This is a genomic window from Flavitalea sp. (genome assembly GCF_035489435.1).
GTDB lineage: Bacteria > Bacteroidota > Bacteroidia > Chitinophagales > Chitinophagaceae > DATHKG01.
The window spans coordinates 1-52,086 of sequence record NZ_DATHKG010000092.1; the positions used below are offsets into that span (position 1 = coordinate 1).

Annotated in this window: 44 protein-coding genes and 1 pseudogene; 8 read left to right on the forward strand and 37 right to left on the reverse strand. The window is 40.6% G+C overall.

Features of this window, described 5'->3' with window-relative positions:
* The 9 genes from VK664_RS14265 to VK664_RS14305 all read right to left on the reverse strand — a co-directional run.
* Nucleotides 1-1,273, reverse strand: a 1,273-nt coding sequence (locus VK664_RS14265) for a glycoside hydrolase family 97 N-terminal domain-containing protein (RefSeq protein ID WP_461399350.1), incomplete at its 3' end; no start/stop codon positions are given.
* A 36-nt stretch (nt 1,274-1,309) separates the two neighbouring features.
* Nucleotides 1,310-4,465, reverse strand: coding sequence for a sugar-binding domain-containing protein (locus VK664_RS14270; protein WP_461399351.1), 3,156 nt, complete (start codon nt 4,463-4,465; stop codon nt 1,310-1,312).
* 23 nt (nt 4,466-4,488) lie between these two features.
* Entirely contained in the window at nt 4,489-6,738 is a 2,250-nt protein-coding gene (locus VK664_RS14275) for a DUF5703 domain-containing protein (RefSeq protein WP_461399352.1), read from the reverse strand.
* Between the two features lie 39 nt (nt 6,739-6,777).
* Nucleotides 6,778-8,931: a right-handed parallel beta-helix repeat-containing protein gene (locus VK664_RS14280; protein WP_461399353.1), complete on the reverse strand. Its 2,154-nt coding sequence runs from the start codon at nt 8,929-8,931 to the stop codon at nt 6,778-6,780.
* Between the two features lie 39 nt (nt 8,932-8,970).
* Nucleotides 8,971-11,043 (reverse strand): right-handed parallel beta-helix repeat-containing protein, encoded by a 2,073-nt coding sequence (locus tag VK664_RS14285; RefSeq protein WP_461399354.1) that lies wholly within the window; start codon nt 11,041-11,043, stop codon nt 8,971-8,973.
* Between the two features lie 121 nt (nt 11,044-11,164).
* Nucleotides 11,165-12,886: a RagB/SusD family nutrient uptake outer membrane protein gene (locus VK664_RS14290; RefSeq protein ID WP_461399355.1), complete on the reverse strand. Its 1,722-nt coding sequence runs from the start codon at nt 12,884-12,886 to the stop codon at nt 11,165-11,167.
* Between the two features lie 11 nt (nt 12,887-12,897).
* Nucleotides 12,898-15,993 (reverse strand): SusC/RagA family TonB-linked outer membrane protein, encoded by a 3,096-nt coding sequence (locus tag VK664_RS14295; protein WP_461399356.1) that lies wholly within the window; start codon nt 15,991-15,993, stop codon nt 12,898-12,900.
* 103 nt (nt 15,994-16,096) lie between these two features.
* A complete protein-coding gene (locus VK664_RS14300) occupies nt 16,097-19,465 on the reverse strand; it encodes a DUF5107 domain-containing protein (RefSeq protein ID WP_461399357.1) in 3,369 nt (1,122 codons plus the stop codon).
* Between the two features lie 467 nt (nt 19,466-19,932).
* On the reverse strand, nt 19,933-22,422 hold the full coding sequence (locus tag VK664_RS14305) for a glycoside hydrolase family 95 protein (RefSeq protein WP_461399358.1): 2,490 nt from the start codon (nt 22,420-22,422) through the stop codon (nt 19,933-19,935).
* Between the two features lie 133 nt (nt 22,423-22,555).
* On the opposite strand from VK664_RS14305, the gene VK664_RS14310 reads away from it, so the two are divergent.
* On the forward strand, nt 22,556-23,461 hold the full coding sequence (locus tag VK664_RS14310; protein ID WP_461399359.1) for a helix-turn-helix domain-containing protein: 906 nt from the start codon (nt 22,556-22,558) through the stop codon (nt 23,459-23,461).
* Nucleotides 23,462-23,555: 94 nt separating this feature from the next.
* The gene (locus tag VK664_RS14315; RefSeq protein ID WP_461399360.1) at nt 23,556-24,902 is read left to right on the forward strand and encodes a sugar porter family MFS transporter; all 1,347 of its coding nucleotides are present in this window, start codon (nt 23,556-23,558) and stop codon (nt 24,900-24,902) included.
* Between the two features lie 68 nt (nt 24,903-24,970).
* Here VK664_RS14315 and VK664_RS14320 read toward each other — a convergent pair whose 3' ends face one another.
* The 3 genes from VK664_RS14320 to VK664_RS14330 form a co-directional block, all read right to left on the reverse strand.
* Nucleotides 24,971-25,414, reverse strand: a complete 444-nt coding sequence (locus VK664_RS14320) for a hypothetical protein (RefSeq protein WP_461399361.1) — start codon at nt 25,412-25,414, stop codon at nt 24,971-24,973.
* A gap of 91 nt (nt 25,415-25,505) precedes the next feature.
* The gene (locus tag VK664_RS14325; protein WP_461399362.1) at nt 25,506-26,144 is read right to left on the reverse strand and encodes a hypothetical protein; all 639 of its coding nucleotides are present in this window, start codon (nt 26,142-26,144) and stop codon (nt 25,506-25,508) included.
* A 53-nt stretch (nt 26,145-26,197) separates the two neighbouring features.
* The gene (locus tag VK664_RS14330; protein WP_461399363.1) at nt 26,198-26,680 is read right to left on the reverse strand and encodes a hypothetical protein; all 483 of its coding nucleotides are present in this window, start codon (nt 26,678-26,680) and stop codon (nt 26,198-26,200) included.
* 21 nt (nt 26,681-26,701) lie between these two features.
* Between VK664_RS14330 and VK664_RS14335 the strand changes: the two genes are divergently transcribed.
* Entirely contained in the window at nt 26,702-26,929 is a 228-nt protein-coding gene (locus VK664_RS14335) for a hypothetical protein (RefSeq protein ID WP_461399364.1), read from the forward strand.
* A 48-nt stretch (nt 26,930-26,977) separates the two neighbouring features.
* Here the strand turns inward: VK664_RS14335 and VK664_RS14340 are convergent, their stop codons facing one another.
* From VK664_RS14340 to VK664_RS14355, 4 genes are all read right to left on the reverse strand, one after another.
* Nucleotides 26,978-27,514: a DUF4870 domain-containing protein gene (locus tag VK664_RS14340; RefSeq protein ID WP_461399365.1), complete on the reverse strand. Its 537-nt coding sequence runs from the start codon at nt 27,512-27,514 to the stop codon at nt 26,978-26,980.
* Between the two features lie 411 nt (nt 27,515-27,925).
* Entirely contained in the window at nt 27,926-29,599 is a 1,674-nt protein-coding gene (locus VK664_RS14345; protein WP_461399366.1) for an ankyrin repeat domain-containing protein, read from the reverse strand.
* A gap of 148 nt (nt 29,600-29,747) precedes the next feature.
* The gene (locus VK664_RS14350) at nt 29,748-30,209 is read right to left on the reverse strand and encodes an SRPBCC family protein (RefSeq protein ID WP_461399367.1); all 462 of its coding nucleotides are present in this window, start codon (nt 30,207-30,209) and stop codon (nt 29,748-29,750) included.
* 106 nt (nt 30,210-30,315) lie between these two features.
* Complete coding sequence (locus VK664_RS14355) at nt 30,316-31,512, reverse strand: alpha/beta fold hydrolase (RefSeq protein ID WP_461399368.1); 1,197 nt, start codon at nt 31,510-31,512, stop codon at nt 30,316-30,318.
* 568 nt (nt 31,513-32,080) lie between these two features.
* Between VK664_RS14355 and VK664_RS14360 the strand changes: the two genes are divergently transcribed.
* The 3 genes from VK664_RS14360 to VK664_RS14370 all read left to right on the forward strand — a co-directional run bounded on the left by VK664_RS14360 (nt 32,081) and on the right by VK664_RS14370 (nt 35,797).
* Nucleotides 32,081-34,480 carry an ABC transporter permease gene (locus tag VK664_RS14360; RefSeq protein ID WP_461399369.1) on the forward strand — a complete coding sequence of 800 codons (2,400 nt, stop codon included), beginning with the start codon at nt 32,081-32,083 and terminating at the stop codon, nt 34,478-34,480.
* Between the two features lie 97 nt (nt 34,481-34,577).
* Nucleotides 34,578-35,102 carry a copper resistance protein NlpE N-terminal domain-containing protein gene (locus VK664_RS14365; protein ID WP_461399370.1) on the forward strand — a complete coding sequence of 175 codons (525 nt, stop codon included), beginning with the start codon at nt 34,578-34,580 and terminating at the stop codon, nt 35,100-35,102.
* Between the two features lie 494 nt (nt 35,103-35,596).
* Entirely contained in the window at nt 35,597-35,797 is a 201-nt protein-coding gene (locus VK664_RS14370; protein WP_461399392.1) for a transposase domain-containing protein, read from the forward strand.
* Between the two features lie 227 nt (nt 35,798-36,024).
* Here the strand turns inward: VK664_RS14370 and VK664_RS14375 are convergent, their stop codons facing one another.
* The 14 genes and pseudogenes from VK664_RS14375 to tnpA all read right to left on the reverse strand — a co-directional run bounded on the left by VK664_RS14375 (nt 36,025) and on the right by tnpA (nt 43,924).
* Entirely contained in the window at nt 36,025-36,291 is a 267-nt protein-coding gene (locus tag VK664_RS14375) for a helix-turn-helix domain-containing protein (protein ID WP_461399371.1), read from the reverse strand.
* Between the two features lie 31 nt (nt 36,292-36,322).
* A complete protein-coding gene (locus VK664_RS14380; RefSeq protein WP_461399372.1) occupies nt 36,323-36,538 on the reverse strand; it encodes a hypothetical protein in 216 nt (71 codons plus the stop codon).
* A 293-nt stretch (nt 36,539-36,831) separates the two neighbouring features.
* Entirely contained in the window at nt 36,832-37,080 is a 249-nt protein-coding gene (locus tag VK664_RS14385) for a hypothetical protein (RefSeq protein ID WP_461399373.1), read from the reverse strand.
* Complete coding sequence (locus VK664_RS14390; protein ID WP_461399374.1) at nt 37,077-37,604, reverse strand: hypothetical protein; 528 nt, start codon at nt 37,602-37,604, stop codon at nt 37,077-37,079. The genes VK664_RS14385 and VK664_RS14390 overlap by 4 nt, the downstream gene beginning before the upstream one ends.
* Nucleotides 37,605-38,034: 430 nt before the next feature.
* Complete coding sequence (locus VK664_RS14395) at nt 38,035-38,373, reverse strand: carboxypeptidase-like regulatory domain-containing protein (RefSeq protein ID WP_461399375.1); 339 nt, start codon at nt 38,371-38,373, stop codon at nt 38,035-38,037.
* Between the two features lie 135 nt (nt 38,374-38,508).
* On the reverse strand, nt 38,509-39,900 hold the full coding sequence (locus VK664_RS14400; protein WP_461399376.1) for a sensor histidine kinase: 1,392 nt from the start codon (nt 39,898-39,900) through the stop codon (nt 38,509-38,511).
* Nucleotides 39,900-40,595, reverse strand: coding sequence for a response regulator transcription factor (locus VK664_RS14405; RefSeq protein WP_461399377.1), 696 nt, complete (start codon nt 40,593-40,595; stop codon nt 39,900-39,902). Before VK664_RS14405 ends, VK664_RS14400 begins: the two co-directional genes overlap by 1 nt.
* A 280-nt stretch (nt 40,596-40,875) precedes the next feature.
* A complete protein-coding gene (locus VK664_RS14410) occupies nt 40,876-41,073 on the reverse strand; it encodes a hypothetical protein (protein WP_461399378.1) in 198 nt (65 codons plus the stop codon).
* A complete protein-coding gene (locus tag VK664_RS14415) occupies nt 41,058-41,303 on the reverse strand; it encodes an AAA family ATPase (protein WP_461399379.1) in 246 nt (81 codons plus the stop codon). Before VK664_RS14415 ends, VK664_RS14410 begins: the two co-directional genes overlap by 16 nt.
* A complete protein-coding gene (locus VK664_RS14420) occupies nt 41,304-41,822 on the reverse strand; it encodes a hypothetical protein (RefSeq protein WP_461399380.1) in 519 nt (172 codons plus the stop codon).
* Entirely contained in the window at nt 41,797-41,931 is a 135-nt protein-coding gene (locus VK664_RS14425) for an IS66 family transposase (protein ID WP_461399393.1), read from the reverse strand. Before VK664_RS14425 ends, VK664_RS14420 begins: the two co-directional genes overlap by 26 nt.
* A gap of 135 nt (nt 41,932-42,066) precedes the next feature.
* Nucleotides 42,067-43,063 (reverse strand): annotated as a pseudogene (locus VK664_RS14430) (IS66 family transposase).
* 204 nt (nt 43,064-43,267) lie between these two features.
* On the reverse strand, nt 43,268-43,564 hold the full coding sequence (gene tnpB, locus VK664_RS14435) for an IS66 family insertion sequence element accessory protein TnpB (RefSeq protein ID WP_461399381.1): 297 nt from the start codon (nt 43,562-43,564) through the stop codon (nt 43,268-43,270).
* Nucleotides 43,565-43,618: 54 nt separating this feature from the next.
* Nucleotides 43,619-43,924, reverse strand: coding sequence for an IS66 family insertion sequence element accessory protein TnpA (gene tnpA / locus VK664_RS14440; protein ID WP_461399382.1), 306 nt, complete (start codon nt 43,922-43,924; stop codon nt 43,619-43,621).
* Nucleotides 43,925-44,358: 434 nt separating this feature from the next.
* On the opposite strand from tnpA, the gene VK664_RS14445 reads away from it, so the two are divergent.
* Nucleotides 44,359-45,819: a Fic family protein gene (locus VK664_RS14445; RefSeq protein WP_461399383.1), complete on the forward strand. Its 1,461-nt coding sequence runs from the start codon at nt 44,359-44,361 to the stop codon at nt 45,817-45,819.
* A 139-nt stretch (nt 45,820-45,958) separates the two neighbouring features.
* Here VK664_RS14445 and VK664_RS14450 read toward each other — a convergent pair whose 3' ends face one another.
* Nucleotides 45,959-46,264, reverse strand: coding sequence for a hypothetical protein (locus VK664_RS14450; protein ID WP_461399384.1), 306 nt, complete (start codon nt 46,262-46,264; stop codon nt 45,959-45,961).
* 71 nt (nt 46,265-46,335) lie between these two features.
* Nucleotides 46,336-47,379: a hypothetical protein gene (locus VK664_RS14455; RefSeq protein WP_461399385.1), complete on the reverse strand. Its 1,044-nt coding sequence runs from the start codon at nt 47,377-47,379 to the stop codon at nt 46,336-46,338.
* Between the two features lie 18 nt (nt 47,380-47,397).
* Between VK664_RS14455 and VK664_RS14460 the strand changes: the two genes are divergently transcribed.
* Nucleotides 47,398-47,877 carry a hypothetical protein gene (locus VK664_RS14460; RefSeq protein WP_461399386.1) on the forward strand — a complete coding sequence of 160 codons (480 nt, stop codon included), beginning with the start codon at nt 47,398-47,400 and terminating at the stop codon, nt 47,875-47,877.
* 200 nt (nt 47,878-48,077) lie between these two features.
* On the opposite strand, the gene VK664_RS14465 is transcribed toward VK664_RS14460, so the two are convergent.
* The 5 genes from VK664_RS14465 to VK664_RS14485 all read right to left on the reverse strand — a co-directional run bounded on the left by VK664_RS14465 (nt 48,078) and on the right by VK664_RS14485 (nt 51,848).
* Nucleotides 48,078-48,494, reverse strand: a complete 417-nt coding sequence (locus tag VK664_RS14465; RefSeq protein WP_461399387.1) for a hypothetical protein — start codon at nt 48,492-48,494, stop codon at nt 48,078-48,080.
* A 254-nt stretch (nt 48,495-48,748) separates the two neighbouring features.
* Nucleotides 48,749-49,540 (reverse strand): alpha/beta fold hydrolase, encoded by a 792-nt coding sequence (locus VK664_RS14470; RefSeq protein WP_461399388.1) that lies wholly within the window; start codon nt 49,538-49,540, stop codon nt 48,749-48,751.
* Nucleotides 49,521-50,183 (reverse strand): YwqG family protein, encoded by a 663-nt coding sequence (locus VK664_RS14475; protein WP_461399389.1) that lies wholly within the window; start codon nt 50,181-50,183, stop codon nt 49,521-49,523. Before VK664_RS14475 ends, VK664_RS14470 begins: the two co-directional genes overlap by 20 nt.
* Before the next feature lie 237 nt (nt 50,184-50,420).
* Nucleotides 50,421-50,765 carry a hypothetical protein gene (locus VK664_RS14480; protein ID WP_461399390.1) on the reverse strand — a complete coding sequence of 115 codons (345 nt, stop codon included), beginning with the start codon at nt 50,763-50,765 and terminating at the stop codon, nt 50,421-50,423.
* A 618-nt stretch (nt 50,766-51,383) separates the two neighbouring features.
* Complete coding sequence (locus VK664_RS14485; protein WP_461399391.1) at nt 51,384-51,848, reverse strand: hypothetical protein; 465 nt, start codon at nt 51,846-51,848, stop codon at nt 51,384-51,386.
* Between the last annotated feature and the right edge of the window lie 238 nt (nt 51,849-52,086).

Here is a 52,086-nt window from a genome sequence, read left to right on the forward strand (position 1 = left end):
GGCTGAAACCAGTTGGCCTGTATTCATCATGAATGTCGACCATCAACCGGTATTTCGCGCATTTTTTTACGGCATCATGTAGCCATGTCGTCCACTTATGTGAACCTACTTCTACAAAACCAAACTTGACACCACGCACACCCCATTTCTGAAACAAAGGAAGAAGCTCGTCTAATTGCTTATACAATGCCCTTTGATTTACATAAAGAAATACGCCTATCCCCTTCCCATTAGCGTAACGAATAACTTCCTGCAAATCCAGGTCGCTTTTAGGGTTTCGACGGGGGTCGACATTTACCTTTGTTGCATCTGAAGCCACTACATATTCATATCCATACCAACCAGCATCAAAATGAATATATTGCAAATGGCGTTTTACTGCAAAATCTACCAGGTCCTTTGAACCCTTCATCGAAAGAGATATTTCACGCATCACCTTCCCCGGTTTTATCCACGAAGTGTTTTCGATTTCACATGGCGGGTTTAAGTTCAGCAACAAATCATTGTTGGCTAGTAACTGTCCCGCCTGTTCTGCTATCATTACAACTCTCCATGGTGTACTAAACGGTGTAAAAAAATCTACACGATCATAAATAGAACAAATTACCGTGTTGGCCTTAATTGGATTTAACGCGAATTTTGTTCTTGAGTAGTTGACCATTCCTGCCTCAGCCAGGCAAGCATATTTTCCATCAGGAAGTTGTAATACCAATGGCCTTTCGCCTTCATCGGGCCAGTTATTCATAGGTAATAAATTGTACTCGCCCTGTGCCCTATCGGTGAACCAGGCTTTTGTGCCTTCCGGCATTGTAAATTCAGTCATTTCCTTTTGAATGCTGATATCCCGTCCGCCTTCCGGGTTTTCTGGTAAAAGGTAGCGAAATGCAATGCCCTCATTGTAAGCTCTTACCTGGATCTGAAATTTCAATTTGTCATTATTGCTATGCAATAAAGTGATCATCATTTCCTGGTAATTATCACGAACTTGGTTACGCTCGCCATAGACAGGTTTCCATATCGTATCGTTTTTTGAAAAAGACAAATCGGACAATGTAAATCCTTTGTCCCAGCCATTCAACCCCAAAACAGAAGAAAGCACCACTGGTTTATTTTGAAATCGGATGGAATATAGAGGTGCTTTTTCATCTGACAAACTGAACGAAAAAACCAGCTTTCCGTCAGGAGAACTTAATTCTTTGGACTGCTGTGCATTTGTTATTTGTGCAATGGCAACAAAACAACATGACATCAATATGATTTTCGTCAGCTTCATTATTATAATATTAAAATATCCGGTTCAATTAAATTTCTATTTACCAAGCAGTGAATTAAGAAATCTCAAAGCTGTCGGGTTATCATTTACGCGATCCACCAATTGCAATTCGCAGATCCTGAAAACACCTTTGCCGTATTTTAATTCTCCCGCTGCCATCACCTTTCCCTTATCTCCCAACCAATTTGAATTGCCACTCGACAAAATAGAACTCCAGCCAGCAGCCGACATGGTATAAGAAAGAATGGGTTCTATGCAATCTGTTTTTCGACTGTACCAATTCTGAAAATCAAATGGACGATTATTTTTTACGAGATTATGTCCTGTAACCGATGAAGCAAAATAATAATCTCCCATGCTATTTTTCTCAATAGAAATTGCAGTACTGGCGATTGAATATTGTTGCGCGGGAAGTTCAATAAACACCGCAGATTTACCCGCCTTCACCCAATCATTTATTGTTGATTCAATAGCTTTATATTTTTCAAAATCATCAATTAAAATTGCACTGGCGGTTTCACCTGATGATGTGATCCCATAACCCGATTGCCTGGCCAGTTCAGCTGCCTTTCCATTGGCTTCACCTACAATGTAAACATTTTTCTTTGGGGTAGCTGGTTGAGGAAACACTTCAAATTCAAACTCATTCTGATAAACACTTTCATCTTTTTCGTTAACCAGCGCCAGGCGCAGCTTGTACAATGTTCGGTTACTCACCCCAGGAGCCTGGTATTGAATAAAACCCTGGAACTGTGAACTGTTAACCGGGATATCTGCTGCCACCTGGTTGGCCCACACTATCTTCCCTTCTTTTTCGACCTGATATTTCAGATGATAGCCTGGAAGCATTGTATTGAGATCATTGCAAACCCAGGTTTCAAAAGCAGTTTTTTCACCGGCAAAAAACTTATTGCGGTCGCTGCGAATAGAGACCATCAGCGGTTCCAGGGCATTGCGATAGGTAAAAAAAGCTTTCTTGGGTTGACGATCAACATCGATGATAGCCTTCATCCAGCCCGCAGGCCAGGCATCAATAAAAAGGTGAACGGCGAATGAAACCATCCTGTTATCGCGACGAAAACTTTCAGCTACAAATTTCATGGCCCAGGCCTGGTAATCCTGGCTCGCATTAATCCAACCATCCAAGCTATTTTGGGGGTTATACCACATATAATGAAAACGATGTGTCTGAGACATCGATATCCGGTTAGCTGTCCATGTAAGATCTTCTTCTTTATTTTTCGGCAACCATGATGACGGATAATATTTCTTCATCACATTGATTGGATCAAGTCCTTCAGCACCAAACTCGCCGCAGGCATATACCCATCCGGGTTTTACCGGTTGCCAATATCCCTTGTACATTTTTCCGAGTGAAAGTCCGTGACCATTATACCAGGTATTATAACAATGATTATCCGGAAGTCCTGGTGAAGGCGGATCATAATCACCATCACCGGCTTTTATTACCCGATCAGGGTTGTTCAGTAATACAGCCTGATCCAGGGCCGAAAACAACCGGTAATATTCTTCTGCAGTGTTCAAACTACGCTGCGGGTTACCCTCAGCGTTAGGAAATCTTTCATTGATATAGGTAATGAGAATGGTAGATGGATGATTGCGGACCAGGCGTTCCATCTCTTCCACCTGTTTAACAGCTTCAACAAACTGGTTACGGCGAAGAGCTCCAAAAAGCGGAAGGTCTGTTTGATTGAGAAGACCAAGTTTATCACAATAATCATATACTTCAGGTTGAAGCGGCCTTTGGGTAAAGCGCAAATAATTAAGATTGCAAAGCTTGGCAAGTAACAAATCATCGGTTAGCTGATTCCAGTTTTTATTAAAAACCGAGCGTTGTTCAAAGCCCATACTGTTGGCTCCGCGCAAACGAATCATTTTGCCGTTCAGGTACATTTTTCCTTTTGGCGTATTCACCGTATCCATGGTAAAACTTCGCATGCCAAATTGTTGCACCCGGGTATCGGTAAGATTCCCTTTGGCATCGTATACTTTTACCTGCAGTTGGTAAAGCCAGGGTGTAGCAGGATCCCACAAGCGGTATGATTTCATGTTTATGGGTATGCGCAAATAATTGGCTCCATAACCCATTTTCAATCTTGTTTTTTCCCAGTCTGAAGGTTTGGCAAGATCTCCTACACCAGGTATATAGGTAGTTGAAGGAATGTATTCCATGTTCTCCACCACTGTTTCCGAAAAATTTTGACCGTATACCGAAATTCTTAAGCTGGCATCAACCGGGTATGGCTCAAAATTATTTATTTCTATCCAGGCCTCAGCTGTTGATTTCTCCAACAGGGGGCGGATAAAAATATCATTGATATGCAGTGGTGACCTCGATTCAATATAACAATCCTGGTAAATACCCATTCCGCCGGGGCAGGTATGCCAGCCATAATCCGGGTCATCATAACCCAAACCGCTCATCGCATATATTTTATCGCCTATTACAGCATTGCCCTTATCATCCTTACCACCGGTTGTTGTAAAATCGTTTTCTACTTTAACAAGGATAGCATTATTTCCATCGTGGGCTATTTTTGAAATGTCAAATTCGAATGGGGCAAAAAAGCCTTCATGAGAACCGCAAAAGCGGCCATTGACAAATACGGAGGCTTTGTAATCCACCGCTTTAAAGCAGATAAACAAGGCACCTTTTGAAAAATCTTCTTTTGTTAACACTAATTCTTTAAAATAATAAGTAACAGCACGGCCAAGTGGCGGACCGAAATGAGGAATATTTACTTTATCCCATTTACCTTCTCCTTTTAATGTTGAAGAAAAATCAGCAAGATCTTCCGGCGTTTCAATACGCCAGTTAAAAGAAGTTAATGGAATTTTTTTTCTTGTAACTAAGGGTAAGGGAGCCAGGTTCTGCATAAACGGCTCATACTTTTTTTTGACTTTTGCCAGCTCAGCATAGAGTTCCTGCGCGGTAGAAATCGGCTTAATTTCTTTAAAGGCGGCAGCCGGGTTATTAGAAACGGGCAAACTGATTTGTGGCAATACCTGAGGTTGCGGTTCTACCAGGAACTGGAGCCTGGTATCATACTTACGTGTGGCAATGTCTGCAAATTTATCCTGTGAATAAAGTGTATGATGTATTAAAAAGGATAATAGCAATAAATATAAAACAGATCTTTTTACACAGAGGCAGCTTATAATTTTATCCATTTGTCTGTTTATTTCAATCATTTCTACTTGATAATGTCTACTCTTTTTCTGCCACTTACTTTCAGGGTAGTTATCCTTCCCTCTTCAATAGTTCCGCTGAAAATTGTTTTATTGGGTCCGCTGACCTTAAAACTTAAATCCCATTCTTTTGGCCAGGCCGGTAATAATCTCACCTCGTTATCTTCATACTGGATGATCATTCGTTGAAGCGCGTTCATTGCCACGCAGCCATGGTCCTGGTCAGGAGTCCAATCATAATTAGGTCCCCAGAAAGCAGGGAAGCGGAAATTTTTGTCCCAGGTAGAAAAACTTTCCACAATCATTTTTTTGCTGCTGTCTGCTAAGCCGAGATAAGCAGCCTGGATAGAATTTTGTATCCATCCACCATTGTCTTTATGCGTTCGCTTTTCAAAAGTATTCAAAGCTACATCCATACCCGGTTTACCAATACCAAACGTTCTGTAAGGGAACACAGCATACAACTCAGGGTTTTCCTTGTTATTTATATCACTGTATGTTTGTGCCGGTGCCAGCAGTGTATCGCCATTTATTACCCGTTGTGGAATCGCCGGCAGATCCTGTATCAAATTTTTCCATAGCTCAGTTTGTTGTGATGAAGTAAAAGCTCCTGGCAATGCAAGCATTTTCTCCGCAACTTTTCTTATTCCTACAATCTCTGGTAATGGGTTTACGGCAGTATGAAATGTTTCCAATGACATTGCAGGTGAGAAAAGGATTTTTTTATCTTCACCCCGTTTCCAATGATGATAAAAAAAAATAAGTATTTCGGATACAAATGGGACGAGCGTATTTTTTGCAAATTCCTTGTCGTTTGTAAAGGAGTAATAGTCAAGCATCATCAAAGAAAGTTCGAGACTGCCTTGCCAATAATACCTGATATACCTATTAGTTACTTCTCCGTGGGCAAGGTTATCCCTGTTTATTCCATAGTTGGTATTTGTAAAAGCGCCCCAGAAATTCATTGTTTCAGGAAAAAAAGCACCTTCATGATTATAATATTTTTTTGTTGCAGCCTGGCGCAATGGCAATGCATCCATATACATCTTAAACAACGGCTTCATCATCTCAAAATCACCAGAGATAAGCATTGACCAATATATCAAACGTGTATTTTGCCACCAATAGGGACCGCCCCATCTTCTAAAATCTGCATCAAGGCCCTCCCCGGAACCTTTCCTGTTGTAAGTGTCAACCGTGAAAATAGAGCCATTGAATTTTATAGGAAAGTTGCCGCGACCAGCACACGTATTCATAAAATGCTGAAGTATATAACCCTGCGTAACCATTTCTGCCTCATGGCGGGCAGCCGCATCTTTGGAGGTGATAAAAATGTAATTTCTATTCCAGAATTTTTCCCACCATTGATAATGTGCTTTTTGCCTTTTTTGAGAAGAAAGTTTTTTTACGTCTTCCTTTTTTTTGACTACCGATTCTTTCCAGTCAGCGATCGATCCTGTTTGGGTAAACGGATAAACATTTACCTGGAAATGAGTTGATGATGATTTGCTGAGCAGGGATGTATCAGAGGAACTTACAAAGCCATCCGCTTCAATACAAACTCCATAGTTAAGGTCTAAAAGCGGGTCAGCATTGATTTTTGCCATTTCATCCAGCGCCTGTAACTCCAGGTTTGCTTTCCATTGAGAGTAGCTGTTATGATGGCAACTGATAATATTGTTGTTATTATTAGATATTACGGTATCGGCTTCAGTGTAAATAGGATTTATAAAACTCATGCTTTTATCCACATCACTCACACCGTAAATTCCACTTGTTTCTGTTCCTTTAACAAGTTTGCGTTCCTTTCTCCAGGTTTCGAAACTTACTTTTGCTTTTAAAGGTGTTTTACTGTCAATATCAACTTGAATAGTGGGGTGATTAGCATCCACCCAAAGCCTGATCCGGGCGTCTCCATAATTTGCAATGATCACCCCTTTTTCCAATTCAAGTTTTTGATTGAATGATTTGCCATTTAAATGATTTGAAAACAGGGAGATCCTTATTAATCCCAATTTCAGCAAATGCCCGTTTTCACTCCATGCATCTGTTTTTGAAATATAAAAAACAAAATCGCCATTCTCTTCCACCCATTGGTTCACACCAATATCTCCATTGCCTAAAGGCATAGATCCCTGGGAGTTCAGGCCAGGTGTCAGCCATATTAAATCATAGTCGCTTAATGCTTTTTTTTGAGCATTAAGTAGCCCGGTGCTGACGATGAAGAATAAAAAAAATAAACCTATTCTTTTCACCAGGCTTTAAATTTTTGATGCTGACTATTTATCATTTTACTATTGAGCCTGAACTCCAATTTTGCTGAAAGTTGTTGCTTTGAAATCAGGCAGGATTTTGAATATTTTTGATGATGGCTTTAGCTGGAAATTCATCTCCTTGTAATTTTCAAAACCGGGATCCCCATCGGCTATATAATTTCTACCGAAATAAGACCAGCCGGCACTGCCGTTGTGAACCAAATCCACATTGATAAATACATTATTTTCAATAAAATTTCTTTTTGGTAATGCCGGGTTGTCTTCGAAATAATTACTGAGTTTGGGATATGCAGTCAAATAAGGAGCTTGTTTATAGTTTACTGCCTCGAGACGTTTTTGAAAAATGCCTTTTTTGTCAAGGCTGGATTTAGCCCAACCCATCAAACGATTATCAAGATGAAACGCCATTGGCGCCTCGATAAATATGTTATTTCTATACACGTTGTCACTTCCCCCACCCACCAGGATGTTCCTGGAACCCGCGAGATAAAAGATATTGCCGGTTACCGTCATACCACAGGCGCCATCATCATGATACACAGCTACAATAAGCCCGTGGTCATTGCCAATATGGTGGAAGAAATTATACTGTACTTTATTACCTTGTTCACTGGGATCCCTTCCATAATAAATAGATCCCATATCGTCGCCATCTGTTACCGCATGATGAATTGAATTATATTCTATAACATGATCATTACCATGTAGTGCAATGGCGCTTCCGGGACAATTATAAATTTCACTATTACGGATATGGTTGCCCACTCCGTCAATATTCACACCCGATTTATAAGAACGATCCAAACGGGTAAAATCATGAATGCGGCAATTAACTACCTGGTTATTTCCTCTTTCGAGGGTTAAACGATTTCCTCCACCTAAACTAACACCACCTGCTCCCGTATTATAAATTTCACAATTGGAAACAATATGGCCAGTTCCTGCCTCACGATCATAGGTGGTATTTTTATACAGGTGATTCGATAAACTGCCCAGCCGGCCCGATGCTGGTTGCCCATCTCCCTCATGTGTTAATTCTGTGAAAGGCTCAATTCCTTTTCCAATACAAACGCCGAGAATGCCAAGGTTTCTAAAAAGGCAGTGATCAATTTTATTTTCCTTTCCTTTTTCAATATATACACCCATTCCCCTTGAACACTCGAAATTTAACTTAGTAAATTGAATGAATGATGCATTCTTTAATTGTATCAGGGGTTCTTCCATCATCGACAATTCAATCGTTTTCAAATCCTCCTGTAACGGGTAGAAATACAATACAGCCGCAGCTCTATCGATATAATATTCGCCAGGTAAATCAATCTCCTCCATTAAATTGTAGGCGAACCAGCGTTGAAAATTGGCACCGCTGGCAAATCCGTACATAGTTTCCTGTTTGGTAGTAATCACTTTATTTTTCAGGTCAAGGTCTGCGATCTGCACAGCATCGTCAGCATACCCGTAACGAAAAAATCCGGAGATCCAGATGTCTTTTGCTTTTGTCCAACGGTTGGGTTGATCCGTTGAAAATTGGAATTTTCCACCACGATGCGAAAAATCTCCATCCCGGGGTATTGAACCCTTATCTAAAACTTTACCGATAGGAATTAAAGTATCATTGGGATACCGGGATAAACGCATGGCTTTTTTATTACAAAACAGTTCCATCGGGGCTGGTTGATAAGGTCTGGCAAAACCATGTGGTGTCATGGTACCAAAATTGGTAATGCCGGCCTTCTTTAAATCGACCTCCAATATCCTGTTGGCTGCTGCTGATGGAAACCGTTCTAAAACGGCCTTATTCGTTACCGGTTTTGCATATTTAACAGGTATGGAAATACCCCCGGATATAAAAACCGGTTCATCATTATAAGCGGAATAAATAACAGGGTGTTCTTTTGATCCGGCATCGAGGCTGTCAAATACCACGCTATTTTTTAATGAATAATTTCCTGCCCTTAAATAAACGGTAATAGAAATATTCTTTTCTTTTTGCACGATCTTTCTAACGGCATTGCGCGCTTTTTCCAAAGTGGCAAATGGTTTGTCAATGGTGCCTCGTCCTTTATCATTTCCTGAAGGCGAAATAAATATTTGTTTTGCAGTTTGTGATTGTCCTGAAAATGAAAGCAGGAGAAGAAAAAGGAATATGATATTTGTTTTCTTGTTTTTCATTATTATACCTTCAAATTGGTTATAGTAGCTGCTTGTAAATTATTTCTCTTCAATTGTAACATGTGAGTCTTTTGGCAGATCGTCTGACTCCCCATATTTAGTAATCTCTTCTCCAATCCCTGGTATCCCGATGCCTGAATTCCCGGGCCAACCACCTTTTTTGCGAACATTGTTCGTTATGATTTTAACCAGCTCGTCCATTTTTTCCCGGCCCGGTTCGTTCATCCACCATACACCGATTTTGTCCAGGGAAGCTGTTGCTGCAAACCGTGTTTTATAGTTAACACGATAGTTATTGCTTATTATATTTCCTCTTTCCGTTTTTCTTGAACCCACGCCATTCAATATAGTTCCCTCTACCCAAAAACAATTATTTTCAACTGTGGTATATTCGGCTAAATCATCAAGAGCAAGCACTGATGAACCTGGCATGCCTCTTGATTTGAAGATGACATTATTTTTCCATAGGTTACCTTTTCCGGAACACCATTCATAAATGGCCCCACCTTCATTTAATAAACTGTGTGGTTCCGAAATAATATTATAAGTAATCGAATTGTTGTTAGAATGCAGGTATGGCTTCATGGTTTCCCGGTCAAATTTGAAATTGCCATTTCTCAATCCTTCTCTTATTCCGGGATCAAAGTCTTCGAACCGGATTTGAGCCATATTCCATTTCTGCACCTGCCCTTCAAAATTGCCAGGTGTATAAAATGTTGAATCGCTCATTCTTCCGGGATCAATTCCCACAGTAGAAATTGCGCTATAAGCCGAACGCTGTAATAAATTATAAGAAATAGTGTTATTACCGCTTTGATATATCTGTATACTGGGTGAGTGCCAGTAATTTCCAAGCCCATGATCATGTATATAATTGGCAGTGATGGTGTTGAATTTATTAACATCCATTGTTCCGGGGCCATATCCTTCTAAGAATATTCCACCACTACCGGTAAATCCAATTTCATTACCATTAATTGAATTTTGTTGATTGAAATGATTTAGTGTAATACCATATGCACCGCTATATAATATCTTATTACCAGTGATGGAACAATTCATGGTGCCGGTCAAAAAAATAGCAGCATCAATATTTTCCCATTGACGCATGAGGGTGGTATACAGCCATTGATCTTCCGGCAAACGATCCGTATATCTTAATTCAAGATTTCTCAGTTCGATATATTGCACATAACGTTGGCTGTTTTCATCACCTTGCAGCCGGATTAATTCGTAGAGTCGGGGCGCAATAACCCGGATTGAATTTATATCCTCGTTTTCCTTCGGAAAATAATACAGCTTACCGGCTTTTGAATTCACAGCCCATTCACCTGGCCGATCAATCATACACAATGCATTTTCAAAACGATAACCTCGTTCATGACTATCCCTTGATCCGGTGATATTAACCTGGTGGCTGTTCCATCGAAGCGTTCCCTTGGCCGTATCAACATCGCTTATAACACCATTTCCCATAACCCCATACTGCGCCATAATGCAAACCATTTCTGCGTCACCATTTGAAGGCAAGTATTTTAATTGCTGTTTGTCGCTAAACGATATCAGCTGCCCGTTGGAATCTGGCTTTCCAGGTTTGTGATCCTTATTCCATTGCCTCCAAAAACGATGATCTGATTGGGACCGGATCGCAAGCTTACCATCGACAAACAAGTAATGGAAAAGCCATCCCCCGGGCACATCGGCAACCCATATTTTATCCCGCGCTGCAGTACTTATTTCGGGACTTTCATTCAGCGTCTTCCAGCCTTTGATTTGTCTTCCCCCAATAAGTACTGCCTTCTCCCCGGGATAGGAGGAATAAATAATGCTGTTACCGTGGTTACCGGAATCCTCCGGGTATAACACAAAAGTGGAGTCCAGGAAATATTCTCCACCTCGGAGATAAACGGTGATAGTTCCGGAATTTTTATTTTTATCCTTAAGGTTTCTTATATGCTTCCTTGCTTTTTCAAGCGTGGCAAGTGGTTTGTTAATAGAGCCAACATTAGCATCACTTCCTGTAGTAGATATATAGATGTTATGCTGTTGCTGACCAAAGATATTGGAAAGTAAAAACGGGGAAAGTAAAAGAAAGACTAATCTTTTTTGCATTTGATATTATATATGGTTTATTTCCGGGGAAGAGCGTATGATTAAGAATAATCCGAAAATCAAAGAGAAAAAACGCCTGCCCTCTTCAGAACAGGCATTTAGCTAAAACACCAACTGCAAATCAATACCCCGGATTCTGGGTCATAATATCTCCTGTATTCGATTCAATTTCTTTTCTGGGGATAGGAAGTTTACTCACATAAGCCGGTGCAACCAGGTTATTGTCTTTTAGATACCCATTATATTTATTCAGGTACTCAACCAATTTTCCGGTTCTCATGAGTGTATTTAATCTGAATTCTTCACCATATAATTCCCGGGCCCTTTCTGCTAAGATCAGGTCCATGTTAACATCTGCCGCGGTTACAGGAGTTGCCTGCGCTCTGGCCCTAACCACATTAATATCTGAAGCTGCTGCAGTTAAATCACCTTTCAACATATTTGCTTCTGCCCTCAGCAAATAGGTTTCAGCCAAACGCATGATATACCAATCTTTCCAGTTTCTACCATTGTCATTCTTTCTTTTACTGCTGGCATCGGTTGCCAGGCCTAAAGGTACAGGCCTGATAAATTTCTTGAAATGAGGCGAAATTCTTGGCGCCCAAATTGCCAGCGTTGATGCATCCACGTTTGATTTAGTAATAATCTGGCCGTAATATGCACTGGCAGGATTTGTAAAATAGAAATTACGTTGAATATTGTATTCAGAATTACGAACGTCTTTTGTGAAATCATTTTTAAAATTCCAGATAGTTGTATCCGAATAACCTGAAGCGATCAAAGATCCAACAGGCCGGCCTGCCAAGGTATCCATCAACCAGTTTGATACTCCATTTTTATCTTTTGCCTGCCATGGAATGGGACCCCACCATCTGTCCATTACAAACAAACCTCCGGCTGAATTCACGTCAATATTGTTACCACCTTTTATAGCAACATCCTGGGAAATATTCCAGATCGCTTCTTTATTCCCTTCTTTCCAATTCATATTACCTTCCTGGAATAAATCCCAGTATACATCACCCCAGGGCAAGAGCGGACCGAGGTAGTCGTACCCGGAAAAAGTAAAAGTTCTAAGTACTCCAAACCTTGCGGTCATCAGGTTGCATTTTCCACCCCCGATAACTGCCGTCGAAGCATTTATAGCTCCCGCATAGTCCTTTAGAGAAATATTAATTTCCGATAATAAATGATAAGCTGCTTCACGTGGTGCCCTCCCACCCTTTAACAGATCAACGTTAGGCATATATTGTACCGCAAACTCTAAATCCTGTTTGCATTGCTGGTACACTTCTTCCTGGGTGGCTCTTACATAATCAAATTTAGTTGTTGTTGATTCTTCCAGTACCAATGGAACTCCGCCCCACATATTGGCTAAGAAATGATAAGAAAAAGCGCGAAGAAACCTGGCTTCTCCAACAATAGCATTTTTGTCAGCAGGAGTTGACCATATAGCTGCCGGCAGCTCCGCCCTGTCAATAATTGTATTCGCCTGTGATATATACCTGTAAAAACGTGTCCACCATTTGCTGGCAAATCCATTGTCAGCGTTCATTGTATTCCATCCGAAATATTGCTGCTTTGCTGCTGCAGTATTCGATACAACATCGGCCAGGTCCAGGTCCAGGCCAAGCATGTCGAAGTTTGAAAAGGCATCAGTGGTATTATACATATCCGTTCTGAAACCCAGGTAAATTCCAGCCAAAGCCGACTCGAATTGTTCTTTATTATTAAACGAATTTTCAGGAGTATAAAAATCCAGCGGAACTTCGGTTAGATCTTTATTACATGAACTTGTAACAACTGTTACAAACATGATTAAGAGAATGAGTATTTTTTTCATAAACAATTTGCTTAAAAATTAAAATTAAGGCTCATCGAATAGGTTCTGAGCGAAGGAATAGAAGTCATTGTAAGTCCACTACCCGTTGCCGCATCCAGGCCAATCCAATGCGGAGCATAGGTGGCTAAATTGTCCCCGCTAATGGAAACATTTAAGCCATTGATCCCATATTTTTTCACATATTTTGTCACTTCATAACTCAACGCTACTTTTTGAAGACGGATAAAACTCCTGTCATAATATTTCGGGGCCCGTACCGTGGCTTTATTAACATAACTTAAGCGGGGAAACTCTGCGTTGGTATTGGTTGGAGTCCAATAATCAAATACCGGGTGGTTCAGATCACCCCTGTTGGTGTAGCCATCGTTCCAGGGAGTATTTCCACCATTAATAAACCAACCATTACCACCCCAGATAGAGTTTACATAAACCAATAACGAGAGTCCTTTATAAGTAAATGTGTTGGTAAAACTCCAGCGAAAATTTGCATTGGTATTGCCTAAAAACACTCTATCTGAATCAGAAGTTATTTTACCATTATTATTTACATCGAGTAATTTATAAGTCCCTGGCTGGAAGCCGGCCATAATGGAACCATTGTCTTTATCTCCCTGTTGCCACATACCTGTTACCTGGTAGTTATAAACTGAAGTCAAAGATTTTCCAATAAATAAATTAGAAGATACAATATCATCTTCGATACCGTTGCCATCTCTGTCACCCAATAAATGATTCACCTTGTTTCTATTTAGCGAGAAGGCTGCCTCTGATCTCCAGCTGAATGATGGAGTTTGAATATTAATTGATCTCAGGTTCAGTTCAATTCCCTTATTGGCTATTTCACCGGCATTAGCTGTAATGGTTGTAAACCCTGATGCGCCTGGTAAGCTGAGCGTAAATGCGAGGTTGTTTGTTTTTGTAGAATAAGCATCTATTGAACCTGAAATTCTTTTATTAAGAATTTCGAAATCAAGCCCAAAATTTAAACCGGTAGTTGATTCCCAAACCAAATCCTCATTTCCAAGTGTAGAGATAGATTGTGTATACGTGTAATTGGCATCTCCCTGGTAGAAATAATAGCCATTAGAGATCCTGGACAGTGTACTATAAGGAGTGATCGACTGGTTTCCATTGGTACCATAAGAAGCCCTCAATGCAAGGAAATTAAAAAACTTCAAGTTCTCCATAAATTTTTCTTTGGTAATATTCCAGTTAGCACCCAAAGAAGAAAAATTGCCGTATTTGTGATTCGCTGAAAAAGCTGAATAACCATCACGACGAACAGTTCCGGTTAATGAATATTTGTCGTTATAAGTGTAAGTAAGCCTTGCCATTTGACCGACACTTTCATTTTCAGCTGCAGAAGTAGAAACCGCCTGGATGGCACCTGCAGATAAACGATTGGTACCTAGCTGATCATTATCAAAGCCTGTAGCTGATGCGCCCTGTCCATAGGTTTCGTTCTTTTGATTTGAATGTAATAAGGTCAGATCTACATTATGTACACCCGCAAAAGTTCGGTTATACTTGATGATGTTATCAAATAATGTAGCTGTTAACCTTGAATAATTCCTGGAACCTGAACCTTTTGGAGCCTGGCCCAAATAAGTATTTTTCGCATAAAATGAACCCGTCTCACTTGAATTCAAAGTCTTGGAATAATTGGCCGTATAGGTTAGCCCCTTTACCCAGGGAACTCTGATGGTGCCTGTTAATATGCCGTTTAAGTTATTAGTGCGGTTATATGCTTCCGTTGCAAGAACTAAAAATGGATTCACCATTGAGGTAGTTGTTTGCGGATACATATTGTAACTGCCGTCAGCATTGTATAAACTGGCATATGGACTAAATAAGGCCGGGCTACTTGATCCGGCGCCTGCACCATATATTCTATCACCAGGATAATCCCTGTAGCTGTAGTAAGACCGGACACCCAGTGTTAGCCAGCTGGTAACTTTTGATTCTAAGTTTAATCTCAGTGAGTAGTGTTTAAAATCATCATTGATAATTACTCCTTTTTGATCTACCATGCTTCCTGATAAATAATAATTCATTTTATCAGTTCTTTGTGAAACACTTACCGTGGCATTGAGGTTGCTTCCTGTGCGGCGAAACGGGCCATAGGGATCGGCTAAAGTAGGTGCATGATCGGGAGTAGCATTGTAATTTTCTTTTTCAATAGTTTGCAGAAAATTGGGGGTCTGGTCGAAAGTCAGATTTGTACCATTATCAATTAAGACATCGTACAAATGTTGCATGTAGCCCTTGGCGTCATAAACCTTTAAACGCTGCAGCTCGTTGATGCTACTGTAATTTGCGTTTATTTCAAATTTAGGTTTACCATTTACACTTTTTCCCTTTTTAGATTCTATTAAAATAACTCCATTGGCAGAACGGGAACCAAACACAGCAGCTGCACTTGCATCCTTCAACACCGTTACACTTTCTATATCCGATGGAGCAATATCAGCCATTGAGCCACTGAAAATAACTCCATCCAAAACAATCAGCGGAGCAGTGGAAGCAGCAATAGTATTTGTTCCTCTTATTGTAAAACCCGGTACACCACCAGCAGTGTTTGCTTCTCCAACATTCAATCCTGCAACCGTACCCTTCAGGGTTTCCATAATATTATTGACAGGAACTTTTTCATATGTTTTCAGATCAGCTTGTACTACTGCCCCGGTTACTGCCTGCTTCCTTTGAGTACCATAGCCCACAACCACTACTTCCTGTTCCCCACCGGAAGCAGGTGCAAGCGAAACAATAAGGTTTTGCTGATCACCGGCTTTCACTTCCTGCGGCTCCATGCCTACATAGGAAATTTCAAGTATTTTATTTCCTTTTTCAGGCAAGCTGATATTGAATTCACCGAGCTCATTAGTAGTAACTACAGCTTTATCACCTTTTACTTTTACGGTAACTCCCTGCAAAGGTTTCCCTGCCTCATCGATTACTTTTCCTTTTATGGGGGGATTTACCTGCTGGGCATTCAGGTCATTAAATGTCATCGATAATACCGTCATGGCAAAGACAGTAAATATCAGCACCCGTGGATTTAGAGGCAGGATCTGCCACCTGGAAATCCGACAAGCAATCTTTTTCATGTTGTGAGTTTAGGTTTTAAAATTGTTTATGTGAGAGTTTCGGTTGAATACTTTTTATTTTGATCCTTACAAGATTTTCCCTGTTTTGATTGTTCTCCCCGTTTTATTTTGAATAAGGAATGTTTGACATCATATCCTTTTGCCTTATTAAAAAATCAATCATGTTCAAATGAATAATGGCACCTGTGTGGCTACTGTCATGTTGCAACACCTCATTCAAATGCCTGGCACAAGCCGCAAAGTTTTCCAAACCCAATTCACCGAGACCTTGCAGATACCGGCAATGATTTTTGTTCTTTTCATTTAAATCAGTATCGAATACCAGCAAATCGGGGAGTGAAACAGCGAAATAGTCAATTTTAATTTCGTCGTTGAAATGCTCATTTGCAAATTCAACCAGGCGGTTAAAAATCTGTGATGCTTTTTCTGCATTGTTCAATTTTAACCAGGCCAGGCCCTGGTAAAATATTTTATCAGGTTGGGGATCGTTATAAAAAATTGCCTGCATTGGTTCACTAATACCGTTGGTCGCCCTGTTAAACATTTCATTCGCCTGCACCTTCATTCCCATACCTTGATATATACATCCTTTCAGGAAATAAATATCGTTTTCCTGCTTTCCTTCTAATCTTCCTTCACCTAAATTTTGCGGATATTGTTCTGTGGCTTCCAATAAATAAATAGCGGTTTCAAATTGCCCGTCCAGTATAGCTTGCTTCGCTAGCTCCACATGGCATACGAGGAACTGTTCAATTACTTTTCCTTCACCACCTTCCCAGGGATGAAATATCCTTGCCTCCAGCATTTCTTTGGCATCAGGATAATTACCTAAACTGTTTTCCAGCGTTATTTTTTCGAGGTATAGATCATCCCTGTATGTTACAAGTGCAGAATTTTTGTTTAGTATTTTTAATCGTTTTTGAATCGGATAGTTCAGTCTTTTGTATAGCTGATCCAGCTCCATCAAAACCCTCGCATCATTTTTATCCAGCTGGAATGCTGTTTCCATTGCTTTCAGCGCCTTCGCCGGATCCTGCTTCTTATTATAATACAGCAGGGCAAGGTTGCGGTATGCAGTAGGAAATGATGCATCTAATGCAATACTTTTTTCAAAACATTCAATTGCCTCAGTATACTGCCTCATGCCAAACCATAAATTGCCTAAATAATAAAGTGCTTTACTATCAGAAGGATTGGCGTCAATGGCATATTGCAGCACAACTATTTCTTCCAGCTTATTAGGAAAACAATAATCGGGTTTACAGGCAAATCCCTTCTGTGTAAATTCCCGGGCTGTCAACTCTTCACCCATTTTTTCAGAAAAATAACTCATGCAGTAATATGCCATCGGGTTTGCCTCCGCGACCCCTTGCGTATATAATTTCAATAAAACAATGGCTTCGGAATAACATCCGGCACTGGCATAATCAAAAGCGTATTCTAAATAGTTATTTGCCTCGCTTCTCATTGATACCCGGATAGCTTTCAACTGCTGTTCCGCGGTTATTAGGTCTTTTTTTTCGACCAGTATTAAATAACGTTCAAAGCTGCACCCGAAATTGAAAAGATCGATCTCCAATGAATCGGTGATACAATCAAAAGCCTCGGAAATTCTATTTAATTTTCTTAGAATTATAGTTTTTAAATGCCGGGCTGAATGGCTGTGATAGTTCCTCACCAATGATTTTTCTACCAGATTCAGGGCCTCATCGTAGCGATGATTCAGCGTATCTATTTTGGCCAACTGTAAAAAACTACTGTGTTGCCATGCGTCATTCCAGGTCGCTTTGTAGAAAGCATCATATGCATGCTTTAACATTCCTTGTAATTGCAGGCTTATCCCCAGGTTATAGTATGATTCACCATCGTAAGGATTTGGATTACGCGACGTGATTGTTTTGATGGCTGATAGGAAATATTTCTCAGCCTTTGCAAACTGCCCATAACGTAAGGATATTAATCCCATAGCATTATTACACCTGCTATCGTTTGGCTCCCGTCTTAAAGCTTCTTCATAGTAATCAGAAGCCTGGTAGGTAGCGTGCCGGTATTGTTCAATATGCAGCCCGTTCAGGTACAACTCTTCGATGCTTTGTATTGCTGAAGGATGTTTGGCAGGGGTTGCAGGTTGTGGAATTTCCTTTTGTTCTGTTTTACCAAACTCATAATCAACCAAAGATTTTCCATCCTCATTCACAACTGCAATTTTCAGATCGTGTACCTGAAACTCACCTGGTATTTCAAATTTATCTTCGAATATTTCTGAAGGAGAAAGACTTGCCTGGAAAACAGTTAGTAATTCGCCTTTATTATAAATATTGATGTCACTGTTTGGATAAGCAGCAGTAGCATAAACAATGATCGAAATGGTTTTCTCTTTTATTTCTACATTGATCATGGCCTCTTTGGTAGCATTCTTTACCATGCCTACCTTATAATAAGGCATAAAATATTGTTCGAATGTCTTTTCCTCGTTTGGTTGCAACCATGAAAAATCCGGTTGATTGTCTGTAAAAATGCCGGTCATTAATTCAATATAGGGCCCGTCTTTATCGGTGAGATTCCTGTCCCAGGATTGGCCAAAATCGCCATTGCCCCAGGTCCATTGCTTTTTCCCTGGCGATATGTGATGATTTGCCACATGCAGAATTCCTGAACGGGTATCATGTTCATATCCACCAACAAAATCATAATCAGATTTAATGGCCATATAAGAAGTAGGTACAGGTATATTTTTGTACAATGAAATATCTGTACCTGGCGAATAGTCTACTTTATAGTAAGTACCTGTTGCCACCGGAAAATCCGATACATCCCTTTTCCCGTGATCAAATACTGCATGTACATCAGGTGGAAAAACCGATTGGTAATGATCATTCACCTTCACTGCCGGATTGGCCCACCACAAAAATGTTTGTGGCAATAATGAACGGTTAAAGAGTTTGCCTGTAATTTCCAGGTAAGCTTTATCGGGATACAATGTAAAGCCGGCCTGGCATTTGGTGCGGAACATAATCTCCACTTCATTTATCCAGATCGTTTTACTGCCGTTTGCATTTTCTTTGATTGTAAAATCAACCGGTAAAAAAGTAGATGGACGATGATGCTGTGGCCAGTTGAATTCAATGCCGCCGCTGATCCAGGGACCGGTTAAACCCACTAGTGCTGGTTTTATCACCTGGTTATAATAAACAAAATCACGGTTCCTGATTTTATCATAAGCGCGGTATACGCGACCGCCCAGTTCAGGCAGGATAATGATCTTCAAAAAATCATTTTCCAAAAACACAGCCTTGTAAGCTTTATCGGTTTTTTCATCTTCAATCTTCTCAACTACTGCATGCGGATACACGGCACCACTGCTGCCCTGGTAAACCCTCTTCTCCAGGAAAACCGGATTTTTTTCTGGGCTCCCAATATTATAGGTCGGTAAAAAAATAGTCTCCTGCCAGGCTAACACCGTTTTTTCCATATAGCATTAATGCGTTATTGATTCAATTGCACGATACCAAAACTACTAACCCTCCACTAATTACAGATAGAATAACTTATTGTATTAATGGATTATCCTATGATTAAACTAAAGATGCTGATATAGAAATAAATGTATTTGTGGAAAAACAGGAATGTTGATTTGGCGCAAGATTTATTCAAAGCCATAAGAATATAATGGACAGACCGGGAATTATATATTACTGATAGCGGTTCCTGGTTCGGCTCGTATGCCTTTGCGGTACCAGTTCTGCTGAAATACAGATAGTTATACAGACAAATGAATGAAGAAAGCGAATAGGCAGATATAAGCGTAGTCACATATAGTAACATCCGGAGATCTCCATTTTACTACAAGCTTAACTATAACGACTGCGGGGATGTAAAAACTCAGGTAATGGATAATTTACTGGTTGTGCAGGTTTAAAAATCAAATCTGTAGATGATTTAACTATTTAATTTTTTAAGCTCAGCATCAAGCGATAACGGTTTCCCTTTACTTATCTTTATTTCAATAGTTTTTCCTTTATAGGTGACTTTTGTGGTCTTCTCTAGCTCAGATGAAATCATAGCCTTCACCAGTTTTCCGGCTTTCCATTCTACATCAACCGTGAGTCCACCTCTCGCCATCAGCCCTTTCACCATACCATTGGGCCACGCTTTTGGTAAGGCTGGTAATAAATGAATCTCGTATCCTTGTTGCCAGTTTCCAACATGGCTTTGCAGCAACATTTCTGCAACCGCGGCCGAATAACCAAAATTGCCATCGATCTGGAAAGGCGAATGGCAGGTGAGCAGGTTATCATAAGCTCCACCTCCATTACGATAAACAATACTTGTATCGATGCAATGCCTGATAATACTTTTGAAAAATGTATGGGCCTTTTCAGCTTCACCAAGCCTAGCATAACAGGCGATTCGCCATGTTGTTCCCCAACCAGTTTGATTGTCTCCACGTAATGTAAGCGAGTTCATAGCGGCCTTTGTCCATTCAGGAGTCTTTATAGGATCTATCATCCTTCCCGGGTAAAGTGCATAAAGATGTGAAATGTGACGATGCTGAAGATCTTCAGCCTGCCAGTCTTCCACCCATTCCTGTAGCATCCCGTTATTGCCAATCTTCACCGGTGCTGAAAGCCGTTTCAAGCGGTCCGTCAGTGTATTGATCAGACTAGGATCAGTCTTAAGAATACGGGCTGCTTCAATGGTATTCACAAACAGGTCGTAAACAATTTGTTGGTCAATAGCTGCTCCCGCGCTTGTCCGATAAGTTTTATTATCACTAAAACGAAAATTTATTTCGGGTGACACAGAAGGTGCAATAACCAGGGACTTGTCTTTATAAGGAACCAATAGATCCAGGTAAAGCGAACAAGCCTCTTTCATAATTGGGTATGCTTTGTTTCGCAAATAATCCTGATCTCCCGAAAAAAGAAAATGGTCGTAGAGATTCTGGCAAAGCCATCCACTTGCCCCTGTCCAGCTCCAACGTGGCTCAGCGTAACCCCATGGATTTGTATAAATATTGACGAAAAATCCGTTTGCATTAAAATAATCTTTAGCAGTTTTTCTACCGGGCCCGCGTAGGAAGTCAACATAGTCTGTAAATGGGCTGAAACACTCTGGTAAATTTGTAGGACCATTTATCCAATAATTCATTTCCAGGTTTATGTCTGTATGATAGTCGCTGTCCCAGGCTGGTGTTTTAGAATTATTCCAGATTCCCTGGAGATTCGCCGGCAAAGATCCTTTACGTGAAGACGCGATCATCAGGTAACGTCCATAATTAAACAACAATGCTTCAAGTGTCGGATCGCCACCATCTTGCATTTTCTGCTCGTTGGATTTGGTGTAGGCAATCAGTGCCTGATCTGTTGGCAAAGATCTACGGTCATCGTGCCGGTCTAATTTCAATTGCACGCGATTAAACAAATTATCATAGTCTTTTAAATGAGCATTTAATAATTGTTCGTATGTTTTTTTTGAAGCTTTTTCAATGTAATTGCTGGCCACCTGGTCTGGATCAAAGTCTCCCAGGCAACCTGGCCAATTCATCGCGTAATTTGTTTTTGCAGTTAATAACAGTACAACACTATTTGCTTTTTTTATTTCAATTCCCGTTGCAGTTGTACTGGTGGTTCCACCATCCGGGTTAATTTTTACATGCGAACTATACTGAAGTTTATTTTCCGTCATAGTTCCTTTTACTATAAGCTTTAAGCCATTGCTCACTATCAACTTTCCTTGTGCCTGGCGAGTAGTCATTGTTACATGCATATTTATCTTGCCGGGTTGATCGGCTGTAATCCTCATCACTACTACCTGGTCAGGAAAACTGGCAAAATATTCTCTTCGATAAGACACCCCGTTAATCCGATAATTAACACTGGCAAGCGCTTTGGATAAATTAAGATCACGACGATAATCCGTGGCTTCATCTCCATGATCGAATTCCATATATAAATCACCAAAAGGTTGAAAAGCACCAAAATGCTCACGGGGAAACCCTCCGGCTTCCTTCAGCAGCGAATCGGCTTCCGGTATACTGCCTGATGCAAGCAATTTTTTTACTTTGTCCATCCTGGGCTGATACAGGGGATTGGTTACTGCTTGAGGCCTTCCGCTCCAAAGACTTTTTTCATTGAATTGCAGATGCTCTTTTTTGACGGTTCCAAAAACCATAGCACCCACATTTCCGTTACCAATGGGCAAAGCCTGTAACATCCACTGCCTGGCAGGTTGGGTATACCATAAGGTTAATGAAGAATCGGTATTGTTTGAAAATAGTTTTTGTAAACCAATCTCTTTTTTTGGCTCTTTATGATCAGGCTCATTTCTTAATTGAACATTTTCTGCGCTTACATAATTATCATATATAAACCCAGTCTGAAGGATAATCAAACAAATCGCCAGGAATAAAGAAAATATTTTTTTCATATGCTTCCTTCTTTTGCTGATTTTAAAATAGTCCAGGTTTTTGAAGGGTTCAATGATCAAATCTAAATGGCTTTATCGTTGGGTAGATAGAGTATCGGATGAAATTACTGGACTATTTTATTATATTGCAATTATGCGTGTCACAAAAAAGAGGGATGGATTTGAAGGTCAGCGGGCCATCGTTATCCCAACGAAGATCCTCAGCCGGCATTGTGACGCGCATCCGGTTGTAAAACTGTTATATGTGACCGATATAGGTTACTATCCCAACGCACAATATCATCACAGGCAGAGAAATCATGGTATAAACCAGCATATCCTGATTTATTGCGTCAAGGGAAACGGATGGGCTAAAATCGGTGGCAACCCGTATACCATTACTCCGGGTGACTTTTTTTTATTACCCGCCAATACTCCTCATGAATATGGTGCAGAAGAACGCGATCCATGGACAATTTACTGGATGCATTTTAAAGGAACCAGTAGCCAGGAGTTTATTAATATGATGTTGAAAAGAATGGGAGACCATGTAGCAGCTATTTCATTCCAGGAAAACAGGCTTCATTTATTCGAAGAAATTTATACCAGTGTAGAAAGGGGTTATAGTACAGACAATATCTGTTATGCCAGTTTAAGCCTTCAATATTTTTTGGGCTCCTGCTGCTTTGACAATAATTACAACTACCTGGCGAAGCATGATAAAAAAGATAGCATCACACTATGCATTAACTACCTGCAGAAACACCTCGACAAAATATTGTCATTGCAGGAAATTGCGGAAGCGGTAAATCTCTCTGTGTCGCATTTCGCCGCCATATTTAAAAAAAGTACCGGGTTCTCCATTATCGAATACTTCAATCATCTGAAAATTCAAAAAGCCTGTCAGTACCTGCAGTTTACAGATTTACGTATCAACGAGATTGCCGATCGGTTAGGAATAGAGGATCCTTATTATTTTTCAAGAATGTTTACGAAGATCATCGGCATTTCTCCGAACAAATACAGGGGTAAGAAAAAAAATAAAGTTGAAGCCTTGTAGGGCCTGCAATAAGATTATCCATTATTTTCAAGACAAACTCTATCTTTTACCGCTTAAATGGACTCAGCTTTGCTGAACCTAAACGATTTCTACCATGGCGAGTAGCCCTTCTTACAATACGACCTATATCGTCGCGCTCTCTTTTATTTCCGCTTTGGGTGGATATTTATTTGGATTTGATTTTGCTGTTATCTCAGGCGCACTGCCCTTCTTAAAAGACAAATTCAATCTTAATGAATACTGGGAGGGGTTTGCAACGGCTAGCCTGGCATTGGGTGCCATGATTGGCTGTCTTGTCTCGGGGAAAATTGCAGATAAAAAAGGCAGGAAACCGGGACTCCTGGTAGCAGCTACGGTGTTTGGGATTTCATCATTGTTTATGGCGTTTGCGCCAAACCGGGAGTTTTTTATTGCTGCGAGATTTATGGCGGGCATCGGGGTGGGAATGGCTTCCATGTTATCGCCCATGTATATTGCTGAGATCGCGCCCGCCTCTTTCAGGGGCAGGATGGTAGCTATAAACCAGTTAACGATAGTGTTGGGGATCTTAATTACAAACCTTGTCAACTATTCCCTGCGGAATAGTGGCGAAGATGCATGGCGCTGGATGTTTGGATTAGGGGCCATACCTTCCTTATTATTTTTCCTCGGCGTTTTATGGCTACCCGAAAGCCCAAGGTGGCTTGCTCAAAATGGTAATCCTGGAAAAGCAGCCGACATACTCACGAAAATCGGCGGTACAGCATTTAGTAATACAACGATTACAGAAATGCAAAAATCTTTTCAGCATGCAGCTAAAATGAAGATGAGCGCCATTTTTGAAAAGAATGTATTGCCTGCAGTAATGATCGGGATTGGCTTAGCCGTGTTTCAACAACTCTGTGGCATAAACGTAGTGTTTAATTATACAGCTACTATTTTTGAAAGCATCGGCGCTTCAAAAGATGACCAACTGCTTCAAACTGTGTTTATCGGAGGGGTAAACCTGGTGTTTACTGTCCTGGCGATGTTACTGGTTGATAAAACAGGTCGTAAGCCGCTAATGCTTTTCGGCGCTGCCGGGCTGGCAATTCTATACATATTTATTTCGCAGTTGCTGGGGATTAAATCATCTTCTGTTTCGTGGTTTTTATTGGCGGCCATTGGTATTTATGCGTTAACGCTGGCACCGGTTACCTGGGTTTTGATCTCGGAGATTTTTCCAAATAAGGTGAGGGGAAATGCAATCTCTATTGCAGTGTTAAGTTTATGGGGCGCCTACTTTGTGCTGACATTTACATTTCCTGTTTTGTACAACAGGTTGCAGGACAAAACATTTTATGTATATGCCGTAATTTGTTTTATTGGATTTGGATTTATTTTGAAAAAAATAAAAGAAACAAAAGGAAAAACATTGGAGGAAATGGACGCTGGGTTTTTTCCTGTTGGGAATGTTCACTAATGAAATGAAAACCGGGTAAGAGATGGTGATAAAAATTGCGGCCTGGGCAGTATTATTAGTGACAATGCTTATTCATATTTATCTGTGCGCTTCCACTTGCTCAAATCAACCCGATCTTTGTCAACTTTTGTCACCCACCTGATGTGCAGTACAAATGTTTTAACTTCCATAAATTGACATTTACTCACTTCTTCATAGCAGTCGTAGATTCTGCAAACAAGGAAAAGTCTATCGTCTTCGCGATTGACATATTTCGTATCCGTCAATCCTTCGCCACACATTGCAAATTTCAGTGCGAGGAATAAGGTACCAAAAACATATAAAGCAAATGTTATCCCTAATACTGTCCTCCTTATAGCTGATCTCGTTCCACGTAGCTTTACTGAAGATCTATATAATATCACTCCAAATGCAATCCAGGCCAATGGGTAAATGACAGTTTTCAGTTTGAAATCGAAAATTTCTATCCTTGTAAATATCAATGCCAGGGCTATGGCTAAGGAATAGCCCATGATTTGATAAAAAACAAATTTTTGCATATTACTCTTCATGTAGTCAGTTGCGCAACGCCTCTTCTCGTAGCTTCGGAATATAATACTTTTCTTATTGGTCTATTGATTTCTTTGGCCTCGCTGCTCCGACATTTTGAAAATCCTCCTTTTTCGTAAAATATTCCAGGATCAAAATCAGGATTATCACACTGGCAAATGTTACTTTCTGCATGATCGGTAACAAAACAAGATTATGTGTACCGTAAAGAAACATTGTATAATAAAAAATAAGTAGACAGATAATGCATAAGAATTTAAGCAAATGAAGTCTTGACTTTAAAATAAAAGCAGTTATGTAAAATATACTGACCAGGTACATCGTACCTGCTAATAAAACCATCATATTATGTAATGGAGTTACTATCAAAAAACTAAATAGCATCCCGCCGGCTCCAAAGCATTTTATAACCCTTGCGGCACCCTTCAATGGTATTTTTTTTGAAAATTCAATAAAGAATATTGAGAAACTGACAGAAAGGAATATCATTCCGGCATCGGCCCAGACCCTGGAAGAATTGTCTGCACCATTCACAGCTTTTGCATCAAAAAGGTTGCTGATAAAATTCTTTGTCCAGTCAAAGCCAATAGAATCTTTGTCGGAAAAAGAGCCTCCCGGATACACCCTAATTGCAATTAGCATTAGTGATATTGCAATTGTAGTACCTATCAGAACGCTATGTCTTTTTAGCATTAATAATTTTTTACGATCCTGCCCTACAAGTTTACCTGATAACAATGAATTTTTTAAATGTCTGTATTTAAATCTAATCTGTAGAATAATTCTTCGTCGCCATTACCAAACTTTTTGTTCCCGTTTTTATCGTTCTGGACTTTTACTAAAATCATTTCCTTATTCCTGGAAGCAGTCCATGATACAACGTTCAAACCCTTTGGAGTGATTTGCTTTAAGCCCTCTCCCGTTTTTGTTGAAATGAATAAATACAAGGGGTCGTCGTTGTCGAGAGCGTTGTCACCACTGTAGTTCTCAACCCTCGCTAAATAAATAATATGATTTGGCAGGAAGTTTGGCGGTATAACTTCTTTAGGGCTGCCGGCATGATAAGAGATGGAAGAAAATGGCTGTATTAACATCAATTGCCCATTGAATAATTTCTTTGCCTGATCTGTTTTTGTATTGTAAAACAAAATGTCACTATAGTTTCCCCAGGGCAAGTAACCTTTTCCTTTGCCATACATTTCTGCATTGTCAACAAATTTCGGGATCAAAAAGTATTCAGAACTATCTATTTGAAAGGGTTCAGAAAACTTAAGTGGCAGCACCTGCAGGTACAGGTTGTCAATAAGGTCGCAACAATCTATCTCGAGAAGCAGCCTGTTTATACAATTACCTTTAAAAATGATTTCAGGAAACTGGTAGGATTGGTTTTCAACTTTAGTGGCACCGGAGCCGTTGATTATGTCAAATTAAGGAATGACCAACATAAGATCATGCTTGACGACGAGTTTGACAAGTGAGTTTCAGAAACAAAAGACATTGAAGTGCTGACTGGTTAAGTCAAAATTTCAATTCTTTAGAAATTTAAAAGTTATCGGGTATCTATACGATTGGTCATTCAAAACCAGTATACTATTATACACTATGACTATGGTACTATAAACTCCGATGAAGATGCAAATGGGTAAGGTAACCATAGTGAATGCAAGAAGGCCTGCCGGGATCAGAATCACCAGCATACTTAACTGAAAGTTGATCACATCAATACCTTGTTGCCTCATTTCGGTTATTGCACCTTTCTTGCACGCCCAGATAATTACTGGCGGAATCAGTAAAAGGAAAATACCGCTTATATGAAGCAAAGACAGCCAGTTTTGTTCATTACCGGTCTTGTTTTGTTCGCTCTGTGTCAGCTTGTCGTTGAGTTCCTCAAATGCTACATCCAGAACAATGGCAAGATTTTGCAGAGAATATGAGCGGGGAGAAACCTTTCCCTGTTCTATTCTTTGGATGGTTCTGGTGGACATGCCTGTTTTTTCAGCAAGTTCTTCCTGTGTTAATCCTTTTTTTAATCGTAGTTCCCGAATCCGGTTGGCTATGTCCATAAAAAATGTTTATGTAAAAGTCGTTGTTTTTGTCAAGCCCCGGCGCTACTTTGTTACGACTTTTAGACGACATCCGGGAGACATCAGGCCTTAAAAAAGTAATCAGGCAACACAGGGCTTTGTAAATGCTTTTAGTCGTCCATCGCGGATCAATCAGACGCAACTTCTATACTTCTTCAAATTCCTTTGGATATTGAACAGTTCCTGTAACGTTTCTTAGTTCACCCTTTACAAGTTCAATCCCCATAAATACATTTGCCGGAACATCATACGGACATTTTATTTTCCACTTATGCGCAGGAACAAATCCAAATTTCTAATTTCATATCACTTTAATTTTGACGTATATGTTGTTTTAATAACGGCCAATGTTTTTATGCAGAAGTAGCATTGCAACATGCTGAAATCCGGCTACCTGTTTTCCAGTATCCTGATTATATCTGTATGTCCCCGGAAAGTGGCCCATGCCTTTGGGGTGGCCCAGGGTTCATCGTCAGGCAACAAAGGTTTTGCCCCCTGTTGCAATAAAAAGTCCACCATTTCTATTTTGCCATATTTTGCTGCCCAGGCTAAAGGAGTTGAGCATATCTCCTGATCTCTCGCATGCAGATCAGCTCCGTGCCGGAGAAATATAGCGGCATTTGCAATATCTCCTTTTTTGGCGAACTGGTGAAGTGGTGTAACAGACAGCCAATTCCTGTGGTTAACGGGCATGTCTAATTGAAAAAGCCATTCTGTTAACTCCGGGGTTTGCGCAGCACCGCTGATTCTGGTAGCCAGGTTTGGCTGGTAGTGAAGCATCAATCGCATAAATCCTTCATGACCATTTCCTGCCGCATTTTGAAAGGCACCCGGATTATCTGCCATCGACGGGTTGGCGGCAAAGACCTCTGCCGCAGTTGAGACATCGCCGTAATATGCGAGGAGATCTATATCCCTGGATGCTCCATACGAACAGAGCAGGTCGATCATCGGCAGGTCATCATTGCGATATGCAATCGATAAGGCATCGGCCGAGCTTTCCCAGGGTGGATTCGGATAAGCACCTTTTTCCAGCAACAGTTTTACAATTTCATAATGGCGGCCATTTACGGCGCTGTAAATGGCTCCTCCCCGCGGGGCTATACCCTCTTCTGGTAAATTCGGATCGGCCCCTTTTTCCAGCAGAAGTTTTACGATCTCCATGTGTCCGGCACCTGCTGCATTACGAAGCGGTGTTCCCGAGCATGCATAATAGGTTACATAATCGGAAGGTTTGTTAGCTAATGAAGGGTCTTCTTCCAATAACGCCCGAACACGTACCGGGTCTCCGATATGTGAGGCGGTACAGATATCGACGTATGCGCCCAATGACTTTAAGTGCAGAAGTATTTCACGTGGGGTAGCTACATTCTCCGGAACATCCCTCCAGCCACGAAATGAATAATCGCCATTACAGAGTTGAATGGGACGGGCGCCGTCGAGTCGTTTTGCATTAAGGTCAGCGCCCCGGGCAACCAAATCATTAATCATGTCCGGTTGCCGGGTCATAACGGCCCAGTGAATGGGTTGGTTTCCGCTTGAATCACCGGAGAGTACGAGTTCCGGAGAAGCATCAAGGAGTGTTTTTAATTTGTAAAGATTCCTTTCACGTATAGCGGAGGCGATCTTCTCCGCTTCCGGAGAAATATTCTTAGCAGTCAATGCATCTTCGAGTATTTTCAACATAGCGGTGTAACCGCGGTAGCGTGCGATCTCAGAAAGTAAATCATCTCCGCCTCCCCAATGTGGATCCGCTTTTTTTGCAAGCAGAAAAGAAACAACTGCCATCTGGTCTTCGCACACAGCGAAATACAACGGAGTCCGGCCCTCATACTGACTTTGCACCAGCGACGGATCATTTTGCACCAGTAGTTCGATTGTTTGCAGGTCGCCGTTGATCGCGGCACAAAACATTTCCCAGACATCCGTGCCTTTTCCGGGCGACCAGAATAGAGGCTCATCCTTTTTTAAAGCCTCAGGCCGGATCAATCTTTGCATTTTTTCTCCGGATTTACGGTCGGTTGATGGCCTGGCCGGATCCTGGTTTTCTTCAAAGTTCTTCATATGTTTTTTAATCATTTACACCGAGTCCTCTGAGCCTGCCTGCCGCACCTCCGGTAACACCGGTCAGGACCGATAAATAATGCTCAGGCAAAAACTAATACAATGAAAGTTATCAATGGCTGGTCAGGATTCCCAGTCTTCATGATTCTCAGTCAGATTTGGTTATGACTTTGTTTTTTTCAAGATATTCCTTCAAGGTATTGACAACTTCCGGCCAGGCCTGTTTCACCACCTCATAATACCAGTCCCAATCAGGACCTTGCTGGTACCCATCCTGGCAAAGAAATAATTCGGAGATGCCATCATTCTTTTTTCTGGCATGTATGGTAAGCGACATAGGCCCGAGAAAAGGTTTTTCCGGATTACAATAAACAAAATTGTCCACGACCAATAGTTTGCCGGGCTGATATTCTTTTATAAAACCGGTGGAGAGAAAACCAAATCCTTTATCGCTGATATTCCAGGCAAGCGTATAAACGCCCCCTGGCCGCTTATCAATCAACGTTCTTTGAACACCCCACCAGTCAAGCAACATCTCAGGCTCTGTAAAAGCAGATATGATTATTTCAGGTTCTGTCCGGATGTTTATCATCTCTTCAACTTTTCGCATTGATTATTATTGGGTTAACACAAAGTACTACTCATTCGTCATTTTCTCCCTGAATTGCTTCTACTAAAAATCAACATTCTGATATCGTTGTTTGGCCGTTGACTGCCTATCGTACAGTTTTGTTATTCAGAACTGCATCCATTACTTCCCGGATTGCTTTGACCACCAGATCAGGTCTTTCGAGTTGAATATGATGCCCGCTACCGTCAGCAATGATCTGTTTGCTGTTTGCAGACAATTCTGTAAATCCGGCTTGTATGCGTTTTCTCTCTATCTCGCCGGAGTCTGCAGCAGGCTTATCGGTCCGGCCTCTTGTTAAAACAATCAGCGGCCTCTTCTCCAGGGGCTGTGCATTCAGTTTTCTGTTCCTGATCATAAGCGCTTTTTCCTCCATCATATAATCATTATCAGTGGCTGCATAATATTCAAATTGAGTAACTGCCCATAGTCGAATCTTTTGCACCGAATCGGGTAATTTATTATAAGGAGCATCGAGATATGTACGCGGCATTCCTGCCTTACTGAGAGCATCACCGATTATTTTTTTTGCTTCCGGAGTCTGTGCCAGCTTATTATCTGTGTCACTAGCGGAAGTTCTTACAGGAGGTATGGGCTCCCCTTTGGCATTCTTCGAAGGCCGTAACATTTTACCATTGATGAATGAGATTCCATCTTCATAACCAGCATCCACCAACACCATTCCCGCTACTTCCCCGGGATATTTATCAGCGAATAGCCTAACGAGAAGTCCTCCATACGAAGCACCGACGAGGATATACGGTGGAGGAATATTTGCTTTTTGCAAAAGAGTATGAAGTTCGTATACTGCCTGTTGCATTGTGTGTGGTCCCGGGCCAAGTTGGCTCCATGCTGAGCCTGCCCTGTCATAAGAATAAACCCGGGCAAAATTCTCTACCTCGCGTTGAACCAGACTCCAGTCAAATGAAAAATCTCCTGCACCGGCTTCCAGAACTACTGCAGGGCCCTGGTTTACCTTTGCGTCACCTGTTATATGAAGTTTCCAGCCGCCGATATCGATCAGTTGTCCAGGGGGCGGGTATGGTTTTGCGGGGGTTTCTGTTTGAGCGACTGTCACTAAATTCCATGAGATAAAGATGAGGAGGAGGATAAATCTAAATCCCCTGATAAATGCAGGTTTTTTTTTCAGGCCTGGATGGGCCTGCCCGTTTTCAATTCTTTGAAGGATATATGTACTGATACAAGCCTTTTCAGCCAGCGCTTCCTGTGACAGTCCACTATTTTTTCCAGGAGTCTTGATTTTCTCAGCGATCTTATTATTCATGTTCATTCTTTTAAAGTCTAAAGTTAAACCCTATTTTAAAAAAGGCTCCCGGTGTTTAGCCGCCATTGTTACGACATTTGGAACCATATCAGGGCTGTCAGGGGAAAATGTTGGAATTAAGCCCATAAAAATAATTTCAAATTCGAACACGCGCATCATGATGTTCCTGGCATAACTTTCTATTTTTTTCCGAAGCAGATTTTATCATGTCATTCGCAGGCAATAAAGTTATAGGTTCAAATCGTCTGCTTGCGACAGTTGTTTAGATCCAATTCTTATATTGTTTGAAATGACCAGTTCGAACACCTGGTTGCCAGCAGTAATCTACGTCAGGTTGTATTAAAATGACGCGGCCATTGTATCAAAACCGAACAAACCAAATTTACTTTTATTTTCAAAGTACTGGAAATCATGTCTTCTAATCCCTGGCATGTTTTAAGCGTTAAAACCGGAAGGTTTGTCTCAGCACGCAGATTATTGACAGAAAGAGAAGGCTTATGCAAACACTGACCCTGCCGAAACAATAACTAAAATACTTTAACATTCATAACCACTACAATCATCAGTTATGTTTAGAAATTATCTCATCGTTGCATTTAGGAATCTGATGCGTCACAAAGGATATTCTGCAATCAATCTTATGGGCCTTGGCACGGGTCTGGCCGTATGTATGCTGATCGTGCTATATGTACAACATGAATCAACATTCGACAGTTTTCACAGGAATGGAGAAAGGACTTACTGGATAAGAACCAAAATCTATAATGGGAATGATTCCATATATATGAATCGGATGAATTATGCCGCAGCAGCACTTGTTAAACAAAGCAATCCCGGTGTGGAGAGCTTTATGCGTTTTATGAAGGCAGATAACAACACAATTATTCAGAATCCCCGGAACCCATCACTGAAATTTTCAGAAGATAAATTTTTGTTCGCTGACAGCAACTTTTTCAGTTTTTTCACTTTTAAATTGCTACAGGGAGATAAGTTTCAGGCACTGAAAGATCCGTTTACGGTTGTAATATCTCGTGAAACAGCTGAAAAATATTTTGGCGATGTACAAAATGCCATGGGTAAAATTATCCGGTATAATAATACACATGATTTTACAGTCACCGGCGTCGCACAAAACGCGCCTTCCAATTCAAGCATCGATTATAGTTTTGTCGCGGCTGTATCCAGTCTTTCCGCCATCCAGGATAAAAAAGGTCTTGTTGCATCGCAGAAAATAGAAACAGGTCCGTTTTCCACCTATTTTCTACTCCGGGATGCAGGGAAGGCTTCACAGCTTCAGACAAACCTGTTACAACTTTACAGAAACACCAATAAGAATGGCAAGGACAATAAAAGATACATTGCCATACCACTCACTGAAACGCACCTGATGATCAATTACGGAGGCACATCCAGTGTGAAATACCTTAAAATTTTCCCTTTTGTTGCAGCCCTGATATTATTACTGGCGCTAACGAATTATATGAGCCTTTCCACAGCACGTTCCGCTACCCGTATAAAAGAAATAGGAGTCAGAAAAGTAATGGGAGCTATGAGAAGCACAATAGCAACTCAGTTTTTTGTAGAATCGGCATTGTATACCCTCATCGCCTTTTCCGCCGGTTATATTTTGTGTATCGCGTTTCAACCATTGTTTTTTAGTTTTCTGCAAATTGACATTGACGACAACTTTTTATACCATCCTTATCTCCTCTTATCCTTTCTGGGCCTTTTTATAATCAGTGTACTGCTGTCAGGGTCCTATCCTTCCTTCCTTCTATCTGCCTATAAACCGGTCATGGTTCTTTACGGAAAATTCAATAAACAAAGCACCGGAATCAGCATGAGAAAATTTTTTACGGTATTCCAATTTGCTATTTCTGTTATCCTGATCGTTTGCACTATTGTCATCGGCAAGCAGTTGCATTTCTTTAAGAATACGTATACAGGAATTGACCAGGAGAATATTGTATTTATTCCATTCAGTCCTGCCGCTGGTAAACATTTTAACACATTCAAAAAGGAAACATCCAACCTCGCCGCTGTAAAGGAAGTGACCGCTTCAAGGTATCCGCTCTATGATGGATACGATATGTTCTCCACAAAAATAAAAAACAAGGATGAGGACGCCACACTTGTCTTGCTTACTGTTGATGAAAATTTTATTTCTTTGCTGGGTTTGCAATGGAAAAACCCTCCAACCAACAATCTTTACAATCAAATGCAAAACGCAGTTATTCTGAACGAGTCTGCGGTAGAAAAGTTAAACCTTACTGCTGCAAAAGCGATCAACGAAAAAATAAATATCTGGGATACTGAGCATCAGGTGGGAGGAGTTTTGAAAGATTTCAACTATGAATCACTGCATGACAAAATAGACGGAGCTTGTCTGGTCATATCCAAAGATACTGCTTCTGCCTGGGGTGATTCCGGAGGTTGTTTATTCGCTAAATTGCAAGCTGGCGCAAACATTCCCGCTGCGATTAAACAACTGAAGTCCCTCTATGAAAAATATGACAAGGATACGCCGTTTCAATATTATTTTATGGACGACGCTTATGAAACCATGTACAAAGCTGAAGACAGGATCTTTAGTATCTTCAATGTTTTTACTGTAATTACTGTACTCATCGCTTGCCTGGGTCTGGTCGGCCTTTCCATCTTTACGGCGGAACAACGCAGAAAAGAAATAGGAATCCGGAAAGTTCTTGGTGCCAGTATCATGGGTGTTGTCTCTTTGCTCTTAAATGATTTTTTAAAGTTGGTTCTCGTAGCGATCGTCATTGCGTCGCCTGTGGCGTGGTATTTTACGAACGAATGGCTGAACGATTTTGCATACCGGACAACTATTAGCTGGTGGATATTTGCGCTGGCAACTTTGACAACTGTGTTCATCGCCCTGGCAACCATAAGCTTTCAATCCGTCAGAGCGGCTCTGATGAACCCGGTTAAAAGCCTGAGTTCGGAATAACACCTATATCCATTAATTTTATAGCAACTTACAGGAAGCTTACCCCGGTATGCTCTTACTTTTGATCTCTGACAATCCTTACCTTAAAATAAGTAAAATGAGAAAGCAAGTAGCTAAAAGCAATTTCAAACCTGGCCGGATTTTGAATCGCTTTTTTCTTCAAGCCAAAGTACTAGCCACCATTGCTATTCTTTTTTGTATGCTATCCTGTAAGAAAGATCTGGCGGGTGTCGTGCAGCCCTGGTACCCGGAAACCAATGAGAGCAATCATCCGATTCTGGGAGTATTTGAGAGCAGGATTCCTTGCGAGAGTTGTGAGACATTAAAATTTGCCCTTGCTATTTATAAAGATCCTCAAACCAGTTCGCCGTCCACCTATGTTATGTCCCGTATTTATGTAGGCGATAGCGATGAAAGAGTATCCAATAGCGGAATTGTAGACATTTCCCAGGGCACATCATTAGACACATCTCATATTGTTTACCAGCTTACCACCGGCGCTCCGGCAGATTATCAGTCATTCTGGAAGATTGATGAAACCCTGCTATTCATTTTGGATGCGAACATGGTTCCAAAAGTCGGCGATGCCGGATACGGGTATGTTTTAAACAGAATAAGATAGTTCCAGGTTTCCAGACATACAATTGTACCAAACCATTTTCTTACCGATCCAGGAATCATGTATTCTTGCGTTACCCTGGCTCAATAAGCTGATCGTTAGCCATGGGGGGGTATTAAAAGTTTTGATGATCCTATAGCCATGGATGAGTTTTTAAGCAAGATCCTGGGCTATAATAATCTTCAGTTGGAGATCGGCAATCAAAATGTATATGATCCATTTGAACAGACTGGCAAAAAATAATTCAGTCGTTGGCGGATTTTGCATGATTTAGTGCGGGTTGTGGTTTCCAGTTTTGGGGTAATAGTTCTATGAGTTTTTCCGGCGATTGTGTTGTAATTCTTCGAAAGATATCATCCAGTCATTTAGATCCATCAATACCTTGTAGCTTACAGGTGTTTAGCAGGCTATACATGATGGCTGCGCGTTCACCGCCACGATGTGAACCAGCGAAGAGGTAGTTCTTACGTCCGATTTTATGTAAAGCTTTACATAATCTGGCCCCAAAAAATTTTCTATTCGCTGGCTCAAATGAAGGAGGAAAGAGACTTGCGTTATTTTATTCGCTACTCGAAAGCTGCAAGAAACATAACGTTCATTCCTGGCAATATTTAAAAGATATTCTTGAACGAATGCCCACCACCAAAACAAGCAAGCTTCGAAGTCTTCTTCCAGATCAATGGAAGTCCTTGAGTTAAGATAATTACACGATCCAAGACGTGGCTTGTCGAATGCTTACTTTGCGACTTAGTAATTATAACCGGATTTTGATATAAATTAACAACCCATACGTTTAGTAACGCCAAAAAAACACACAGATGCGGCATTGTTAGTCGCGCATCATTAGCAGATATTATAAAGAACTGACAAATGAAAATTGATGTGTCAACGCTCATTTTTACCCTTCATTTCTGAAGACGTATTTTCAAAATCCTTCATTTAATAACTTTTTGACATCTTCCTTCTTATAATAGATTGTTCCGCCAACCTTTTTACACCGAAGTTTTCCAGCTATACGAAGTGCCTGTAATTTATTTGTTGAACACCCGAGTATCTTACGAACATGACTGGTTTTATAACCTTCTGGCATTTCTACCGGCGGTTGATGTAGACCAAGTATGACTTTAAAATCATCCAGTAATTGCATTCTTAGTAGTTCTAAATCTTCTTTCGTCACAGCCTCAATTGCCATACAACTAATTTTTGAAAGTGATTAACATAAACTAATGAGACGTTTTTCTATATTTTACCGGCTTTGCCTCAAGCACCTGTTCTCTTTGTCGATAATTCGCTTGATCAAAATTCAATAATGCATCTGCAATACTGATCCCTGATGCGATCACCTTTTCCAAGTAGTTACTTTCAAAATCTTCTACCAGTTCATTGGCGACTTTAAATAAAGTAAGTTGCTCTTCCTCATTGACAATATAATATCTCATGCTTCATTTTTTAATAGATAAATTAAACTACCCAATACAGGATTATACGAGGGGATGTAACGGATATATCCTGCATCTTTTAAATCCCGCATACATCTATGATAAGCTCCACCTGCTGAAATTTTAGCTTGTTTCATCAAATACCTGCTGTAGACTGAAACAGGCATTTTGTATTCTTGTATTCTTTAATAATGCAGGATGGCTACGAATAAACTGATATAGGAAGGCCCGATGCGCGGATCTTCCGGTACCAGATTCATAAAACCATATAATGCCGAATCAAAGTCCATTGCCTATTTTACTTTCTGTTTACGGGTCTGTTTCTTTACGGGTGCATCATTCTTTTGTTTCTGTCCCTGGGCTTGCTTTTGGTTTTGTTTCTGTTTCTGTGAGGTAGCGTGTTCCTGCTTTTGCGTTTGCTCCGGCTTTTGTTGCTGGCTGACACGTTGTTTGAGTTCCTCAGCCGGTTCGATTCTGATGTATTGCTTTTCAACCAACGTTTCTGTTGGAATGCGCTGCTTTTGCTGGTCAAATACTTTCAAGGCTCCGAGCGTAATATTGGGTGATACATACAGCTTTTCTTCCCGTCATCCTTATCCACAAACGTAGCTTTTTGCAGATTACCCCTGTGGAGTGAATCAATAAGTGATTGTTTATATTGTTCATTGGTCAGTTCTTTGATGGGATATTTGGACAACACATTTTCTAGTTCAAAGCCATATTTTTTTGTGCATTGTTTCATTTCATGGTTGCCGTCGTCCAGCCTGTTTTTGAAATTCAACTTTACCCATGCTTCATATTCATTACCTTCTTTACTCACCAGGTTTTTATGCACCGATCTTCCGGCTAACAGGTTGTACGCCCATGTAAAGTAATGAAGTAGAGCTGATTTTACTTCTTCACATAACTTACTTTGTTCAATCAATTTAATCAAATTGGTGTGGTTGCTTATATTTCCGTTGCTATCTACTAACTCGTATTCATTGATAACCTTTTTGCCAGCAGCGTCATAAGTTACCCATATATCGCCAATGGAAAGGAATGAATGTTCAAGGACTTTTACCATCCAAATCAATATATTACTTATTAATAAAAACTCATATTAAAAAGGATATGTGCAGTTTTAAGAACTTCAATTACCCTCGGTTTTATCATATTCATTTAGCAACTCAAGCATTTGCGTTTTACTATGCCTGAAGGTATTTTGATTGTCGTTCGGATGATCCATTGATTTCCTGCTTTTTGATAAACGACAAATATAACTGGCAGGTTAGAAATTTCATTCGTGGTTCTGGTTGGAGGCATACTTTGCTAAAAATTGTGGATTGCTATTGCCGATTGCAGCTAGCCGATAAGAAACGCAATAGGCACAAAGAAAAACAAAAGAGAGGTCGCCTCATATTTTTGAGGCGGCCTCTCCTGACCAGCGCTGCCCCGAAAACAGATGGAACTAACCGACTGTTTCCTGCAGGCATTGCCTAGCAGAACCATAGTGGTTACGCCTTGCGGAGTAAGAGAATTATTTTTTCCAGCGTAATAGTTCCCAGGTCGGTTACTTTACCGTCTTCCACTACGACATTCTCTTTAATGAAGCTTTTGTAGTCGGAAACTGCCTGGACAATGACTTTGTATGTTCCAGGTTTTAAGGAAAAGGCAAATGTTCCTTTTTCGGGCGTCATTTTTAAAGAATCCGAACTACTAATGGCCCATACCATTCCTGTCCCTTCTGCAGGCGACACAGTTCCCTTTATACCGGAATTCTGTGCGACGCGAAAAGCAAAAAGACCAATAATAATAACAGATAACAGAACAGCAGATTGTAAGATTCGTTTCATGTAGATCATTGTTTTAATTAATAAATTGAGGTCCATTAGCAAGCCCCATGGGATGTAATATTCGGGGCAAGGAACATGCCAGACGCGGGATATTAGAATCTTCTAACTGCCTTCTAACGGTTCTATAATCCGGTATTAATCGATTTGGGAAGGATGGCTGGCAGCCTGGGGTAAACTAATAGTAAATACGGAGCCTTGTCGAATGCCTGCATCTACGCGAATCTGTCCATTGTGTAGTTGAATAATATGATTGGCTAGCGGCAACCCAAGACCGAAACCAGTTCTTGACCCTGCATTGCGAATCCGGTAGAATGGAAGGAAGATATTCTCCCGTTCAACCAGTGCTATTCCGGGGCCATTATCGGATATTGCTATCCGAACTTGACCGCGAAAAATTTGGACGTGGATGGAAGCCTGCTGGTCGGAGGAGTATTTACAGGCGTTGACCACAATATTTCTGATCGCTGTAAACAAGAGTTCTTCGTTGCCAAAAACCAATAATTGTTCATCTTCGGGCGGCAGCTGCTCGAAATCGAGAACTACGCTCCATATGCTGTTCAGTTTAGCCAATTCAACTGGTATTTGCATAAGCACTTCATCTATGCGAATCTGGTCTATTTTGAGACCTCCTGGACTTCCCGAAGCCTTTGCCACTTCGAGCAAGGCTTGGGTAAGCTGATTCATACGTATTACGTCCTGAAGGGTGGAACTTATCACGCTACGATAATGATCCACGTCACGTTCACGTTGCAGCAATACTTCAAGTTGGTTGGAGATAGATGTAAGTGGCGTGCATAATTCGTGCGAAGCATTGGCGATAAACTGGCGCTGCACTTCAAAACTATGATGCAACCGATTGAGCAATTGATTCAGCGTTTCTGACAGGTAATGCCATTCATCGTGTGCGCGTCCGGTTCTAATACGACGTGTAAGGCTTTTGGCGGAAATTTCATTCACTTCGTCGGCAATCCGCTTCACCGGCCGCAACAGCCGGCCGGCAAAAAAATATCCCCCTCCAAAAGAGACCAATATGCCACCGATGAGGCTAAGCCAAACGATGGTTTTAAGTTGTGTTAAATATTTTTTCCCAGCGTCATCCTTCGTGGCCGATATCACCAGCAATTCAGAAGATGGATAATATACAGCTATTGCTTCCTTCTTGCCGTGGTTAAAAAAAATGCTACCCTCTTGACGCACTCTCTCAAGAAACAAAGTGTCGATCTTCAACGAGAACTCAGGTATATCTGTGTAGAAATAGATTGATTGGTTATGTCGGTCGTATACGCGGATTTCTTTGCTGCGCACTAAACCCGTCACGGAGGTATCCAGCCTGCCAACAAGATCGCTGCTGAATACTTCTGCCTTGCTCAACAAGCTATTTGTATACGAAGCGCGGTTCTGCAATCTGGTCTTAATGAAATTCAACCGGCTGGTATTTGCTGTATAATAAACCGTGGCGCAAACCGCCAGGAGTATGCCACAAAAGCCAATACCAAACAAAATAGTTATGCGCAATCGTACCGGCATCAGCTTTCTTTTGACTTTAATATGTATCCCAGACCGACCTGAGTATGAATAAGCCGAGGTTGAAAGTTTTTATCGATTTTGTTGCGGAGGTAATTTATATATACGTCAATCACGTTGGTATTAGTGTCGAAATCGATGCCCCAGACATTGATCGCTATTTCTGCGCGAGAGAGCGCCTTGTTCTGGTTTAGCATTAAATATTCGAGTAATTGGAACTCCTTAACCGTGAGGCTAATCTTTTCGTTGCTGCGTCTAACTTCCCTTCTGTCTAGAAGTATTTCGAGGTCGGCGGCCCTGAGTATGTTTGGTTCGCTGGGTTTCTCGGGTTGGCTCCGCTTAAGAACGGCCCGGATGCGTAACAACAATTCCCTGAACTCAAATGGCTTTGCCAGGTAATCATCTGCCCCTGCTTCATATCCTTCAATCTTATTTGCCAGCGTATTCATGGAGGTAAGCATGATCACATAAACAGAAGGGTTCATTTGCAGGATAATTTTGCATAGATCAACACCATTTATTCCAGGCAGGTTGATGTCGATAAGGATCATTTGAAATTTGCCCTTTGCAAATAAACCTAATCCCCTTTCCCCGTCGTAGGCCACCTGTGCATCGTAGCCGTTTTCTATAAGCCCATTCCTTAGCGTATCGGCAATTTTTTTCTCATCCTCTATAATTAAAATCGTGGTAGATTCCATACTATCGATATCCAATTACGAAAGATACAGATTACCAGTAATCTATCGACTTTCTAATCAAATTCTAATTTGGGCCGCTCGCAAATGTTTAAGCACTTCGTTAGTAAGTCGCCGATTTGAGCTAATCTTTTCATACTTTCAACATGCATACTTCCTGCACGACGATAACTATAAGTGTATATTCTTAAAGTTCCCGAAAACTTCACCTTTATAAAGTCTGAGCCAATTTCATAGGCAGACACTCCTGAATCTCCACCTCTGTTTCTATATCTTTCCATTGTTAGAAATTATAATTCTGCGTAAATATGTGACATTCCTTTGTCTCCATGTTTATATCCGTCACGAGGGCCATCGAAGGTCTGATGGGTAATAACATAAGATAATACATACGTTTAGCCCGTACATCCTGCTTACGCCTTTGCTCTTCCCTGGCAAACCGTTTCAACTGCTCACTAGGAATTTTTACTTTTCTTGCCATTCCTTTATAAGATTCGACAGGTTACCAATAAATGGAATAGCTCCATAGCGACCTTCTATATAATCTTTTTCAAAAGAACGATCTTTTCGAATGGCTTTCCCTTCCTCTTTATGTTCAACGAGGGAATACATTTCGGAAACCCCATATTTATTCTTCTCTACAAAACAGATCTGATCTCTGCGATAATTACCATAATTCAAAAGATTTGTATCATGAGTGGCAAAAATCAATTAAGCATTTTTTTGATTGAAATCTGCCGAATTGAATAACCTGGTTACAGCAAGTGTCAGCAAAGGATGAAGACTGGCATCTAATTCATCAATAACAAGAACACCACCATCATTCAGTACATCGAATACAGGCCCGGAAATTTTGTTCTCTGCATAAGGAATGGTGGTCACCAGAGAGGAAGCCAACGGAATAGGTTCTCTGTCCGGTACCCAGATGCTTTCTGTGTGGGCTATCCTGATAAGCTGATAGCTGATTCCTGCAAACACAACGCTATCGGGCGTTTTCTCGAAGGAAGGAAGCATGTTTTCGTCAGCGTTCAAGTGCCAGGCGGAACTGCTATCATAAAAAATGATCCATGGCAACGTATTCACTTCAATGTTTAGTTCATTCAGGCATACGTAATTCCAGTTGTCCAGCACCTTCTTTATCCAAAGAATATCTGCATTTCCGGATTTCGCCAGATGATTTTCACCACCGCTGTTTTGTGCTGTGTCAACAATTACGGGTATTGATACCATTTTCAATAAGATTATTATCAATTTGCAGTCTCGCATCGGTGGTATAAATTGAAAGCTTATCCCAACGTGGTAGTGAATAAGCAATCGTCTTGGCTAAAGGACTCGATATATGTTTTTTCCAGCCAGCCTTTCAATGCTACCAATACAGGAACAGATCGTTACTGCCGTAGCTCCAGCACTTGTTGCGGCGAAAGATTTTCTTCTCTGCATTCCCGCTCAACGGCATACAGTTTTTGAACCTCTTTCAAAAAATAGCCGGCACGTTCTTTATCTGTGTCCAACGCTTTTTCAAAATATCGGCATGCGCCATACAATGCATGAGCGTTACGCCGGCCCGGCCACCGATAGCATCATGTTCATACACAGTGTATCCGTCGGTTTGAAGGTATCCGTTAAAATCTTTGAGCATGCCCATTGGTCCTGTCTTACTGCGACCAGGTTGAAAATCATATAGTATGAGATTCAGAGGCGGACTATGATAGGCCCACAGGTAGCCCTGTTTCATCAGCCTGCAGATAGTCGGCTCCCAGAACTGTCTTTCGAAGCTCATCGCCTAGTGGTACCAGCAGGTTGTATGATCCGGCGTACCATCCATCCATTGTAGCCGGAGCAATTTTTACGCCGTCACGTTGATAACGTTTTAGCTGACGATGTAGTGGAAGATGATCAACCTGCTTATCAACGATGATCTGTGCCAAAAGGCCGGCAGCAGCCATACCTCTTTCAATAGCAAAATCAGGAAGTGCTGCAATAACTACTTCTGTGTAACCCGTGCCATCAGCTGTTGTGCGTGCATATTTAGGCCTGATAAAGCGTTTAACGATCAACTTGCCCGGTGTGTAATCAAGCTGCTCAGTAATCTCTTCGCCGATCTTTTTCATACCAGTGACATCAACCGAAGGTTCAAGAATGGTATCTTCTCTTTGCAGGTGCGCAGGTAAAGGTTGACGACCGGTCGGCTTTTGAGCTGGAACTACTTTGGTTACAACCTTAACCTCTTCTGTAATCATTGCCGGCTGCGCCGCTTCATCCATAGCCAGCTGCAGATCAAGTTGACCAGGTATAACTGATGGATCTGGTACATAGCGTTCGGATTTACGGCCGAATAATAGCCGCTTCATCTCACGCAGCTCAAAGGTGAGTTGCGTAACCTGATCAAGCAGTTGCTTGTTCATCGCGTCGAGCTTTAGTATGTATTCCTGTTCGTTCATGCCTTGTGCAAATGTAGTGCTGGCAGGCATTATAGCCAACTGCGCATCGCTACATAAGGCAATATGAGATGTGGATAAACAGCCCTCACATTTTTATTTTTTAAAACAAGGGCTTATAGATCAATCGGAACGCAATGCAATCACTAAATACCCCGGTTATGGAAGTGTGCACGGACTCAAAATATCAAACTCTGGATTTACCAATTGACGTGTTGTGGATAAGTTCTTTCGTGATCATGCGCGCAACTTAAAACGTGGACGATGTTTTATCGATTTTAATTGAATGCCATCAAGAATAAGCTGAAGACTCAAAGCTGTAAGAGTAATGGTCGCACCATCATTAGCCAGCGGTATTTCAAAAGTCCCCTTTTCCAAACGCTTATGATAAACACAAAAACCATCATTGTCCCAACGTAACAATTTAATCTGGTTACGACGTTTGTTGATAAAGATATAAACATCGCCGGCAAGCACATTCATTTCCATCTGCTGACGAACAATGCCACCCAGGCCATCAAAGGACTTTCTCATCTGCTACCCCTTGATACAGAAAATATCGTCGGTTGTCCTGGAGCGACAACATAACTAACCAATAATCGATTCGATAAACGAAAACGCTCCCCGGTCAAAAACATTAATCACTGTTCCGCCCTGCAACTGTACTGAAATAAGTGGAATGGCTGCTGACGGCAACACAGATACCGAAACGAAACCGGTCTTTTTAGATTTTTGTGGCTGATCCCGAAATTTCTTAAGCCAATAATAATAACTTGCTTTGGCAATGCCGTTCTCTTTGCAGAACGAGGATACGTCGACGACGATTTTTTCTGAATGATATCGAACATCTTGTTCTGAACGTCTTCGCGCATACTTATGAGTTTTTGTATGCAAAGGTTAGCAGAGAAATTAGTGGCCGAAGACGTGGCTTGCCGAATGCTTACGCTTCAGATTGAGATACAAAAAATTCAACAACTATTTCCTAAATCCATCATCACAAAAATACAAGCTGCCGCCGTTTCTTCCCGGCGGCAGCTTTCTAGGCATTAACTCCAGTTTTATGGAATAAATATTGCTATCGATTTACAAGCAAATACCATATAATAAATTGATTGACAATAAAATATGTATTATACTAATATACACGAATTTACATTCGGATGAAAATATTTCCAGAAATTAAATATTTGGGGGAAAATATTTCTATTGTCTCTACTTGGAGGAAAATAAAGCATATATTTGGATGAAAATATTTCCAGAAATTAAATATTTGGGTGAAATTATTCCCACTTGGAATTGAAAACTCGAATTAGGACGAAAATATTACCATGGATAGAATACAAGAGATTATCGTAGGAACAAAAGAACGATCGAAAGAAATCGGAAAACTCGAAGATCAGGGCTTGGTGCGCAAAATAGCTCCCAGGGTATATACCTCCAGTTTAGAAGAGGCACCTGAGAAAGTTGTTCGACGTAATTGGTACAGGCTCGTCTCAGAACTTTTTCCAGATGCATTCTTAAGTCATAGAAGCGCCTTAGAACGCATGCCAACATCAGGGGGCCATCTTTACCTTACCCGCAGCTATAAGGGAACGGTAGAATTGCCCGGCCTGATACTGCACTTCATAAAAGGCCCAGAGCCTTTAGGGGATGATGTGTTATTTTTTGGAAATCTCAAAGCATCAGGGCTTGCCCGTGCCTATTTGGAAAATCTGCAAAGAACTAAAGGCTCTGGCGAGGAATCCAAAACCCTCAGCCGGGAACAATTAGAAGAAAAGATAGACGCCTTTTTAAGAGTAAAAGGCGAAGACACCCTCAACCAGGTCCGGGACCGGGCAAAGAAAATCGCACCTCTGCTGAATATGAAAAAGGAACTCACAGAGCTGAACCAATTAATTACTGATTTGCTTGGTACCGGATTATCAAAGAATCTGGTAAGTCCTGTGGCCAGGGCAAGAGTACTTGGCGAGCCGATGGATCCGGACAGAATTCAACTTTTTGAATCCTTATATGAAGAACTGGTAAAAAGGGACTATCCAGACTATCCCGATAAAAACAAGAGTATTCAATCCTATCAAAATTTTGCTTTTTTCGAAGGATATTTTTCGAATTACATTGAGGGTACAGAGTTTACCGTAGACGAAGCCAAACAAATTATCACCACAACCACACCCTTGCCCGCAAGAGATGAAGATTCACATGATGTGCTGGGAACTTACCAGATTGTATCAAACAGGTCTGAAATGTCAATTCAACCAAAAAATCCGGATGATTTATTAAAGCTATTGAGAGAAAGACATGCCGCGTTATTGAGCGCCAGAAAATCTAAAAACCCCGGTGAGTTTAAGGATAAGAATAATCGCGCCGGAAGTACCGAGTTTGTGGACATGAAACTTGTGCCCGGAACATTGAAAAAAGGATACGAATGGTATAGCCTGCTCCAGCATCCTTTCGCAAAAGCAGCGTATATGATGTTCCTGATAAGCGAAGTGCACCCATTTCTGGATGGTAATGGCAGGATTGCAAGAGTAATGATGAATGCTGAATTTAGCTCGAAAGGGTTATCCAAAATTATTATCCCGACAGTATACAGGGAAGATTACATGGGAGCCATTAAAAAGTTAACCAAGCAAAGAGAAAGCGATGCCTACATACGTATGCTTTTGCGTGCATGGGAATTCAGCAGTTATATTTACGATGACAATCTTGACAACATGGAAGGATACTTAAAAGAGTGTGATGCTTTTTTGACCCACAAAGAAGGTTATCTGAAAATCATTCCAAAGTAATACGCCGTTATTTATTTCTTATTATGAGTTGGTGTTATCAACATCCTGAAACAATTGTTAAACAGATATGTGAGAACTGGCGAAAGTCAGTAAATAGTAGCCAGTCACTTTGTAAATATGTAAGCTAACGTAAAATACGCTATATCAATTTTTCCTCCAGCATTCCTTTCCACACAACAAATCCTTTCTTTGCATCCGCATAATCATGAACGACCCTGCTAAAATTATTACTCTCCTTTTCTAAAAAAGCTTGTCTACCACTGTTCTTTATGTCTCTGAGTATAACTTCAATTTCTCCTAATGCAATTCGTAAAGACTCCCTTGTTTTATCGGCATGCCATATATAGGTTGCTTCTTCGCTGTCCAATGTTTCCCAAATAATATGATATCTTTTTTCACCAGCCAGTAAGAATAAAAAAGAAAATGGGTGTAAGACAAATCTCAATTTTAAAACAGATGCTTCATGTTTCGAAGAAAGATATTTTAGCTGTAAATAATGCTTCGACTCCTTGATGTTTAAATGTCATCAAATAACGCGGCTTCAGAGGAAAATAATTTCTTCCCTTCGTTATACGAACTCAACAAATCATCCATCGTATGATTAGACTGATCATCTACAGCCCGGCCTTTCCCTTTGAATATCTCGCGCTTTACAAACTCAAATCGCACACTATCGATCATGTGATTGTTGATACTATCAATATCCTCTGATTTGGCTGTTGGCGATAGCACCTGGCTTTCTGTATATTTTACAGTAATATCTACGGTGATTAATTTCTTCTTCAATGCTTTTACAAAATAATCTCGGATCGCTGCAAACTCTGGTCTTATATCCGGATTCGGAATTTCGAATAGGATTTCCTGGTTGATTTCCTCAATGAAGATGGAAAATGAAACACTTCCAAATAAGAAATTGATTTTCCCAAAAGGCACTTTCATGGTTTTCAGAACAACATACTCGGTAGGTGTCTGTGCCTTTCTTTCATCTTCTATTGCCTTAGTTTCAATAACTGGCTGATACTTCAGAGTAACGGATCTTAGGAAGCCACTTGTATCGAGGCTTCTGAACTTAATTCTTTCAATTCCATAGAAATAAAATGCACCCTGTTTGCCATCTGTAACTTTGCTTATTGGGAAATCATAGTCAATAATTTCTGCATTCAATACTCCTTCCTCTTCATTATAGTTACTGACACGTAATTTCCATATAACACCGTCTTTAAATTCATTGACAGGTAATGGCAAATCAAGACATTCAACCGGAAGCAAATTTCCGGTGGTATTGATATAAAAGCCAGCACCTTGAAAAACCAATAGTATTTCATCAAGGTTTGTAAGTTGGCGCGTCTTCATCAACTTCCGGTAATATTTATTGTGCTGTTTAAACAGGTTGTTGAAGTATTCAATCCTGTAATCCCTGTAGTCATGTTGTAGTATATCCACATGGGCTTTCCGTTCGGTTAGTACAAGTATCTTTCTGCCTGCCCTTACTCGGTAAGCATAAAACAATATTGCAGTTTGCTTAAAGACAACGATTGGAAATATCTGGTAATAAGACATCAGAGCGGATTAAGAAAATTGAAAGCATGGTTTCATGCCAGACCTGTTTATATATTAAATCCGCTCACTGGCCGAAGACAACAACTTACTTTATTAATACGAGCCGATAAAGACGGCACCATTAAATATAGTTTATGCCACTGCCCGCATTGCGACATCCGGGAACTTGCTTATCGCCAAAGCAAAAGGTACTTGGTAGAGAAAGCGTTTCGTGAAGGAAAAAAAGAATTAGGACTGAACGAATACCAAACCCGCAGCGAAGAAAGCCGGCATAAACATATGGCAATGATCATGCTTGGACAGCTGTTCCTAAACCAGGAAAAAACATATCATTACCAACAATCAAATCTGTGGCTGACATCACAAGATGTGCTCAAAAGTTTAAAAAATATACTCGGTTTTGTGAAAACCACCCTGGAAGACTTTCTGACTGAAATCATTACCAAGCAACCGCCAGGTAAGCGTTTGCTAAAGAAGCAACTATATTTAAGAATTTGACAAAGTAGAATTAGATTGATTTTTTAAATACCAGTTTCTAACAAAATTTTGATACTCAGATTTATTCGCTCAACGCAAACGCTGAATTTGAAAATACGAAGCAAAACTTGTGTCAGGGACACCGTTAATAGTACGAAGGATAATATTATCGTTTATAATATTTACAGTATCCGGTATGAAGTCATTATCATATGGACGGTTTAAAAAATAATTTGATTGTTATTCCTAACATATTTTCCAGCATATACCTGCGTTGAGAATAAGTCCTGACTCGACAGCTCGAAATCATTATTTTCCCTGAGTATCAAACTTAACCTTGACAAGTCGTCTTTTAATTCCGCTTCCAGGGCCCGGGGACTCTTAAAGACTTCCGAATCATACAAGTTGCCTACCAGGATTCCGAACGCTATGAAAAGGAACAGTTTGAAAAAAAAATCATTCTGCCGGAGCATACCCCAGATAGACAGTGAAAGAAACAATCCCCCAAGAGTTAAAAAAACGGGTATTGAAACCAACCAGCTGTCGAAAAAGTAGTCATCCAAAAAGCTCACCACTAAAATTGCCAATCCACTAGTTAAAGCAATTACCTTAAACCAAAAATTTCCTGACTGCTTCATATTTCAGAGCGGCCCATAGTATACAAGTATTGGCGAGCAAGGGCACCAGCTGTTGTTTTGTTTAAAAGTTTATTCGAAATATTCACGCCCATATAGCCTATCTTCCCCATCGCTATTTTCAACAGCCAAGTTGTAGAGGCAATTAAGATTCGCCAGCCTAATACTTACACCAAAGTTGAATAGAATTACAAAAGTTCAGCCCATGTTCGTCAGCCCCTATAATTCCACTGCCATATTAACCGCAGGCCGGTTGGTTAATCGATCAAAAAGTCCAAAATATATTTGTGAAATAATTCTGGATTTTCATAGTTTATTAAATGTCCGGATTGAGGGATGACATTCAGAACTGAATGCTCAATTTTGTCTCGCAATAATTTTGCATCCTCCAATGTCGCAAATAGGTCAAACTCCCCGTTTATAATTAATGTCGGTAATTTTATCTTGTCAATACTATCAACTACATTATAATTTCTTTGTGCTAAATACTGGTTTTTCCAGGCATATAAAGGTTGTTGGTCGGGCTCATTTTCATCATACTTTAGATAGATTTCATTTTTAGGGTTACTTAAAAATGAATTTGAGAAAAGCCAGGGACAGATAAGGTCGAACATTTGTTTTGTACTTATCCCGGACTCGTAAACGTTTAAAACTGCGTCAACAAATAGTCTTATTTGATGGTTTATTACAGCGTGTGATGCGGCAATTATAAGTTTTGATATTCTCCCAGGAGACTTCAGAGCCAGTGTTAATGCAATATTACCTCCCATTGAGAACCCAAGAATATGCGCTTTTTCAATCTTTAATTCATCCATTAATGCAATCAGGTCGTCTGTGAAAATGTCTAAACTGTAACTGGTCTTTGGGGCATCTGTCTTTCCGATACCTCTTGTGTCATAGGTAATGACCTGAAAATGTTTGGATAAAATCTTCAAACTGGAATCCCAAAAAAAGTGGTCTCCTCCAAGGCCACTGATCAGGATCAAGGGGGGGCCTTCTCCACTGACTTCATAATAAATATTTATGCCGTTACATTTTGCAAATGCCATTGTTACTAATTTTTGTCAGAGTGGCTAGGCTAGTGCCTGGGGCCAACGTGGAAATATTGGAATGTGGATATAGCTTGATGTTTTGTTCCGTACGAAACTGGCCGCCCGCTTTTGCCATGTTGTAGGTTGTGTATACTCCGAAAATTTTCGATTTTTCACTTCCAGCAAAATCGTCCCAAGTGTTATCGTTGCCGTCTGACTTTATAAATCGCTCTTCAAATGTTTCAGTGCCGGCATAAACTGTGTCTATAAGGACCCCATCAAAAAAGTTGTCTTCATGTTCGACTATGTGTCTTTTCAGTTTGTCACTTGGGGCGGCTGAATAAATAACTTTTCCTGTGTTATTGCGGATATCTGCAAAGAATATCAGCTGTCCCGTTTTTGGTAACAAACCTGTTTTGTCAATTGGCGAAAATTTAGCCAGGTCTAATTGAGCAGCAAATCGAAGATTTAGAGGGACGTCAATGTTTTCTGGGAGATCTATGATAGGCCCCCCGTATCTTGATTGTCCCAAGTTGATATCGATTTCTGTGTGCTTTATAAAATTATCGGTCATCCAATTCTGCTTTCCGATAGACGCTGGAAAATATCGTCTTGTGTCAGCAGTAAAGCATATTACGTCAAATATTTTTGGTTTGTCCATGTCATTTTATTTGTCGGGAAGGTAGGATTACAGCCAACATGGAAGTATTGGTGAAGGCGGGCTTAGTTTGATATTCAAATTGCCAGGGTATTGACGCCCGCTTTTACCAATATCATCTTAGCCGAAGCGCCTCCGGTTCAAGGCTCGTGTATTCAAATGCTGGGTGTGGCTACTGAACATCGTTTTGCGCCGGGCGCAAAAATTAAGGTAAATGAGGATTAAAGATACCGGCTAGTCTTACATTCCAAGTTCCGCGAACACCTCGCCCAGGCGGAAGACTCCAAATGTTTTAAGTTCAATGACCTTAGTAAAGTTTTCATTCCAAAAAGCCATTTCAATTTTGTCGATGTTGTAGGCTATCAAATTAAATACCTCAGAATTGGCGACCAGTTTACTGTTATTTCGATCAGGTACAAAATAAACAAGGTTGGTAGAAAGGTGACTTAAAAATGCCTGGTGTAACAATGCCACTTCCAAATCGTCCGACCTCCCGCAATATCTCCAACCAAAGTCGGGTGTCGACTCCCAAGCCACTTTCGGCAACAGCTTATTTGATTTTATGAAAATAAGTTTAGAGTCCATGATTTTGTGGGTCCTTGCGTTGCGGCTAACGTGGAGGATACCATGTTATGCGAAGTCAGATTTGGCGTGTTATAGGAAACCAGGACCTTTTATCTCCTTTCATTGGGACACGGTGGTGACTAAGAAATTTTTTGATCACTTTTATTGAGCTTAGATTATATTCCGTTACTTCAATTGTCTTGCCGGATTTTATTTTAATGAGCAACCCTTTAAAATTAGCCAGTTTCGCGTATTGCTGTGTAGAATAATAACTGTCCGGATCCGAACTATTAACATCAATCCATTTATACAGATAATAAAAACGACACAGCTTATAATCGTGAGAAATCGTCACCCACATAACGCCAAGAAGTGTCCACGTGAGATAAATTGGAAACATTAAAAAAAATACAAGCCCAAGCCAAAATTGGCTTTCGCTGCTATCATGCCAGTGAAACATGCAACTGAAAACCGCCAGCAAGGCAATTCTGAGCAATAGCATCCATATATTTGGGATAATGATTTTCATAGATTTCGCACTACGTGGAAGTATTGGCGAAGGCGGGCACAACTTGGTGTTACATTCGACATGTAAATTGGCCGCCCGCTTTTGCCAATACAATGTTGGCTGCATATTGGTTAGTTGTAAGTAAATACCAATTTTTTAGTGACTGGTCCATTACTCTGGATTAACTTCGATAGGTTGTTTGCAGCATCATAATGAAGGGTATATTTTGAACCCATGTCAGTGATCTGTATGATTTGGTCTTTTTTATTGTAGGTGTAAAAAAAATGATTCATTGTCCCACTACCATTAACACTCATTTCAACAACGCGGTTTTCTGAATCATATTTATAGCATTTAACATTTGCTGGATAAATAGACATGTCACACTCTTTGGATTTCGCGGCATTATTAAAAATCCCACCTGTAGGGACGTAATATGGCAAATGAAATTTTTGACATGAAAAAAATACATCAATCGGTGTCTCGGAAATATCCACCTCTTTCATTTTGAGTAAGGTATCAATCTTTAACTTGAAATATTTATTTTCATTGTCAAAGGAAACAACGGTCACTCTAGAAGCTTGTTTTGCCCACAAGAACCTAAAATTATCAAAATCAAGATCAACAAGATGTATTGTCTCATTTAATATTCCTTAGCCTGCATTAGGTTTAGGTCGCATGTAAAGTTGCAGCCAACGTTAGGGCTTGGCGATGTGGCGGTATTTGAAAAACATCAGCCCGTAATTGCTGCTAAATTTATAACTAAAAGTTCATTGTTTATTCTATTGCTCGGTGTTATTCGTCGGCCGGAACTGCAGCCGATTAGCGAACACA

Bases quoted from the DNA above. Each gene is read 5' to 3' on its own strand.
- VK664_RS14270 (WP_461399351.1), bottom strand. From the start codon at position 4,465: ATGGATAAAATTATAAGCTGCCTCTGTGTAAAAAGATCTGTTTTATAT.
- VK664_RS14280 (WP_461399353.1), bottom strand. From the start codon at position 8,931: ATGAAAAACAAGAAAACAAATATCATATTCCTTTTTCTTCTCCTGCTT.
- VK664_RS14285 (WP_461399354.1), bottom strand. From the start codon at position 11,043: ATGCAAAAAAGATTAGTCTTTCTTTTACTTTCCCCGTTTTTACTTTCC.
- VK664_RS14290 (WP_461399355.1), bottom strand. From the start codon at position 12,886: ATGAAAAAAATACTCATTCTCTTAATCATGTTTGTAACAGTTGTTACA.
- VK664_RS14295 (WP_461399356.1), bottom strand. From the start codon at position 15,993: ATGAAAAAGATTGCTTGTCGGATTTCCAGGTGGCAGATCCTGCCTCTA.
- VK664_RS14300 (WP_461399357.1), bottom strand. From the start codon at position 19,465: ATGGAAAAAACGGTGTTAGCCTGGCAGGAGACTATTTTTTTACCGACC.
- VK664_RS14305 (WP_461399358.1), bottom strand. From the start codon at position 22,422: ATGAAAAAAATATTTTCTTTATTCCTGGCGATTTGTTTGATTATCCTT.
- VK664_RS14310 (WP_461399359.1), top strand. From the start codon at position 22,556: ATGCGTGTCACAAAAAAGAGGGATGGATTTGAAGGTCAGCGGGCCATC.
- VK664_RS14315 (WP_461399360.1), top strand. From the start codon at position 23,556: ATGGCGAGTAGCCCTTCTTACAATACGACCTATATCGTCGCGCTCTCT.
- VK664_RS14320 (WP_461399361.1), bottom strand. From the start codon at position 25,414: ATGGGCTATTCCTTAGCCATAGCCCTGGCATTGATATTTACAAGGATA.
- VK664_RS14325 (WP_461399362.1), bottom strand. From the start codon at position 26,144: ATGCTAAAAAGACATAGCGTTCTGATAGGTACTACAATTGCAATATCA.
- VK664_RS14340 (WP_461399365.1), bottom strand. From the start codon at position 27,514: ATGGACATAGCCAACCGGATTCGGGAACTACGATTAAAAAAAGGATTA.
- VK664_RS14345 (WP_461399366.1), bottom strand. From the start codon at position 29,599: ATGAAGAACTTTGAAGAAAACCAGGATCCGGCCAGGCCATCAACCGAC.
- VK664_RS14350 (WP_461399367.1), bottom strand. From the start codon at position 30,209: ATGCGAAAAGTTGAAGAGATGATAAACATCCGGACAGAACCTGAAATA.
- VK664_RS14355 (WP_461399368.1), bottom strand. From the start codon at position 31,512: ATGAATAATAAGATCGCTGAGAAAATCAAGACTCCTGGAAAAAATAGT.
- VK664_RS14360 (WP_461399369.1), top strand. From the start codon at position 32,081: ATGTTTAGAAATTATCTCATCGTTGCATTTAGGAATCTGATGCGTCAC.
- VK664_RS14365 (WP_461399370.1), top strand. From the start codon at position 34,578: ATGAGAAAGCAAGTAGCTAAAAGCAATTTCAAACCTGGCCGGATTTTG.
- VK664_RS14375 (WP_461399371.1), bottom strand. From the start codon at position 36,291: ATGGCAATTGAGGCTGTGACGAAAGAAGATTTAGAACTACTAAGAATG.
- VK664_RS14380 (WP_461399372.1), bottom strand. From the start codon at position 36,538: ATGAGATATTATATTGTCAATGAGGAAGAGCAACTTACTTTATTTAAA.
- VK664_RS14390 (WP_461399374.1), bottom strand. From the start codon at position 37,604: ATGGTAAAAGTCCTTGAACATTCATTCCTTTCCATTGGCGATATATGG.
- VK664_RS14395 (WP_461399375.1), bottom strand. From the start codon at position 38,373: ATGAAACGAATCTTACAATCTGCTGTTCTGTTATCTGTTATTATTATT.
- VK664_RS14400 (WP_461399376.1), bottom strand. From the start codon at position 39,900: ATGCCGGTACGATTGCGCATAACTATTTTGTTTGGTATTGGCTTTTGT.
- VK664_RS14405 (WP_461399377.1), bottom strand. From the start codon at position 40,595: ATGGAATCTACCACGATTTTAATTATAGAGGATGAGAAAAAAATTGCC.
- VK664_RS14410 (WP_461399378.1), bottom strand. From the start codon at position 41,073: ATGGCAAGAAAAGTAAAAATTCCTAGTGAGCAGTTGAAACGGTTTGCC.
- VK664_RS14420 (WP_461399380.1), bottom strand. From the start codon at position 41,822: ATGGTATCAATACCCGTAATTGTTGACACAGCACAAAACAGCGGTGGT.
- tnpB (WP_461399381.1), bottom strand. From the start codon at position 43,564: ATGAGAAAGTCCTTTGATGGCCTGGGTGGCATTGTTCGTCAGCAGATG.
- VK664_RS14445 (WP_461399383.1), top strand. From the start codon at position 44,359: ATGGATAGAATACAAGAGATTATCGTAGGAACAAAAGAACGATCGAAA.
- VK664_RS14455 (WP_461399385.1), bottom strand. From the start codon at position 47,379: ATGTCTTATTACCAGATATTTCCAATCGTTGTCTTTAAGCAAACTGCA.
- VK664_RS14465 (WP_461399387.1), bottom strand. From the start codon at position 48,494: ATGAAGCAGTCAGGAAATTTTTGGTTTAAGGTAATTGCTTTAACTAGT.
- VK664_RS14470 (WP_461399388.1), bottom strand. From the start codon at position 49,540: ATGGCATTTGCAAAATGTAACGGCATAAATATTTATTATGAAGTCAGT.
- VK664_RS14475 (WP_461399389.1), bottom strand. From the start codon at position 50,183: ATGGACAAACCAAAAATATTTGACGTAATATGCTTTACTGCTGACACA.
- VK664_RS14480 (WP_461399390.1), bottom strand. From the start codon at position 50,765: ATGGACTCTAAACTTATTTTCATAAAATCAAATAAGCTGTTGCCGAAA.